This window comes from Pseudomonas sp. GW821-FHT07G06 (assembly GCF_058986625.1).
Window position 1 is genome coordinate 249,285 of record NZ_JBYSVW010000008.1, and the last position, 57,671, is coordinate 306,955.

Consider the following 57,671-nt stretch of genomic DNA (forward strand, 5'->3'; position numbering starts at 1 on the left):
TGTTGGCGGAAAAATCCAACCGTGTAATCATCGGTGCCGATAACTCGGAGTCCATGCTGAAGGTCGCCACCCAGGCGCAACCGGCCGATGTGGTGAAGCGGGTACAACCCTTGCACACGTCCGCATTCGACATCGCCTTGCCGGACAACGCCGTCGACAGCATTTTTTGCATGCGCTTGCTCCACCACATCGGTGACGCCGGGCATCGCATGGCCATCTTGCGTGAGTTCGAGCGGGTTTGCCGCGACAGCGTGATCATTTCGCTGTGGGTCGATGGCAACTTCAAGGCCTGGAAACGCAAGCGTTCGGAGAAATCCCGTGGGCAGGAAGGTTACCAGAACCGGTTTGTATTACCGGCCGCTACCGTAGAGAAGGAATTTGAGCAGGCGGGTTTCCGAATCCAGGAACAACTGGACTTTTTGCCGCTCTATGCCATGTGGCGAGTTTACGTATTACGCAAGAGGTAACAGGATGGCAGTGCAGTGTGCAGCAGAAACGGAAGTCGTTCCCCAGGACCGCTTCGATTACTTCTGGAATCAGCGCGGTGAATGGGTAGAAGAACCCAACGTCCGTCGCGGCGGGGAAAGCGGCGTTCAACGCCTGATGGGCAGTGATGGTCAACTGCTCTACGTCAAGCGCCAGACCGGGCATATCCATCGTAGCTTGCAGCATCCTTTCGGGCGGCCTACGGTCATGCGCGAGCATGTCGCGCTCACCGGTGTGACCGCGCTTGGCGTACGGGTTCCGGAAATCGTTTTCTGTGGGGCACAGCGCGATCCTGTGCACAAGTGGCGTGCCCTGCTGGTCACCAAGTCGCTGGACGGCTTCGAGGAAATCGATCGCTGGTACGCCGGTGGCGGTCGCGAGCGTCATGGTGAAGCCATTAACGAACGAGTGCTCAAGGACCTGGCTGAAAACCTGGCTCGCATGCACAAGGGCCGCTGGCAGCACGGTTGCCTTTACGACAAGCACGTATTCGTTCGCGTGACCGGTGAGGGCGAGGCGGCCAAGGTCGAAGTGGCGCTGATCGATCTGGAAAAATGCCGCCAGCGTTTGACCGCCAATCGCGCAGCTGTCCATGACTTGAAGCAATTGCGTCGCCACTCGTCGTTCAGCGAGGCAGACTGGAAAAAGCTCGTCTACTTTTATGAGGCGGCGTTTGGCAGCGCTATCAAGGGTTTATAGCGATGAAACTCGAAATTGCACGAGGTTTGTTTCTGGTAGGAGCCTTGGCAGTTGCATCGATCGCGATGGCAGCCTGGGAGCAACCACGCCCCCAGGTTCTCAGCTCGATAAACGCAGAAGAACATTGTCCGTTGCCGCGGGTTGCGAAGGCATCCGTGGCCACTCGGCCCGATCATGATTTGTTGCTTTTCATGTTCGGACTTTCTCAGGGATTGAGGCCGCAAAGTTGAACCGATTGAAGCCAAAATGAAAGGCCTCGCACTTGCGAGGCCTTTTTTTTGGTTCTTCACCCATTCCCGGGAACACCAATATAGGGTTTCCGGGTTGCCCACTGCGCAGAGCCTCCCCCCGTTGGTGGTGCATGCATACCCCTGTAGGAGCTGCCGAAGGCTGCGATCTTTTGATCTTGATCTTCAGCAATCTCCGGATCGCAAAAGCAAGATCAAAAGATCGCAGCCTTCGGCAGCTCCTACAGGTTTCTCTGCGTCAGGGCTTATCCGGTTTGGCCAGCATCGTGTAGATGCAAGGCAGCACAAACAGGGTGAACAATGTGCCGATCGACATGCCGGTCGCGATGACCGTGCCGATGTCGAACCGGCTGACCGCGCCAGCACCGGTGGCGATGATCAATGGCACCATGCCGAACACCATCGCCGCGGTGGTCATCAACACCGGACGCAGGCGGATGGCCGCCGCTTCCTCCACGGCTTCCCGTGCCGTCAGGCCCTTGTCCTTGCGTAGCTGGTTGGCGAACTCGACGATCAGAATGCCGTGCTTGCTGATCAGCCCGATCAGCGTCACCAGCCCGACCTGGGTATAGATGTTCATGCTCGACCACCCCAGGAACAGCGGAATCAACGCACCGCAGATGGACAGGGGCACGGTGACCAGGATCACCAGCGGGTCGCGGAAGCTTTCGAACTGGGCCGCCAGTACCAGGAAAATGATCGCCAGTGCCAGGGCAAAGGTGACCCACAGGGCGCTGCCTTCCTGCACGTACTGCCTCGACGCGCCGGCGTAGTCGAAGGCAAAACCGACCGGTGCCTCTTCCCGGGCGATCTGGCGCACGAGGTCGATGGCTTCCCCCATGCTCACCAGCGGCACACCGGACAGGATGGCCGAGTTGAGTTGCTGGAACTGGTTCAGCTGTCTCGGTCGAGCGCGGTCGGTGACCGTGATCAGGGTCGACAATGCCAACAGCTCGCCCTGGGTGTTTTTCACGTAGTAATTGTTCAGCCAGTCCGGATTGTCGCGGAACGCTCGCTCGACCTGGGCAATGACCTTGTAGCTGCGACCTTCGATGGTGAATCGGTTGATCTCGCCTTCACCCAGCAGGGTTGCCAGGGTTCCCCCCAGATCCTGCATGGAAACCCCCATCTGCGCGGCCTTGGCGCGGTCGATATCCACCACCACTTCCGGCTTGTCGAAGGCCAGGTCAACGTCGACAAATGCAAACTTGCCGGATTCCATCGCCCGTTTCTTTACCCGGTCGACCACTTGCAGCAGCAGTTCGTAATCGTTGGAGGAGTTGATGACGAACTGGAACGGTAAGCCTTCGCCGGTGCCTGGCAGGGACGGCAGGTTGAAGCCGAAAATCTGCAACCCCGGGATCTTTTCCAGTTTGGCCTGCACCTCGGGCAGGATCTCCATTTGCGTGCGACTGCGATCGTCCCATGGCTTGAGCAGGAAACCGCCGATGCCCGATTGCACGCCGTTGAATCCGTTGATCTGGAACGATGAGTAGTATTCGGGAAACGCCTTGAAGATCGAGATGAATTCGTCGGTGTAGGTGTTCAGGTAGTCGAGGTTGGTCGGTTGCGGGGCGTTGGCCATCATGAAAATGATGCCCTGGTCCTCATCCGGCGCCAGCTCCGATTGGGTGAATTTGAGAAAGACCGGAATCAGGCACAACACGATCACGGCGAATACCAGCACCACCGGCCGGGTGTTGAGGGTGCCGTGGAGCATGCTCTGGTAGCGGCGCTTGAGGCGTTCGAAAATCATGTCCAGGCGATGGGCCAGGCCACTGGGGTTCTCGTCGTGACGCAGCAGAAACGCACACATCATCGGTGACAGGGTCAGGGCGACGATGCCGGAAATCACCACCGCGCCGGCCAGGGTCAAGGCGAACTCCTTGAAGAGCGCCCCGGTCAGGCCGGTCAGGAAGCCGATCGGCGCATACACCGCCGCCAGGGTGATGGTCATCGAGATCACCGGCATGGCGATTTCCCGGGCGCCTTCAATGGCGGCGTCGAACGGTGTCTTGCCTTCCTCGATGTGGCGATGAATGTTTTCCACCACCACGATGGCGTCGTCCACCACCAGGCCGATGGCCAACACCATCGCCAGCAGGGTGAGCAGGTTGATCGAGTACCCCATCATCTGCATGAAGAACATGACACCGATCATCGACAGCGGGATGGTCACCACGGGGATCACCACCGAGCGCAGGGCGCCAAGGAACAGGAACACCACCACGATCACGATCAGCACCGCTTCGAACAGCGTTTTCACCACTTCGTCGATCGAGGCCTGGATGAACAGCGTGGCGTCGTAGGCGATTTCACCCTTGAGGTTCGGCGGTAGCTGGGCCTCAAGGTCCGGCATGATCTTGCGCACTTCCTTGATCACTTCCAGCGGGTTGGCGCCGGGCGTCGCCTTGATACCGATGTACACCGAAGGTGTGCCACCGAACGAGCTGATGGAGTCGTAGTTTTCCGCACCCATTTCCACACGCGCCACATCGTGCAGCAGTACACGGCTGTCGCCATCGACCTTGAGCGGAATCGCCCCGAAGGCCTCGGCGGACTTGAGTTCGGTATTGGCGTTGATGCTGGTGACCACGTATTCGCCTTTCACCTCGCCGGCGGCCGAGAGGAAGTTGTACTGGCGCACCGCGTTGGTCACATCGCTGGCACTGAGGCCGAAACCCGCGAGCTTCACCGGATCCAGCCACAGGCGCATGGCAAATACCTGGTTGCCGAGGATTTCGGCCTCGGCCATGCCGGGCAAGGTCGCCAGTTTGGGCTGGATCACCCGCGACAGGTAATCGGTAATCTGCGGGTTGCTCAATTCCTTGCTGAAGAAGCTCATGTACATCAGCACTGACGCATCGGCAGATTCTTTGCTCAGCACCGGGTCTTCTGCGTCCTGGGGCAGCTGGTTCTTGACCTCGTTGGCCTTGGCCAGCAGTTCGGTAAACAGACGGTCGCTGTTGGAGCCGACGCGCGCGTAGATCGAGATCACCGAAAAGTTCTGGCGACTCACCGAGGTCATGTAGTCGATACCCTCGGCGCTGGCGAGGCTTTGCTGCATCGGTTGGGTAATGTAGCCCTGGATGGTCTCGGCGTTGGCTCCGGGGTAGGCGGTGGTCACCGTGATCAGGGCGTTTTCCATTTGTGGATACTGGCGCAGCGGCAGCTTGCTCCAGGCCTGGAAGCCCAGCAGCACAATCAGCAGGCTGACAACGGTTGCGAGAACCGGGCGGCGAATGAACGGATCGGTAAAAGCCATAGGGATTCCTTGATCAGTCCGCGCGAGGCGGGCTGTTCTGCTCGGCCAGGGTCTTGTCGTCGCTGATGGCAATGTGCGCGCCGTTATCCAGTTTGAGCTGGCCGGCGGTCACCACTTTCTCGCCGTTCTGCACGCCTTTGGTGATCATCACCTGCCCATCGCGGCGTTCGCCGGTTTCGACAAATCGCCGTTCGGCGATCAGCACCGGCTGGCCCTTGTCATCCTTTACCGGGCTGCCGTCTTCGGCCTTCTTTTGCACGGCCACATACACCGAGTTGCCGTAGAGCGTGTAGGTAATCGCGCTTTCCGGCACCACGATGCGCGGTTGCGGGTCGGGCAGGAGCACCTGGAGGTTGGCGAACATGCCTGGCATCAACTTGCCATCGGGGTTGGCCAGGGTGGCGCGGACCTGCACGTTACGGGTGCTGTTCTCGACTTTGGGGTTGATTGCACTGATGGTGCCGGGGTACTCCAGGGTCGGATACGCCGCGACAATGACCTGCACTGGCTGGCCGAGCGCAATCTTCGGCACCGACTGCTCGGGCACAAAAAAGTCCACATACAGGCTACTGAGGTCTTGCAGGGTGGCGATCATGGTGCCGCTGGCAAGATAGTCGCCAACGTCAACCTGACGAATGCCGATGGTCCCGCTGAAGGGCGCGACGATGCTTTTTTTGCCGAGCGCAGCCTTGAGTTGATTGACCGTGGCCCTGCTCTTCTTCAGCACCGCCGAAAGTCGGTCGAACTCGCCTTTGGAAATGGCCTGGCTGCCGACCAGTTGGCTACCGCGACCGTAATCGAGCTGTGCCAGCCCGAGGTCGGCCAGTGCCGTTTCCAACAGGGCACTTTCAACAGCGCTGTCGAGGCGCAGGAGTGGTTGACCGGCCTTGACCTTTTGCCCTGACTCGAACTGCAAATCGATGACGGTGCCATCGGTCTCCAGGCTCAGGTCCACGCCCTGCAATGCCTTGAGCGTGCCAACGGTAGGCAGGCGGGCTTGCCACGGGCGCTCGGTGGCGGTGGCCACGGCAACGCTGATGGCCGGTTTAGGCGCAGAGAAGCCTTGAACCATCGTGTAGATCGAGAAGGCTTTGTACGCGGCCAGGACCAGCACAATCAGTAGAACCACACCCAACATGATCAGCATGCGGCGACGCAGCATATTCCAGTTCCTTGGAGAAAATCAGGTGAGACAGCAGGGCACATTACCGGGAGTCTAGAGGTAATCCAACTGCCGTTTTTACAGGTTGTGAGGTATTAGAGGGGGGAAAGCCTGAAAAGATTCGCCGTCTCGGGTCGCGCCTGCGGGGTGTACGTCATCCCGATGCCGGCGCGGCCCAAGGCGGCGATCTTTTCAATGATTCAGGCCATCAGATGCAGATGGTTGTCCCAGAGCCCTGCGGGTAGCTCCAGCGGTTTGGCGACCAGGTTTGTCTGACGGCAGTCGTAGTAGCGGCAGCGCCCCTGGCCCGAGGTCACGACAAAACCATCGGCCACGGCGCCGACCCCGGCGCAATCGGGCAGGGGGGCATCCAGGCGTACTTCACCGCTGTCCAGGTCCCAGATGAAGAAACGATTGCCCCGCGGCGCAGTCAACGCCACCAGGCGCAAGTCGTTGTGCACCGCGACGCTGGCGGTGTAGTGCCCCATAGCCTGCAACTGGTGCTCGGGCACCGGGAACGCCACGAAAGGCTGGCCGGGACGCTTGATCGCCAACAGCTCCGACGACTCGTGGGCCGCGCCCATGAACTGTTGGCTGGCCACGATGGTGCCGTCGCTGGCGATGGCCAGATGGCGCACGCTGTTCATCTGCTGGGCGAGGGTTTCCTTGCTCAGCAGGGTGCCGTCACGTTGCATCAGGACCAGGCTCGGTTCCATAGCGTTGAGGTTCATCTCCACCCGGCTTTCGGCCTCGGTGCGAATCCCGCCGTTGGCCACTACCAGGGTTTCGCCATCGGGCATCCACGACACCTGGTGCGGACCCAGGCCGTGGGTGGAAATCTCACCGCTGTGCACCAGCCTTTCGCCTTCGAACTTATACACACCGAGCAGGCCGCGGCCCGGATCGGTGGTGTCATTTTCGGTGGTGTACAGCCAGTCGCCGCTGTGGTGAATGACCGCGTGTCCGTAGAAGTGCCGGTTGGGCTGCGACACCACGGTTTGCAGGAGCGTGCCGTCGCGCAGGTCGATCAGGTAACTCTCGGTGCCCGGACGGCGGGCGACGAACAGCGCAATCGGTTGTGTCGGGTGGTTGATGATGTCGTGGCAACGCTGGCCGACCCGGGTGGCGAACACCTGGGTGCCATCGAGCCGATAACCGACGGCGTAATGCTGGCCATCGGTATCGTCCCGTGCCGAAAGCAACAACGGACTCTTGTCCTTTTGCTTGAACAGCGTCCAGCCGCCCAGCGTCACCGCACCCAGCAGCAAACTCCCTAATGTCAGAACCTGGCGTCGCAGCATGGAACTGGCCCTCATCAGTCACCGTCGTTGGCGTTGAAGCCCAGCTGGATGCCCAATGCCTTGGCCAGATCGGCCTCGTGCAGGCGATGGACGACGTTGAGGCTGTCATACAGCTCGTTGAGTTGCAGGCGGCCGGCCTCGTCATTGAGCATGTCGGTCAGCGAACGCTGGTTGCCGGCAAACAGTTTCAGCGAGGCGGCATAGGCGGCATCGATCTTGTCGGCCAAGGGTTTCTGCTCGCTCGGCAACAGTCCGCGCAGGCCTTTGTTATCCACCCCTTCCCAGACCGTCTTGGCGGCCGCGAGGCTGGCTTCGAGGCTGGTCAGGGACGACTGGCTGCGCCAGGCATCGGCCTGGAACGGTTGCGGCACGCCCTTGCTCTGGCGACCCATCGGCGTGCCGAGTTTTTTCTTCAGGGTGTCGATGGCCGTGACTTGCACCCGCAGCAGATCGGCGATCGCTTCGTGGGAGTCGGCGTAGCGCTGGTTCGGGAATTTGCTCATTTGCGCGAGCATGCCGTCGGTGTTGTTCCAGGTTTGCAGAATCTCTTCGGCCAATTGCTTCTGGCGTTCGCCAATCGCGATCAACAGTGGGCAGTACCTGGCCTTCTGTTCAGCGTTGGCCACGTCAGGCTTGCTGTCGAACAGAATGTATTCGTAGGCCGAGAGGCCCTGCACCACGACGCTGGACTTGGCCAGCGCTGCAACATCGATCTGCGGCTGGGCGGTGACCAGTTGCTCGACCTGACGGCCGACCAGGTTCTTCTTGTCCGGCCAGAACTGCACTTGCCACGAACGGTTGCCTTCGGCCAATGGCCCGATCAACAGCGGTTGCAGCTCGGCCCAGGCTTTTTGCGCATGCAGGAAGTCGGCACGGGCAGTTTCCAGGGTTTCCTTGCCTTCGCAGTAGGCGAGGGCGCTGACCGCCAGTTGACGGTCGGCTTCAACCCAGCGGGTGTAGGTTGGCAGGATCACCGACTTGGCGATGGCCGCCGACGTGACCGCTTGCGGATCCTGGGGCGAGCAGGCGCCCAGGGCGAGGGCGGCAAGGCTGGTGAACAACAGTTTGGGACGGAACATGTCGGGCTCCCGCGAGTGGAATGCGTGTTAAAGGGAATTCAGGAACGCCAGCAACGCGGCGCGCTGCTCGGCATTGAAAGACAAAACCTGTTGCTGCGCCGCTGTCGCCTCGCCGCCATGCCAGAGCACGGCTTCGAGCAGGTTGCGGGCGCGGCCGTCGTGCAGGAACTGGGTGTGGCCGCTGACCGCCTGTGTCAGGCCGATGCCCCACAACGGCGGGGTGCGCCATTCGCGGCCACTGGCCTGGAATTCGCTACGGTTGTCAGCCAGGCCGTCGCCCATGTCATGCAGCAGCAGATCGCTGTAGGGGCGAATCACTTGATTGGCCAGTTCAGGTTCGGCAGCGTTGGCGGCGGTGGTGTATTTCGGTGTGTGACAGGACTGGCAACCGGCCTGATAAAACAGGGTCTTGCCGGCCAGCACTTCAGGGGCGTTGACGTCACGACGGGCCGGTACGGCGAGGTTGCGGCTGTAGAACAGCACCAGGCGCAGGATGTTATCGCTGACTTCCGGCTCGCCATTGGGGCCGTTGCCACTGGGTGCCTGTTTGCAGGCCGTTTGCGCGTCCGTGCAATCGTCAAAGGGCCGCAGGCTGGTCGTGAGGCCCATATCGCCCGAAAACGCGTGAACATTTTGCTGATTGAGGTTCGGTTGTCCGGCTTTCCAGCCAAATCGTCCAAGCACCGTCTTTTGCCCGGCGTCATCCCAGACCCGGTTCGGTCGTCCGCTGATGCCGTTGTTCGCCTTGGCCTGTGCCTCGGCGTTGGCCAGGATCGCCTCGTCAGGGATCGCCTCGAGCAGGCCCAGGCCAATCATCGGCGGGGCAACCCGTGCCGAGAAACGGGTGTCGGGGTGCATCGGACCGTAGCCCAGCTGGGTGATGTTCAGGCTTGGTTTGCGCAACTCGACTTCGGTGCCGTCCTTGAAGCGAACCGGCACGGCGGTGTAATCGACCCGCACTTTGCCTTCGGGGGCCACGCCGGGTACGGCCATGTCCTGGAACTGACCGCCGTAGACGGGCTCCGGCACCACGCCGATCTGCTCGATGACCTTGGCATACGCCGGGGCGTCGGGAATCGACAGGCGTACCAGCATCGACACGGCGTTCACATCGTCCGCAGTCGGCGGATGGCCGCGGCCGTCCTTGATGTGACAGCCCTGGCAGGCATTGGTGTTGAACAGCGGGCCGAGACCATCGCGCGCGGTCGTCGTCGAAGGGGCGATCACCCAAGGGCTGCGGAAAAAGCTGTTGCCGACGCTGAAATCCACACGCCGGGACGGCGGCAGGTTCGCCGAAGGCATGGAAAACGCGTTCTGATCGGTCTTGCGCACTGTCGCACTGCCGCCGGAGCGGGCTTCACCGGGTTCTGCCTGGGTGAATTTCGGGGCGTCATCGCAGGCACTCAGGCCCAGGGCCAGAAACAGTGCGGACAAGCGAAGAGGCAGCGAGGGCATCAGAGATCCTGCAAGACGAGCAAAACAAGGGCGCAAAGTCTAACAGGGGATAGGAATTTGAATAAGAGGAATTATCGTTTGCTTGATGTGGGGCAGGTTTTTGGGTAACAGGGAACCCTGTGGGAGCGAGCCTGCTCGCGAAGAGGGCGTCACGGTCAAAATTGATGTCGGATAGGCAGCCGCCTTCGCGAGCAGGCTCGCTCCCACAAGGACCCGGATGTAGCAGATATGAAAAAGGCGACCCGAAGGTCGCCTTTTTCATTCAGCCAGCGTTGATCAGAATTCGTGATCAGCGTTGTCCGGGTTCAGGTCGTTGATGCCCAGTTTGCCAGCGGCGGCTTCGATCGAACCGGTCTGCTTGACCAGCGCAGCGATGGCGTCACGAACGATCTGATTGCCTGCGGTGTTGCCGGCAGCGATCAACTGGTCGTAGTGCTCGCCCTTGTTGGCGTGGTCGACCATGACTTGAAGCTTGGCTTCGGTAGCGGCCAGGTCGTCTTTCAGCGCGGTGTCGGCAGCCGGGTCGGCCTTGGCCACCAGGGACGACAGGCTGGCGCCGGTCATTTTGGTGCCGTCGACACGGGTGTATTCGCCAAGGTACACGTTACGAATGCCCTTGGCATCGTAGAAGTGCGAGTTGTGGGTGTTGTCGCTGAAGCAATCCTGTTCGTCTTCCGGGGAGTTGGCTTCCAGGGAAACCTTCATGCGCTCGCCCGCCAGTTCGCCCAGGGACAGGCTGCCCATGCCGAACAGCATTTTGCGTAGGCCGGTTTCAGCCGGTTCTGCTTCCAGGGTGGCGCGGTAATTGTCGGCCACGTTCGGCTTCCAGTTACCGACCATTTCTTCCAGGTCGCTGACCAGCAGCTGAGTCACGGACTTCAGGTAGGCACGACGACGATCGTTGTGACCGCCGGTAGCCCCTTTGCCTTCCAGGTAGTCCGAAGCCGGACGGTTGCCGGCGCCAGGGCCGGTGCCGTTCAGGTCCTGGCCCCAGAGCAGGAATTCGATGGCGTGGTAACCGGTGGCGACGTTGGCCTCGGAACCGCCCAGCTCGTTCAGGCTGGCGAGTTTTTCCGGGGTGATGTCTTTGACGTCGACCTTGTCTTCGCCGATCTGCACTTCAGTGTTGGCGATGATGTTGGCGGTGGCGCCCGGGTTGCCCAGGGCGTGCTCGTAGGACTTGTCGACGTAGTCGATCAGGCCTTCGTCCAGCGGCCAGGAGTTCAGTTGACCTTCCCAGTCGTCAACGATGGTGTTGCCGAAGCGGAACACTTCGCTCTGCAGGTAAGGCACGCGAGCGGCAACCCAGGCTGCCTTGGCGGCTTTCAGGGTGTCGGCGTTCGGCTTGGCGAGGAAGGCGTCTACGGCGGTTTGCAGGGTCTTCGCGGTGGATTCGGCATCGCTGTAAACGGCGAAAACGATGTCGGCGTAGTGAGCGACAACGGCTTTGGCGGCGGCTTCGTCGACTTTACTGGCAGCGGCAGGTGCAGCAGCCGGGGCGGCCGCGGTGCTGGCGGCTGGCGCAGGTGCAGGCGCGGCAGCTTTTTCTTTGTCACCTTCGCCGCAACCGGCGAGGGAAATAGCGATGGCCAACAGACTGGCGGTAGCCAGAGGCATACGAATCATGGCGAACATCCTGCTTGGATAGGGGTGGAGTGGCGCTATGCGCACGCAAAACTGCGACATAATGCAAATCTTTCGCATTATGTGTAAAGGGTTGTAGGTGGAAATATTTCTTATTCACGAATCCCTGTAGGAGCGAGCCTGCTCGCGATGGACGTCAACGATAACGCCGGGAACCTGATACCCCGCGGTGTTCTCAAGTTCATCGCGAGCAGGCTCGCTCCTACAGGGGGGTTACAAAATAGCCGCGTTGCTACGTTGGGCCTGCTTGAGGTAAACGCCCAGTTCCCGCGCCGGCAATGGCTTGCTGTAGTGATAACCCTGACCTTCGTGGCAGCCTTCGGAAATGATGTAGGCCTCCTGTTCGGCGGTTTCCACACCCTCGGCAATCACCTGCATGCCCAGGCTCTTGCCCAGCTGGATGATGGCGCGAACGATGGTCGCATCGTCGTCGTCATCGAGCAGGTCCTGAACGAAGCTCTTGTCGATCTTGATCTTGTCCAGCGGCAGGCTCTTGAGATAGCTCAAGGATGAATAGCCGGTTCCAAAGTCATCGATGGCGATCAGTGCACCGGAGCGGCGCAGGCTGAGCAGATGCTGGGCTGCGGTGCTGATGTCCTCCATCAGGCCGGTTTCGGTGACCTCCAGTTCCAGGCTGCGTGGCGGCAGGCGGTACATTTGCAGCAGGTTGTTGACCACCCGTGGCAGTTCGGCATGGTGCAATTGAACCGTGGACAGGTTGACCGCCATGCGCAGGTCACTGAAGCCCTGGTCATGCCACTCGCGTAATTGTTTGCAGGCCTGGTCCAGCACCCATTCGCCGATGGCAATGATGGTGCCGTTCTGTTCGGCCAGCGGGATGAACAAGTCCGGTGGCACCATGCCGTGCTCAGGGTGTTGCCAGCGAATCAGCGCTTCGACGCCCACCACGCGGTTGTCGCGGTAACTGATCTGCGGCTGGTAGACGAGGTAGAACTGATTGCGGACCAGCGCATCGCGCAGGTCTTTTTCCAGCTCGCGGCGGCGGCGCATTTCGGTGTCGACGCTGGCGATATAGAACTGATAGCGGTTGCGCGAGCGGGTCTTGGCCAGCGTCATGGTCTGCTCGGCCTTTTGCAACAGCTTCTCGGTGCTGTCGCCGTCCTCGGGGAACAGGGTGATGCCGATGGTGGCGCGCAGGCGAATCTCCTGATGATCGAGGGCAAACGGCGCTTCCAGATCATCGAGAATGCTTTGTGCCAGCTCGGCGGCTTCGTAGGGTTGTTCGATATCAGCCTGGACCAGGGCGAACTGGTCGCCACCGAGGCGGGCGAGGGCGCCCAGGCGACCGCTATGGCCGCGCAGGCGATCGGCCAGGGCCAGCAGCAACTGGTCGCCGGTCTGGTAGCTGAACTGCTCGTTGATGCCCTTGAAATCGTCGAGGCCGACACACAGCACCGCGACCCGGCGCTGCAACCTGCCGGCGTCGATGAGGATCTTGTCCAGTTGCTGCTGCAATTGCTGCCGGTTCGGCAGTCCCGTCAGGAAATCGTATTGGGACATGCGCAACAGGCTGTTTTCCGCCTCGTGGCGCAGATGGGTGTTGCGTTCAATGGACTCGAGCAATTGATTGGCGGTGTTGATCCAGATGCCCAGTTCGTTTTTCTCGTGGCCCTTGAGCAGCGGAATCTTGTGTTCGCTGGGACGATCCGGATTGATTTCCGTGAGGTGCTCGATGATCCGCGACAGCGGCTTGGTCAGCAGCCAGTGATAGACCAGATACAGCACCAGCCCCATGGCGAGCGCGCGCAGTACGCCGGAGATGAAGATGATCACCGAGCTGACAATGAACCCTTGGCCGTAGGTGGCGGTATCGAGGGTGATGCTCAGGTCGCCGTAATACTCGCTGTAAGGCCCGCGACCGACCAGTTGGGTGGTGAAGGTGCGCTCCTTGCCGAGAATCAGGTCGGTCAGCCAGCGGCTGTGGGAGTGCTGCAATTCGCGGGTTTTTTGCGCGAGCATGGCTTCGTTGGGATGGCCGATGGAGGCCTTGCGTACGGCTGCGTCCTGAAACAGGCCTTCGATCACCTGCATGCCCATTTCCCGATCCAGGCTGTAGACGGCCTGGGTCGAGGGGTCGCGAAACATGTCGAGGATGCGTTCGGCATCGTTGGCGACGGCCTGGCGTGTTTTATAGGCATCGAACACGATCTGTGCGCAGCTCAAGACCACGCCGACGATCAATGCCGACAGGAGCACGACCCGGAGCAACTTCACCGACAAGCTGTTCTTGAGTTCCAGCTTCAAAGGGTTATTCCTTGTTCCGTGCGGGTAGCATCAAGTTGCCATGAGTATTGGCAATCCCGTGATGGCAGTCAAAGGGACAATCATCCTTGGGGGATTTTGCCTGCAGCTTGGCTGATTTGCAGTTGTCTTGACGAGTTAGCCTATTAGCACTGTGTCGGTTGTCGAGTCCTTCAACTTTAGGGGTGAGGGTGGGGATATTTTCCTTTTGTTTGATGTTAGCCGTCTGTGGCGGGGGGGCAAGGGGCTTGAGGCTTGTTTCATTGTTGGGTTTTTAACCGGGTACATATCCATTTCTTTGGTAACGGCGGCTTACGGTTCCGCTCTTACAGCGGGTCACTTTTGGCAAACGCCCCAAAAGTAACCAAAAGGTCTCGCCCCTTACGTACGGCCCCTCGCTTAGGCTCGGGGTTCCTTCGCTCCGGTATTCATCCGGGGGCATTGCTCTCCGGTCGGCTTCGCTTCGACCTACATGCAATGAGTTCGACTGCGTCGAACGGCGCTGCGCGCCCATCCCCGGATGAACACCTCCACTCAGCCTGCCGAGGGGGCGGGTGGATCAAGATCAAGAGCGGCAGGCGAGCTAACGCTCGGCCTGATGAGTGGTGAGAAGCGTCTGTGTACGCCGACCTGCCTTTGCTTTTCTGTGGGAGCGAGCTTGCTCGCGATGGCGGCCTGACAGCCGACCTGGTTTTTGCAGATGTCCCCGATCCCTGTGGGAGCTGGTTCCTCGTTACGTTTTTGCGGGTTAACGCGGTGTAGGAAAGCGCCAGAAGTTTCCCACGCAGTTTTCAGGTTGCCCGTCGGAAGTGGACTCAATAGCCTCTGACTGTCGCTGAAAACTCAGCGATCGGGTGTGAGAACCCGGCAAGTCATAGTCATCCAGTGCCAGTATCCGCATAATTGCCGCCAGCTTTTCCGCTGTCTGTAAATGCGTTATGGCGGCTGTGTGCGGGCAGACTTTTGTCTGGCCGGGTGCCTATGACCGGTTTTCTCACCTCGCACATAGCTGCCACCTCTTTGCCGTGTGAGAACGGCAATGGGTGGCACCCACCGCATAGGTATATTTCAGTGGATAAGTTAATCCCCGATCCCCCCAGCAGCACCACCAAACCCTACAGCCCCCACACCATGTTCATGATCGTTCCCGACATGGACACTGAAACCCTTCTTGCCCACGCCTGTGAGTCACTGGCTTCAGCCAATGTCCTGGCGAGTGATTTCGCCACCTACCTGAATGGCCCCCAGCGCAACACAGCGTTGGCCATTTCGCAGATTGTCATGTTGGCGGAGCTGGCGGTGAGTCGAGCGTTGGATAACCTCGATCCGCAGTAGTTGGCAGGCTAACCGCGTCATCGTTCTTCGCGAGCAGGCTCGCTCCCACAGTGGTCGGGTGTAGCCCGATCCAATGTGGGAGCGAGCCTGCTCGCGAAGGGTCCCTGCCGAACGCTGAAAAATCCCGGGCAATAAAAAACCCGGCTAAAAAGCCGGGTTTTTTGACTGGCGTCGAGCTTAAGCGGTGAAGGTTTTGCCTTCGAACTGCTCAGCCACGAATTTCCAGTTGACCAGGTTCCAGAACGCTTCGACGTACTTCGGACGCAGGTTGCGGTAGTCGATGTAGTAAGCGTGTTCCCAGACGTCGCAGGTCAGCAGCGGGGTGTCGCCGTTGGTCAGCGGGTTGCCGGCGCCGATGGTGCTGGCCAGGGCCAGGGAACCGTCAGCCTTCTTCACCAGCCAGCCCCAACCGGAACCGAAGGTGCCGATGGAAGTCTTGCTGAACTCTTCCTTGAACTTGTCGAACGAACCGAAAGCTGCGTTGATGGCTTCAGCCAGTGCGCCGGTTGGTTGACCGCCAGCGTTTGGCGCCAGGCAGTTCCAGTAGAAAGTGTGGTTCCAGACCTGTGCGGCGTTGTTGAAGATACCGCCCGAGGAAGTCTTGACGATTTCTTCCAGGGTCTTGCCTTCGAACTCGGTGCCTGGCACCAGGTTGTTCAGGTTCACGACGTAGGTGTTGTGGTGCTTGTCGTGGTGGAATTCCAGAGTTTCCTTGGAAATGTGCGGCTGCAGGGCATCGTGTGCGTACGGCAGTGGCGGCAATTCGAAAGCCATGATGATTCTCCTAATCAGGTCAGTTGCGGTGAGCGCAAGGCCGATCACGGGCGGCCAGACAAGCGCCGGGGAGTTTGTACTCTTTGCGGCGCAGGGAGACGGATCATAGCACCGGGGGGGCGGCATAACCACGCAACAACTGTGTGGAATAGAGGTTCCGCGAATCAGATGGCCGCGATCAACTGCAGCGCTACGGCAAACATCATCACCGCCACCAACAGATCGAGAATTCGCCAGGTACCGGGGCGGGCGAGCCAGGGTGCCAGCCATGCCGCACCCAGCGCCAGGGTGAAGAACCACAGCAGCGAGGCACTGGCCGCACCTACCACATACGCGCCGGGCTCGGTTTGTTGTGCGCCCAGGGAACCGATCAGCAGGACGGTGTCCAGGTAGACGTGCGGGTTGAGCAAGGTCACCGCCAGCGCGCTGAGCATGACCGCCCGCAGCGAGCGTACGGTCTGACCCTCGCCCTGCTCAAGGCTCTGTTTCGAAAAGGCCCGGCGCAGTGCCTGGGTGCCATACCACAACAGAAACGCTGCACCGCCCCAGCGGGCGATGGCCAGCAAGGTCGGGTTCTGTGCCAATACCGTCGCCAGGCCAAACACCCCCGCTGCCACCAACAGGGCGTCGCAGGCAACGCAGAGTGCTGCGACCGGCAGGTGATGTTCACGCCGCAGGCTTTGCGCGAGGACAAACGCATTCTGGGTGCCGATCGCCATGATCAGGCCAAAGGCCACCAACAGGCCGTTCATATAACTTTGCCACATGATTTTTTACTCCGCGTTGGCTGCCAGATCCCGCAGCACCTGCAGGGCACGGTCGGCGTCGGCCTGGCCGACAAACAAATGGTCGTGGTAGTAGCCGGCAATCACGTTGCAACTGATGCCGGCCTTGCCCAATGCCGTGGCGAAGGCGGCGGTCAGGCCAACCGCTTCGAGTGCCGAATGCACGTTCAGGGTGATCCAGGCGGCGACGTAGTCGAAGCTGAACCCGGCTTTTTCGGCGTGGGAGCGTTCGAGGATCACGGTCAGGCCTTCCTGCTCGCGGAAACTGCCGACAATCTCCAGGCCCGCAGGCAACTGGCCGTCGCGCAGGGTGCAGAACACGTATTCGCCGGCATTGAGTTGCGGGCTCATGCTGCGCAGCAGCGTTGCCAATGAAGTTTCGCCAGCCATGTGGTGTTCCTTGTTCAAGAGTTCTTGCTGGTCATTGTCCCTGTGAAGGCTGTATAAGAAAAACCAATCTTGCTGATCGCTCATTAGGAAAACTGATGTTCGACTATAAATTGCTTTCTGCCCTGGCCGCCGTGGTCGAACAGGCCGGCTTTGAACGGGCGGCTCAGGTGCTGGGCTTGTCGCAGTCGGCGATATCCCAGCGCATCAAGCTGCTGGAAGCGCGGGTTGGCCAGCCGGTGCTGGTGCGGGCCACACCGCCGACGCCGACGGAAATCGGTCGGCGGTTGCTCAACCACGTGCAGCAGGTGCGCCTGCTTGAGCGGGATTTGCAAAGCCTGGTGCCGGCACTGGATGAAGAGGGCCTGCCGGAACGCCTGCGGATCGCCCTGAACGCCGACAGCCTGGCCACCTGGTGGGCGCAGGCGGTGGGGGAGTTTTGCGCGCAACAGCATTTGTTGATGGATCTGGTGGTCGAAGACCAGACCGTCGGCCTCAAGCGCATGCGTGCCGGCGAGGTGGCAGCCTGTGTCTGCGCCAGCGAGCGTCCGGTGGCGGGCGCGCGCAGCGTGCTGCTGGGGGCCATGCGTTACCGTGCGCTGGCCAGCCCGGCCTTTATTGCCCGGCATTTTCCGCAAGGCGTACGCGCCGATCAGTTGGCCCGCACCCCGGCGCTGGTGTTTGGCCCGGACGATTTCCTGCAGCATCGGTATCTTGCGTCCCTCGGCGTCGAGGGTGGTTTCGAGCACCATTTATGCCCGTCGTCGGAAGGTTTCATTCGATTGACCGAAGCCGGTCTGGGCTGGGGCCTGGTTCCGGAACTGCAGGTACGCGAGCAGCTTGAAAGGGGCGTGTTGCGGGAGTTATTGCCAGATAAGCCGATCGATGTGCCGCTGTACTGGCATCATTGGCGTAATGGCGGTCAGTTGCTGGGGCTGCTCACCGATCAATTGGTCAGCGCATCGAAGCAATGGCTGGTGCCTTGGAAGCAGCCTTAAGCGTCAAGCTGCAAGCTGCAAGTGAAGCGCTTGCGGACCGTTTTTAACTTGCAGCTTGCCGCTTGAAGCTCGTGGCTGCATTTGTTGGAGCAATTCATGAAAATTCTGGTTACCGGCGCAAGCGGCTTCATCGGCGGACGCTTTGCGCGTTTTGCCCTGGAGCAGGGCCTGGATGTGCGGGTCAACGGTCGCCGGGCCGAAAGTGTGGAGCATCTGGTACGCCGCGGAGCGGAATTCATCCAGGGCGACTTGAGCGACCCGGAACTGGCGCGCGAACTGTGTTCGGACGTCGAGGCCGTGGTGCATTGCGCCGGTGCCGTCGGTTTGTGGGGACGTTATCAGGATTTCCATCAGGGCAACGTCCAGGTCACCGAGAACGTGGTCGAAGCCTGCCTGAAGCAACGGGTTCGACGACTGGTGCATTTGTCGTCGCCGTCGATCTATTTCGATGGTCGAGATCACCTGGGCCTGACCGAAGAGCAGGTGCCCAAGCGCTTCAAACACCCTTACGCCACCACCAAGTACCTGGCCGAGCAAAAAGTCTTCGGCGCCCAGGAGTTCGGGCTCGAAACCCTGGCCCTGCGCCCGCGTTTCGTGACCGGGGCCGGTGACATGAGCATCTTCCCGCGCCTGTTGAACATGCAGCGCAAGGGGCGCCTGGCAATCATCGGCAACGGTCTGAACAAAGTTGACTTCACCAGCGTGCAAAACCTCAACGAGGCGTTGCTCAGCAGTTTGCTGGCCAGCGGTTCCGCGCTGGGCAAGGCTTACAACATCAGCAACGGCACGCCGATTCCTTTGTGGGACGTGGTCAATTACGTCATGCGCAAAATGGACGTCCCACAGGTCACCCGCTACCGCTCCTACGGCCTGGGCTACAGCGTGGCAGCGCTCAACGAGGGCGTGTGCAAGATGTGGCCGGGGCGCCCCGAACCGACGCTGTCACGTCTGGGCATGCAAGTCATGAACAAAAATTTCACCCTCGACATCAGCCGCGCCCGGCATTATCTGGATTACGATCCCAAGGTCAGCCTCTGGACGGCGCTCGATGAATTCTGTGGCTGGTGGAAGGCGCAGGATATTCGCTGAGGCTCGAACAACGCGCCATTTCTGAACCGGATACGGGCTTCAGGGTCAATGGTTGCGGCTGTGGGGTTTATACTGCGCGGCATAAAGCCATTATGTGATTCACTAAGGTTGATTCAATGTCCATGCGAAACGATGCCAACGACGACTTCGACGATGTACCGAGCTTGCGTGCAGACGTTCTCGATGACGATTATCCGCCCACTGCTCGCACGGTTGTGCATTCGCGCACGGCGCCGGTGGTGAAGGTCAAGGCGGCGAGTACCGGTCCCCTGTGGGCGTTGGTCGGGGCGTTATTCTTTGCGTTCGCGGGCCTGGCCTGGTGGAGCTTTCAGCAGATCTCCCTGATGGAACAGCAACTGGTGGCGACCCAGGAAAGTTTCGCGCGAATCAGCGAGGAAGCGGCAGGGCGCCTGCAGGACATTTCCGGAAAGGTCGTGGCCAGCCAGACCAGTGTCACCACCGACAGCGAGGCCTTGAAGCTGCAAATCCGCCAGTTGGAAGGCAAGCTCCAGGACCAGAGCACCCAGCAGCAAGGTGTGGCCGGCCAGGCCTCGGACCTGGACAAGCGGCTGGCGCAAATGACCGCGCAAACCACCGAAGTGGACAAGCGCCTTGCACTGATGACTGCCCAGGGCACTGAACATCAGGCGGTCAATACGCAGTTGCAGGCCGAGGTCAAAGCCTTGAGTGCTGAAGTGGCTGCCCTGAAAAGTGCTCCGTCCGACTCGGAAAAATTCGATGCACAGTTGAAAAGCCTGGGTGCCGACATCGTCGCCCTGAAGAAGCAAGGCAACCCGAGCGCTGCCATCGAGCGTCTCGAGCAAGACATCGTCGTGCTCAAGAGCGTGCAGGACAACCGTCCGGCCGCCGCACCGGGCGCGACCAATACCGCCGAGTTCGATGCCTTCCGCAGCCAGGTCACCCGCAACATCAATACCCTTCAGGCGCAGATCCAGAACCTGCAACAGCAATTGCGCGCCCGGCAGTAAAACGAGCACTTGTGGCGAGGGAGCTTGCTGTGGCGAGGGGGCTTGCCCCCGCTGGGTGGCGAAGCCGCCCCAAATCCATTCACCGCGGTTTGCCAGATAAATCCCGGCATCTGATTTACGACTGCTGCGCAGCCGAACGGGGGCAAGCCCCCTCGCCACAAAAAGCCCGGCGCACCACAGCACTCAGTGTTTTCCTGAATACCCATGCCTCCCCCATTGCCGTCTACGCTCTTGAAACACCATCAGGAACGAGGGATGCGCAATGGGGTTTCTGCATAAGTCCGCCTTTCTATGCGGCATGTTTTTACTGTGCCTGGGCCAGGCACACGCCGCCGGGACGGAAAAGGACGACAGCAAGGCGGCCATCGCCCTGCTGGAAAAAGCCTTGGCCTACTACCACCAGAACGGTGACAAGGCCCTTGCGGCGTTCAGTCGCCAGGGCGAGTTTGTCGACAAGGACCGTTACGTCTTTGTGCTCGACACCAAGGGCGTGATGCTTGCCAGCGGCGGACCGTCGTCGGCGTTGATTGGCCGGGACGTGTCGCAGGTGCTTGGGCCGGACTTGCAGAAAACCTTCAAGGACGCCCTGAAAGTACCGGAGGGCAATGGCATTCAGCAGGCGGAGTATCGCTGGCAGAACTGGAACGACGGCAAGGTCGAGCGCAAGCATGTCTACTACCAGCGCATCGGCCAACGGATTCTGGCGGTCGGTTATTACCTGCCCCGGGCCTCCGCTGAACAGGCCATGGCCTTGCTGAACAAAGCGGCAACCGATCTGGCCAAGGACGAAAAGGGCACCCTGACGGCGATCAATTCCCTCAAGGGCGGCTACCTGCAGGATGACCTGTATGTGTTTGTCGTCGACCTGGACACCCGGCGTTATGTGGCCCACGGCACCAACCTGCGGCTGATCAATACCGACTTCAGCAAGATCGAAGACCCGGAAGGCAAGCCGGTGGGCGAGCCGATTCTGGCGTTGATGGCCAAACAGGATTACGGTGAATACGAATACCGCTGGAAAAACCCGGTGACCGGCAAGGTCGAGAACAAGCATGCCTACCTGAAGAAGGTCGGGCATTTTCTGGTGGCTGTGGGGTATTACAGCCCTTGAATCCTGGTGACGGTCAGACCGCTATCGCGAGCAGGCTCGCTCCCACATTGGATCTCCAGTGATTGCAGAATTCGTGTACGCCAGAGATCACTGTGGGAGCGAGCCTGCTCGCGAATACAGGCAACGCGGTCCACCTATCGAACCTTGTCCTCACGCCCGCGCAACAACATGTTCGGCATGGCAATCGCCGCCGCCAGCCCCAGCAACGACACCACCGCACTGACCGTCAGCAAGTGCCGGAACGTCAGCAGCAATTCAGCACGCAAGGCGTTCTGCGCCTCACCCGGTGCGGCGTTCAATCCGTCGAGCAACACATTCCCCGAACGGCCTTCGGCAATCAGCGACGAGCCGGCCAGGTGCGCAAAACTTGAATCCTGCAACAAGGCCAGCAGCAGCGCCGACATCAACGCCACACCCACGGCACCGCCCAGCGAACGGAACAGATTGGTGGTGCTGGTGGCGACGCCTATGTCCCGCTGGTCCACTGAGTTCTGCGTGCCGACCAATGACGTAGGGAACTGCATGCCGGAGGAAATCCCGCAGAGCAGCATGAACAAGCTGCTCACGACGAATGCCTGCGGCGGGCTGAACGCCATGCCGATAATCGCGATGGGCATCAGCGCGGCACCGGTGAGGATCATTGGTTTGTAGCGCCCGGTCACCGAGGTGCGGCGGCCCGCGAAGTACGCGCCAATCGGCAAGCCCATGGCCAGCGGCAGCAGATGCAGGGCGGCGCTGTCGGCCCCGGCGCCGGTGACGCTCTGGAAGCGCAACGGCATCAACACGATCAGCGAGATGGCCTGGAAACTGGTGAAGAAAATCGTGCACCAGCACAGGATCGCATTGCGGTTGGCGAACAGATGCATGGGCAGCAACGGCTCCCGTGCCCGCCGCTCGTGCACGACAAACAGCCCCAGCACCAGTACCGCACAAGCGAGCAGCACCAGCACTTCGGCACTGCGCCAGGAATGACCCTGACCGACCTGCGTGATGCCCAGCAACAATGCCGTCAGCCCGATGATCATCAACACGGTGCCCAGGTAATCGATGACCGGTTTGCGTTGCGGAACCGGCAGGCCCACCAGCGTGCGATGGGCCACCAGCCAGGCACCCAGGCCCAGCGGCAGGTTGATCAGGAACACCCAGCGCCAGGACAGGTATTCGGTCATGTAACCGCCGAGCACCGGGCCGGCCACACTGGCCACGGCATACATGCTGCTGAAATAACCCTGATAACGACCGCGTTCCCGTGGCGGCACGATGTCACCGATGATCGCCTGGCTCACCGAAATCATCCCGCCGGCCCCGATGCCCTGGAAGATCCGCGCCAGAACCAGTTGCTCCATGCTCTGGGCCATGCCGCAGAACACCGACGCCAGGGTGAACAGGCCCATGCCGAACAGCATCAACTTGCGCCGCCCGTACAGGTCGCCCAGTTTGCCGTAGATCGGCACCGCCACGGTCATGGCCACCATGTAGCCGGAAATCACCCAGGCCAGCAGGCTGACGTCCTTGAACTGTGCGGAGATGGCCGGCATCGACACGGCGACGATGGTCTGGTCCAGCGCCCCGAGAAAGATCGCCAGCATCAGCGCGATCAGCACGCTGCGGATGGCGGGTTTGGGCGTTTCAGGCTGATGGAGATTGGTCACGGGAAAACCTGCGGGCAGTGATTGACCCGCACGAGGCAAGGCGAGCGGGGATGCTCGCCAGTGTAAGTCGATAGCAGGCTATTCGATAGCCTCATAAGGAAGCCCGACGTAGTTTTCCGCGATGGTTTTTCGACCCGCCTCGGAGCCGATGAAATACTCCAGTTCCGACTCGGCAATGCGCTGGCTAAAGGCATCGTGGTCCTCGAAACGGTGCAGCATCGAGGTCATCCACCAGGAAAACCGCTCGGCCTTCCATACCCGGCGCAGGCAGATTTGCGAGTATTTCTCCAGCAGATCAAGGCGGTTTTCACGGTAAACCTTGAGCAGGATATTGAACAGCGTACTCACATCGCTGGCTGCCAGGTTCAGGCCCTTGGCGCCGGTGGGCGGAACGATGTGCGCGGCATCGCCGACCAGGAACATCCGGCCGTATTGCATCGGTTCGACCACGAAGCTGCGCAGCGGCGCGATGCTTTTTTCGATGGACGGGCCAGTCACCAGTTTGTCTGCCAACGCTTGTGGCAACCGCGTCTTGAGTTCATCCCAGAAGCGTTGATCCGACCAGTTATCGACATGGTCGATGGTGGGCACTTGAAGGTAGTAACGGGTGCGTGTCGGCGAGCGCATGCTGCACAGGGCAAAACCGCGCTCATGGCGGGCGTAGACCAGTTCGTCGTGGACCGGCGGGGTATCGGCCAGGATCCCGAGCCAGCCGAAGGGGTAGATCCGTTCGAAGACTTTCAGGCTGTCGGCGGGAATCGATTGCCGCGCCACGCCATGGAAGCCGTCACAACCGGCGATGTAGTCGCAATCGAGTCGCCAGGTCTCGCCATCCTTCTCAAAAGTGACAAAGGCTTCGTCGGTTTTCATTCCGTGGGGAACGACGTTGGTTGCCTGGTAAATCGTTTGCGCGCCGGCCTCCCGACGGGCGGCCATCAGGTCGCGGGTGACCTCGGTCTGGCCATAGATCATCACGGTTTTGCCACCCGTGAGGGCATGCAGATCGATGTGCACCTGGCGCCCGTCGAGGGCCAGTTCGAAGCCGCCATGCACCAGTCCCTCGGCGTCCATGCGCTGACTCACGCCGGCCTGGCGCAACAGCTCTACCATGCCTTGTTCAAGCACGCCGGCGCGGATTCTGCCGAGTACATAATCCGGCGACTGACGTTCGAGAATGAGGGTGTCGATACCGGCGTTGTGCAGCAATTGGCCGAGCAACAAGCCAGAAGGGCCGGCACCAATGATGGCGACCTGGGTTTTCAGCGTTTTCATTGTTTTTATGACTCGCAAGCTTCACGCGACCAGGGGTGGTGAATGATTTTTATGGATCGAGTGCTTGCATTTTTCCCTTGCGAGTCTGTCAATTGAAGGTGAAAACTGAGCCGAAAGCTGTACATTCTGCCAATCGGTGCGATTATCGCCCGCCATCAAACTCCGAGGCCTGGATTGAAGTGATGAACAAGCCTGACCTGCCTTCGATTCCGGTGTTCAAGCTCTACGGTGAAAGCCTGGATTGGCCGACCCCGGACTTGCTGCACTGTGAGACCATTTCCAAACGCAGCCGCGAACATCATTGGGAAATCAAACCCCACCGCCACGCTGATTTATGCCAACTGCTCTTCGTATTCAAAGGTCAGGCAGAGCTTGAAATCGAAGGCAAACGTACGCAACTGGTGGAACCGGGAATCCAGATCCTGCCACCGCTGTCGGTGCATGGCTTTCGCTTTTCCGAAGACGTGGAAGGCTTTGTCGTGACCCTGGCCGCACCGCTGATCGCCCACCTGCAGATGCAGTTGGGACAATCGGTCAATGCCCTGGCCCAGGCCGAAAGTTATCCGGCAGGCAAGGACGCCGAGTACCTCTACAGCCTGTTCAGTGCCTTGCAGAGCGAATACACCAGCCATCAACCGGCGCGGGAAATGCTCATGCATTCGCTGGTCAGCGTGATCGTGGTGTGGGTCAGCCGCCAGGTAATCCAGCGGCGCACCGCCATGGCACGACCGCAGCGGGCCCGGGAATACCTCAACGGCTTTATTCAACTGGTGGAAGAGACTTATCGCCAGCACGTCAAGGTCGAGGATCTGGCGCACCGGCTGGGGATTTCCGTGTCGCACCTCAATGGCACCTGTCGTGAGCTGGCGGGGCAACCGGCGTTGCAGATCATGCACGAACGGCAATTGCTGGAGGCCAAGCGCTTGCTGACCTACACCAGCATGACCATTTATGAAATGTCCGACGTGTTGGGGTTTTCCGATCCGACCAACTTCACGCGCCTGTTCCGGCGTCGTGTGGGGATTTCGCCCAAGGCCTTCCGTGACCGCTTGAAGGCCGATCAGGACAACGAAGCCTGACCCCCTTCGTTACCGGAGGGCGTTGAGGGTGGCGTTGTGGGGGATGCAGCGCTCGAAGTTGCAGCTCGCGGCTTCACGGGGCTGGTTGCGCAGTTGCTCGACGCGCCAGGCGGCAGCGCCATACAGCCCGAGCGTGACCGCGCAGGTGATGAAGATCGCGAGGTACCTTCTTGTTCTGATGTTCATGGCGTTGACCTCTGAACGAATACCTTTCGGTATTACATTGAGCATAGGTCAGCGCCGCTGAGTTGTGTAGGAGCTGCCGAAGGCTGCGATCTTTTGATCTTGCTTCTTAAAATCAAAGTCAAAAGATCGCAGCCTTCGGCAGCTCCTACAGGGGCGGGGTTACAGGCCGATGTCCCATTCCGGCTCCTGTGGAAATCTGAGCACCAGAAAATCCAGCAGGCTGCGCAGCGCCGCCGGCATGTGCTTGCGCGAGGCATACACCGCATACACGTTCATTTGCCGGGGTTCGGCCGCCGGCAGCAGGCGAATCAATTCGCCGCTGTGAATGTGCACGCCGGCCTGGTAGGTGGGCAGCATCGCCACCCCGGCGCCGGCGATCGTTGCGCGCAACAGTGTGCTGGCCTCGTTGGCGCTGATGTTGCCTTGCACCGGTACTGAAACCTGCTCGCCGTCCTGTTCGAAATGCCAGAGGCTTTTGCCGAAGTAGGAATGGGTCAGGCAGTTGTGCAGGCTCAGGTCCTCGACCCGTTGCGGCGCCGGATGTTCGCGCAAGTAGGCAGGGGACGCGCAGATCACCGAGCGGCAAACCGTCAGGCGGCGGGCGATCAGGTTCGGGTCCAGGTCGTTGCTGGTGCGGATCGCCAGGTCGATGCGCTCGTCCACCAGGTTCACGGTGCGGTCGAGCATCTGCATGTCGACGCTGACGCCGGGGTAGCGCTTGACGTACGCGGCCATGGCATCGGCCAGTTGCGCCTGGCCGAACGAGGTGCTGACGCTGATCCGCAGCAGACCGCGCGGTGCGTCATCCGGTTCGCTGACGGCGGCTTGCATGTCGCTGGACAAGTCGAGCATTTGCCTGCATCGCGGCAGGATCTCGTTGCCGGCGGCGGTCAGGCTCAACTTGCGTGTGGTGCGGTGCATCAGGCGCGCACCGACCCAATCCTCCAGCTCCGCCAGATACCGCGACACCACCGGCCGTGACAGCTCCAGGTGATCGGCGGCGGCCGACTGGCTGCCGAGGTCGACCACCGTGACGAACACACGCATTGCTTGAAGACGATCCATGATTTGCCCGCTTTCAGAAACAAACTATGTTCAAGCATCGCATTTTTTGTACCGAGTCAGGCAACTAAGCTCTGTTCCCCTGTAGGAGCGAGCTTGCTCGCGATGGACGTTAACGATAACGCGGGTTGCCGGTTAAACGCGGCGTCTTCAAGTCCATCGCGAGCAAGCTCGCTCCTACAAAAAAAGGGCATCCGCCAAGCACGGCATTCGGACAACGGAGCAACAAATGATCGGTTTCACCACCCTCAAGCGCGTTTTACTGGCAAGCGCCGCCTTCGGTTTTGCCGCCCATGCAGCCGCCTCGACCCTGACGCTGGATGTCTACAACCCCGGCGAAAAAGCCATTTTCCCGGTGACCTCGGTGCTGGTCAGCGGCGAAAAGGAAGCGATTCTGGTGGATGCCCAATTCGGCAAATCCCAGGCCGAACAGGTGGTGGAAAAAATCCGCGCCAGCGGCAAGCAACTGACCACCATCTACATCAGTCACGGCGACCCGGACTACTACTTCGGCCTCGACACCCTGACAGCCGCGTTCCCCAAGGCCAGGGTCCTCGCCTCGCAGCCGACCGTTGATCACATCAAGCAAACCGTCGACGGCAAACTGGCCTTCTGGGGGCCGAAAATGGGCGCCGATGTGCCGGCCAAAACCATCGTGCCGGACGTGCTCAAGGGCGATAGCCTGATCCTCGAAGGGCAGAAGTTGCAGGTGCTTGGACTTGAGGGGCCGCAGCCGGATCGCAGCTTTGTGTGGATTCCGTCGATCAAGGCGGTCGTCGGTGGTGTCGTGGTGGCGCAAAACATCCACGTGTGGATGGCCGACACGCAAACGCCGCAGTCCCATGCCGATTGGTTGTCTACGCTGCATTCCATTGAAACCCTGAAACCGCAGGTCGTGGTGCCGGGCCATTACCTCGGCGAGAGCGGTCGCTCCCTGGCAGCCGTGCAGTTCACCGCCGCTTACATCAAGGCCTTCGACGAAGAAACCGCCAAGGCCAGGGATTCTGCTGAACTGATTGCGGCAATGAAGAAACGCTTCCCGGCACTGGGCGATGAAAGCTCCCTGGAGCTGAGCGCCAAAGTCGCCAAGGGCGAGATGAAGTGGGGTGAATAAATTTAAGGGTTAATAGGAATTCCTGTGGCGAGGGAGCTTGCTCCCGCTGGAGTGCGAAGCGCTCCTCCGCATTCCTTCAGGCACCCCATGAACACAGGTTTTACGACTGCTGCGCAGCCGAGCGGGAGCAAGCTCCCTCGCCACAAAAGCGCCAATGCAACATACCGATACTTTCAAGCCAACTGGAGTACGTCATGAGCAACATCGCAATCATCGGTGCCACCGGTCGTGCCGGTAGCCAACTGCTGGAAGAAGCCCTGCGTCGCGGTCACAGCGTTACCGCGATCGCTCGCAACACGGCGAAAATCGGCCAGCGTGCCGGTGTGGTCACGCGCAACGTCGACGCTCTGGATGCCAGTGCATTGCAAGCGGCCATTCAAGGGCATGACGCAGTCATCAGCGCGGCACATTTCGCAACGCTTCCTGCCAGTGCCGTCATCGGGCCGGTGAAAAAGGCCGGGGTCAAACGCTTGCTGGTAGTCGGTGGCGCGGGGTCGCTCTTGTTGCCCGATGGCACTCGAGTGATCGACAGCGAAGGTTTCCCTGAGGCCTACAAGGCAGAGGCCAGCGCCGGTGCCGAGTTCCTCGCAAACTTGCGTGAAGAGCGGGATCTGGAGTGGACCTTCCTGTCGCCTTCGGCCGAATTTGTCGAGGGTGAGCGCACCGGGACATTCCGCCTCGGCCAGGATGATTTGCTGGTTAGCAGCGAAGGGCGTAGCTGGATAACCTTTGCCGATTATGCGATTGCGATGCTCGACGAACTCGAGGCGCCAAAGCATTCGCGGAAGCGCTTTACAGTCGGCTACTGACACCGAAATCCATGTAGGAGCTGCCGCAGGCTGCGATCTTTTGATCTTGCTTCTTAAAATCAAAGTCAAAAGATCGCAGCCTTCGGCAGCTCCTACAGGTGGCCGTTCAGCGAGACTGCGCCTGCTCCACCAGCCACCCCATCAATTCACGTAACTTCGGCGAAGGTCCGGGTTTTTCGGGGAATACCAGGTAATACGCCAGTCCGGTTGTGACCTTCAATTCGAATGGCATGACCAGCCGCCCGGCATTCAGGTCATCGCCGATCAGCGACCAGTCGCCAATCGCCACCCCCGTTCCCTGGGACGCCATCGACATCGCCAGGTCCAGTGTTTCGAAATGCTGGCCCTTGCCGACATTGGTCAAATTCACATCCGCGGCTTTCAACCAGGCTTTCCAGTCCCGTTCATCGCGGGTCGGGTGCAGCAGCAGGTGTTGTTGCAGATCGGCAGGTGTCTGCAGGGGCATGGGGCCTTCGAGCATCGGTCTGGAACACACCGGCGTGAGTTGTTCGTCGAAGAGTTTTTGCGACATCAATGAGTTGTCCGGCGGTGCGCCGTACATCACCGCCGCATCGAACTGCTCGAGATGAAAATCCACGCCGTGCTTGACCGTGGTGGTCAGCTCCACCGGCACGTCCGGGCGTTCCCTTTGCCATTGCAACAGACGCGGCAGCAACCAGCGCATGACGCAGGTCGGTGCCTTGAGTTGCAGGGTTTCGCGCTTCTCGCCGATCTGCTCCACGGCCTCGTCGATCAGGCCGAAAATCTGCTGCACCCGTGGCAGCCACTCCCGTCCTTCGGCGGTCAGGTCCAGGCCTCGAGCCTGGCGAATGAACAGCTCATAACCCAGGTGATCCTCCAGTCCGGCGATCTGCCGGCTGACCGCGCCCTGGGTGATGTGCAGTTGTTCGGCGGCCCGGGTGAAATTGCAGCACTGCGCGGTAATCAGAAAAGTGTGCAGCGCCGGCAGGGGAGGCAGTCGTTTCATTGGGATCCAAGGTATGACGTGAGGACATGGCTAGTATGACTTTTTATCCATTGTTGCGGCTACGTGTCGCCCGTTCCAATGAGGCCATTCCCGGGCCTGCCAATCCATCATAAACACAGCGCATGCCCGGCGTCTCAAACGAACAAGAAGGGCAAAGACATGGCGACGTGCGGCGAAGTATTGGTCAAGTTACTCGAAAACTACGGAGTCGAGCAGGTGTTCGGCATTCCGGGCGTTCACACCGTGGAGCTGTATCGCGGGCTGGCCCGTTCGAGCATCAACCACGTGACGCCGCGTCATGAACAGGGCGCCGGTTTCATGGCCGACGGCTACGCCCGCACCAGCGGCAAACCGGGTGTGTGCTTCATCATCACCGGCCCAGGCATGACCAACATCACCACCGCCATGGGCCAGGCCTACGCCGATTCGATCCCGATGCTGGTGATCTCCAGCGTGCAATCGCGCAGCCAGTTGGGCGGCGGTCGCGGCAAGCTGCATGAACTGCCGAACCAGGGCGCACTGTGCGCCGGTGTCGCGGCGTTCTCCCACACCCTGATGTCGGCGTCGGAATTGCCGGGTGTGCTGGCTCGCGCCTTTGCGCTGTTCCAGGCAGGCCGTCCGCGTCCGGTGCACATTGAAATTCCATTGGACGTGTTGGTCGAAGACGCTGACGAGCTGCTCAGCAGCCTGCCGGTCAACATCGACCGCGCCGGTGCTTCGCCGAGCGCCGTGTCGCGCATGACCGAATTGCTGGCCAACGCCAAGCGTCCGCTGATTCTCGCCGGTGGCGGTGCCATCGACGCGGCGCCCGAGCTGACTGAGCTGGCCGAGTTGCTGGACGCGCCGGTCGCACTGACCATCAATGCCAAGGGCATGCTCGCCTCCGGTCACCCGCTGCTGATCGGCTCGACCCAGAGCCTGGTCGCCACCCGTGCGCTGGTCGCCGAGGCCGACGTGGTCCTGGCCATCGGCACCGAACTGGCCGAGACCGACTACGACGTGACCTTCGCCGGTGGCTTCGAAATTCCTGGCAAGTTGCTGCGCGTCGATATCGACCCGGACCAGACCGTGCGCAACTACCCGCCGCACGTGGCACTGGTGGCCGACTCGCGCAACGCTGCCCAGGCCTTGCTCAGCGCCTTGTCGCACAAATCCCTGGCCGAGCGCCGCAACGATTGGGGCCAGGTACGGGCCGCCCGTCTGCGTGAAGACCTGGCCGCGACCTGGGATGCACCGACCCTGGCCCAGACCCGATTCCTCGAAACCGTCCTGCACGAGCTGCCGGACGCGGTATTCGTCGGTGATTCGACCCAACCGGTATACACCGGCAACCTGACGTTCAACCCGGAGCGGCCGCGTCGCTGGTTCAACTCGTCCACCGGTTACGGCACCCTCGGTTACGCCTTGCCGGCGGCGATTGGCGCCTGGCTCGGCGGCAGCGCTGAAAACGGTGCTCGCCCGCCAGTGGTGTGCCTGATCGGTGACGGCGGCCTGCAGTTCACCCTGCCGGAACTGGCCAGTGCCGTTGAAGCGCGCACTCCGGTCATCGTGCTGCTGTGGAATAACCAGGGCTACGAAGAGATCAAGAAATACATGGTCAACCGTGCCATCGAGCCGGTCGGCGTGGACATCTACACCCCGGACTTCATCGGTGTGGCCAAGGCCTTGGGTTGCGCGGCCGAAGCCGTCAGCAGTGTCGAGCAATTGCGCGGCGCATTGCGTGTGGCCCACGATCGCCAGGGCCCGACCCTGATTGAAATCGACCAGGCCGAGTGGATGAAGGCGGTGTCGAAATGACGTTCCCGACTACCCTGGATGGCCTGTACATCAACGGCCAATGGTCGGCCGGCAATGAACACCTGCGCGTCATCAACCCGGCGACCGAAGCCCTGTTGACCACGGTCAATGGCGGCGATGAGCGTGCGGTTGATCAAGCGGTGAGCGCGGCGACCCAGGCGTTCGCCGGCTGGTCGAAAACCTCCGGCGCCGAACGCGCTGCCATCCTGCGCAAAATCGCCGCGGGCGTGCAGGCCAACCGTGAAAAACTGATGCACTTGCAGTCGAGCAACAACGGCAAGCCGCAATTCGAAGCCGCGATCGACGTCGATGACGTGATTGCCACGTTCGAGTATTACGCCGGTCTGGCCGAAGGGATGGACGCGAAACAGGACAGCGCCATCGAACTGCCGAGCGACGACTTCAGTGCGCGCCTGCGCCGTGAGCCGTGCGGTGTGGTCGGCCTGATCGTGCCGTGGAACTTCCCGATGGTCACCACCGCCTGGAAACTCGCCCCGGCCCTGGCCGCCGGTTGCTGCGTGGTGCTCAAGCCTTCGGAAGTGACGCCGCTGCCAGAGCTGGAACTGGCAACGATCATCGCTGAAGCCGGATTGCCGGCGGGTGTGTTCAACCTGGTGTGTGGCACTGGCCTGGCTGTTGGCGCGCCATTGTCGGCAGATCCGCGTATCGCGAAAATTTCCTTCACCGGCAGCAACGCCGTTGGCGTGCAGGTCATGCAGCGGGCGGCGGAATCCGTCAAAGGCGTGAGCCTGGAGCTGGGCGGCAAATCATCGCTGCTGGTGCTGGCCGATGCCGATCTCGACCTGGCGGTGGAAGTGGCTTGCGGCGGTGGTTTCTTCAACGCCGGGCAGATGTGCTCTGCCACCAGCCGCGTGCTGGTCGCCGATGAACTGGCCGATGAATTCCTCAGCCGCGTGAAGGCCCGTGCCGAAGCGATTCGCGTGGCAGACCCGTTCGACCCCAACGTGGAAATGGGCGCGCTGGTCAATCAGGCGCAATACCAGCGTGTACTGGGTCACATCGATCGTGGTTTGAGCGCCGGCGCCAAACTGGTTTGCGGTGGCAATCGCCCGGCGGACCTGCCACGCGGATATTTTTTGCAGCCGACGGTTTTCACCGAAGTGCCCCTCGACAGTGCGCTGTGGTGTGAAGAGATTTTCGGCCCGGTGATCTGCGTGCGCAGTTTCGCCTCTGAAGCCGAGGCGATTGCCTTGGCCAACGACAGCCAGTTCGGCCTGGTCGCCAGTGTGGTCACGCGCAATGCCGAGGCTGCCGACCGCGTCGCCAATGCTTTGCAGGCAGGGCTTGTGTGGATCAACGCACCGCAGGTGATCTTCCCGCAGACCGCCTGGGGCGGCTACAAGCAGAGCAGCATAGGCCGTGAATTGGGGCCCTGGGGCTTGCAGGCTTTCCAGGAAATCAAACACGTGATCCGGGCCGTCTGACGCCGATCACTGTAGGAGCGAGCCTGCTCGCGATGGACGTCAACGATAACGCGGGGTACCTGAATGAGCGCGGTGCCCTTGCGTCCATCGCGAGCAGGCTCGCTCCTACAGAAAACCCATCCGCATGCCCCGAAAGAAGGCATGCGCTGTTGTCATGGCTTCAATGAGTTTTTATCGATAGTCAGCTGTTTTACACAACCTCAGGATGAACTTGCTGGCTCAGCCAACCCCCCGAAAATAGAGGGGCCAACGCTGGTCCGGTCGCGCGGATGCAACAGTTTCGACCTGCCTTATACCTACAAAAACAAAGGGAGTCCGTAATGGGCGAGCATGATCTGAACAGACGTCAATTTATCAAGACCGTGGGCGTAGCCTCGGTTGCAGCGGCAGCCATGAGCATGCCGTTCATCAAGGCCAATGCCAGCGACACACGCTTTGCCGGCAAGACCCTGCGTTTGCTGACCTGGTCCGATGACACCGGTCTGGCTGCACTGCGCAACATCGCCGCGACGTTCGAAGACAAGTACGGCTGCAAGGTCATCGCTGACCGCACCGGCAGTACTTCGGAAATGGTCGCTAAACTCAAGGCCGGCGGTGATCGTCCACAGTACGACATCATCACCCTGGCAGGCGTTGGCGCCGAAGGTCTGGCCGCCGCCAACCTGCTGGAAAAACCCGACCTCAACCGCATTCCCAACCTGGTCGATGTACCGGAGAAATACCGCACCGGCGCCAATGGCCACGGTATCGGTTACCTGCTGTGGTGCAACAGCCTGGTCTACAGCACCCGCACCCAGAAAGAAGCCCCGACCAGCTACGCCTCCCTGTGGGATGCCGACGCGGCGCCGAACATCTTCCTGCCGCCGCCGAACTGGACCGAGGCCATGGACCTGATCATCATCGCCGCCAAACTGGCCGGTGGTGACGAGCACAACATCGAACCTGGCTTCAAGAAACTCGCCGAGCTGAAAGATCGAGTGGTGACCCTGGGTGAAAACCCGAACCAGATCGCCGAGCTGTTCCGCACCGGTTCCCTGGACATGGGCGGCCTGTACGCACCGGCGTTCTTCCCGAAACAGATCCGCGATCCGAACTACGGTCTGGGTGCCACGTTCGGCATGAAGGAAGGTTTCTACACCGACCTGATGCTGTCGGTGATGCCGAAGAACCGTCCGGGCGATACCGACATGGCCTATGCCTTCATCAACCACTCCCTGGACCCATTGGTGCAGGGCAAGATGGCTGAAGACATCTACAACGGCCCGGTCAACGCCAAGGCGATCATCTCCGCCGAAGCGCGCAAGAGCCCGTACATCCTCACGCCGGAGCAGATTGCCGAGAAGGCGATCATGCACGACAACGCCTTCCTGGCGACTGTGCATGACCAATGGATTCGTCGTTACACGGAAATCTTTTCTTCCTGATCGAGTGACCTACACAGGATCCTCAAACACTGAAGATCCCTGTGGGAGCGAGCTTGCTCGCGATAGCGGAGTGTCAGTCGACATCATTGGCGACTGACAAGCAGTCATCGCGAGCAAGCTCGCTCCCACAAGGGGCCGATGTGTCTGGAAGTCTTGTGTTTGTCAGCTGCTTTCCATTGACGAGACCCTTTGCTATGGAACACCAACCTCTGACCCATCCGGTGAGTGCCGCCCCCGTGCGCGCCGCTCGGGGTGTTTCGCCAACGACGCGCGCCTGGTTTTTCCTCACACCGTCGATGCTGTTTCTTGGCGTACTGATTGCCGCGAGCCTCTTGGTACTGCGCATGAGCGTGGGCACCAAAGGCGCGGAATGGTCCGGGTTCAGCCTGGCCAGCTACGCCCAGTTGCTGGAACCCTATTACCTCAAATCCCTGATGCTGACCCTGCGCCTGGCGCTGATCAGCGCGGTGATCGCAGTGATTCTGGCGATCCCGGTGGCCTACACCATGTCGCGCCTGACCTCGCCGTTCGTGCGGCGGATCTTCCTGGCGGCGGTGTTGCTGCCGTTGCTGGTCAACCTGCTGCTGCAAAGCTACGGCTGGCTGGTGATCCTCGGCCCAGGCGGCATGCTCAACCAGACCCTGATGGGCCTGGGCCTGATCAAGCGCCCGATCATGCTGTTGTACAACCAGAACGGCGTGTTGATGGGCCTGGTGCAAACCGCCTTCCCGCTGGCCGTGTTGCCGATCGCCAGCGCCATGCGCGGCGTCGCACGCAGCTACGAAGAAGCCGCGGCCACCCTCGGCGCCAGTCGTTTCCAGGTGTTCCGCCAGGTGGTGTTGCCGATGAGTCTGCCAGGGATCATTACCGGTGCGACCCTGGTGTTCGCCTACAACGCCAGCAGTTTCGTGGTGCCCTTGCTGCTCGGTGGCCGGCGCGTGCCGATGCTGGCGGTGATGGTGCATGACCAGATCGCCCCGCTGATGAACTGGCCCGCCGCATCCGCTGCCGGCGTGGTGCTGATCGTCACCACACTCGCGATCATGACTTTGTCCGAATACATCACTGGCCGTCGTCGGCGCATGCTGGAGGCTTCCCAATGAGCACCCTGACCAAGAAACGTTATGGGCTGTTGCCCGGCGAGACCGGCAAGTTTGCCGGCATCCTTTCGGGCTTCATCCTGCTGCTGGCGGTGCTGCCGATCCTGACCATGATCGTCATGTCGTTCAGCGGCGCGTCGAACCTCGACTTCCCGCCGAGCAGCTACAGCCTGCAATGGTACAAGGCCGCCTGGCACACCTTCGTGTCGCCGGACGCCAGCGACGTCCTGAGCCTCGGCCAGGCCATGAGCACCAGCCTGCTGGTGTCGTGCCTGACCATGGTCTTCGCGACCATCATCGCCGTACCGGCGGCGTATGCACTGACCCGTTGCGAGTTCCGCGGCAAGGCCGTGGCGCTGCAACTGATGTCGTTGCCGTTGGTGTTCCCGATGGTGGTGTTGGGTCTGGCGTTGCTGCTGGTGTTCGACAGCCTGCCGTTCCACATGACTACCTCGCGCCTGGTGATTGCCCACGTGATCCTGGCGCTGCCATTCGTGGTGAAGAACTGCACGGCCGCGATGCTCTCCATCGGCAGCGAAGTCGAAGAGGCCGCGCAGATGCTCGGCGCCTCACCGTTGCGGGCGATTGTCGATGTGGTGGTGCCGTTGATGAAGTCGGGGATCCTGGCGGGCATGCTGCTGGCGTTCATCGTCTCGTTCAACGAATTCACCGTGACCTATTTCCTCTACACCATCGATGTGATGACCGTGCCGATCTGGATGTACAGCCGCACTGTGTCTTCGCTCGACCCCACCGTATTTTCGTTTGCCGTGCTGATCGTGCTGATCGACTTCGTCCTGATCTGGGCGCTGGAGAAGCTGGTTGGTGAAGGTGGCGTTTCGTTCTGATTTCTTGAGGTACTTCAAATGTCTGGTCTGATTCTGGAAAACGTCGAGAAACATTACGGCTCGGCCTGCGCGGTAACCGATGTGAACCTGCACTTGCCCGAGGGCAAACTGGTGTGTTTCCTCGGCCCATCGGGCTGTGGCAAAACCACGCTGTTGCGCATGATTGCCGGCCTTGAAACCCTGACCGGCGGCGAGATCCGCCTGGACGGTGAAGACATCGGCCACACCCCGGCACACCTGCGCAACTTCGGCATGGTGTTCCAGTCCCTGGCGCTGTTCCCGCACATGACCGTTGGTGAGAACATCGCCTATCCGCTGAAACTGCGCGGGGTCAGCAAGGCTGACCAGCAGAAGCGGGTGGTGGAGTTGCTGGAACTGATCCAGTTGCAAGCGATGATCGATCGTCCGGTGGCCAAACTCTCCGGCGGACAACGCCAGCGCGTGGCGATTGCCCGGGCGATTGCCAATCACCCGAAAATCCTTCTGCTCGACGAACCGTTGTCGGCGCTGGACGCCAAGCTGCGCGAATCGATGCAGGTGGAAATCCGTCAACTGCAACAGCGCTTGAACATCACCACCATCATGGTGACCCACGATCAGCGTGAAGCCATGACCATGGCCGATATCGTGGTCGTGCTGGGTGAGCATCGGGTGCAGCAGGTCGGCACGCCGATTGAAATCTACCGGCACCCGGCCAACGAGTTCGTCGCGGATTTCATCGGCTCGGGCAACATCTTCCCGGCCACGGCGCTGGGCAACGGCAAGGTCAGCCTGCCGGGTGGCGATGCGTTGCAAGTGCCGATCTGCACGAGCGTTGCGGCAGGGGAAAAGGTGAAGATGCTGATTCGTCCGGAAGACCTGCAACTGTCGGCGCCGCAGGCGACGGCGGGCAACCGCTTGCTGGGCAAGGTGACCTTCGTGCGCGATATCGGCGCGACCATCGAGACCACGGTCGAGTGTTCCGGGGTGTCGTTTACCGCGCTGAGCACGCCGTGCCAGGGCTTTGGCCTGAGCGTCGGCCACCCGGTGTCGGTGACCTTGCCGGCGGAGGCTTGCCGGGTACTTGGGGCCTGATCCAGGTTTGATGCTGTTTGTACTGGCCTCATCGCGAGCAAGCTCGCTCCCACATTGGACGGTGTACGCTGGACCCTGTGGGAGCGAGCCTGCTCGCGAAGAGGTCGGCACTACCAACACAAGTTCTGGATCAGACTGACAACCGCAACCGCGCCAGATCCCGCAACGGCGGCGCCCCGAACAACCGGCTGTACTCCCGGCTGAACTGCGACGGACTTTCATACCCTACGCGATACCCCGCCGCCGAAGCTTCCAGCCCTTCGGCCAGCATCAACCGCCGTGCTTCCTGCAGGCGCAACTGCTTCTGATACTGCAACGGACTCATCGCCGTCATCGCCTTGAAGCGGTGATGCAGGGTCGACACGCTCAGGTTCACCTCCTTCGCCAGATCATCGATGCGCAGCGGCTGTTCGAAATGGCCATTGAGCCATTTGATCGCCTGGCTGACGCGATGGCTCTGACTGTTGGCGATGGCGATTTCGTACAGCCGATGCCCCTGTTTGCTGCGCAACAGGCGATAGAGAATCTCCCGGCGAATCAGCGGCGCGAGCATGGCGATGTCTTTCGGCGTGTCCAGTAGCCGTGCCAGGCGCAGCACGGCATCCAGCATGGCCGTATCGAGCCGCTCGACATACAGCCCGCGCCCGGTCGGCCGGGTGGGCACGCCGAGGGGGCCGGCGTCGGCGATCAGCGCGGTGATTTCCGCCGGATCGATGTCCAGGCGCAGGGCCAGGATCGGTTCCTCGGCCGAGACATCCACCACCCGTCCACTGAGCGGCATCGAGACCGAGACCACCAGGTAATTCAACGGGTCGTAATTGAAGTACTCGTTGGCCAACTGAACTTCCTTGCGCCCCTGGGCCATGATGCACAGTGCCGGTTGCGCGAGCACCGGGGCAAACTCGTGGGACTGGCTATGGCGGGACATGAACAGTGAGGCGATGGCCGTGGCATAACTGCCATCTTCGGCGGTGTTGCGGCGGATGATCGCCGCCAGTTCCGCGCGCTGCTTTTCCATGTCGGTGTCCAGCGGGGCTTGAAAGTGATCGAGCGACGTCATGCGCGGCATCCTCGGCAGGCATGGAGGGAATGGAGCAGAGCATATGTTTGTGCAAGTGGCAGCGGTAGACACATTCTGCCGGATGCTTGCCTGATTCTGCCTGAGGTGACTTCAAGCCAGCGCATCACAGGCAGTCCCTGCCTCCCACCACCCCTGTAGGAGCTGCCGAAGGCTGCGATCTTTTGATTTCGTTTTCAAGATCAAAAGATCGCAGCCTTCGGCAGCTCCTACAGGAAGTTTCGCAGGATCGTGCAATGCACCGGCAGGAATCGACTAACGGCACCCGGGCAGTGGCCCTTAACCTTTGATCCTGTCGCAGCCCGTCCCACGGCTGCCACGCGACTCCCCGGGAGGGTTGAACATGTCCAAGCAGATCCCCGTCAGTCATATGGCCTTCGTCCGGGCGCGAGCCGGGCGCTCGGCGGAACTCGGTGTGCGCCTCAGCGCCCTGATCGAACCGTCCCGCACAGCGCCTGGCTGCCTGAGCTTCGCCTTGCAGCATTCGCAGTGCGATCCGGAACTGTGGCTGGTGTCCGGTTTCTGGAGCGATCAACAGGCCATGACCGCGTACTTCAGCACGCCGGCGATGGAGATTTTTGCCGAGTTGGTGCAGGAGCTGGTGGTCAACAGTCTGGATTTCCACACGTTCAAGGAGGTGTCGGCGGCGCAGGCCCTCGGTCAGTCCGGACTGACGGTACACAAACTGGCCGGTTGAGGGTTTAATGACGGCATTCTCAACCAGCCAGGATTCGCGACATGGCACGTAAAGCCTTTGATCACTTCGAAGCTGTTTCCGCTGTAGTACCGGGCGAGGGCGGCTACCACGCCGCTATCGCCGTCAAAGCGCTGGGTGGTGCCGGCGCCCCGCGGTTTCACAAAGTGCTGGAAGGCCAGACCTTCAAGACGGCCCACGAGGCCGATGATGCGGCCGCCAGGGAGCTGACCCGCCTCAAGGACGTCAAGGAAAACACCGACCTGCTCTGGTGATCACTTCACCGCCCCCGGGCGGTACATCTTGAACAACGCCTCAGGTCCCAGCTGGAAATAATCCGCCGGCCCGCCGCCGCGCAGAATCGGTTCTGCCGCGGCGGTGTCGTATACCCCGTCCTTCAACAGCCATTTGGCGATATGCACGGCGACCACTTCGCCGAGGATCAGCCAGCTCGGCACCACATTGCCGTCCGCCCGCTGCAACTGAATGATCTGCGTGACCTTGCACTCGAAGGACACCGGGCTTTCGGCCACCCGTGGTACCTGAATGACCTTCGAGGCAACAGTTGTCAGGCCGGCCAGTTCGAATTCGTTGACCTCAGGCCTGACCATGGCGCTGCTCTGGTTCATCTGCTCGGCCAGCGGACGGGTGGCCAGGTTCCAGGCGAATTCGCCGGTTTGTTCGATGTTGTTCAGGCTGTCTTTGCGTCCGACGCTGGAAAAACCAATGATCGGCGGGATGTAGTTGAAGGCGTTGAAGAAGCTGTAGGGCGCGAGGTTCAAGCGGCCCTCGGCATCCTGTGAAGAGATCCAGCCGATGGGGCGCGGGCCGACGATGGCGTTGAACGGATCGTGGGGCAGGCCGTGGCCGTTGGCGGGTTCGTAGAAGTGGATATCGTCGGGCATCAGGTGGGATTTCCAGAGCTTGCGGGGAGACGTGCATGGTGCAAGCACGCGCCGCGGATTTCCAGTCGGATTCAGTACTTGAAATGATTAGATCGCTCCCACAGGTTTTATGTGATTACCAGACTTTGTGTTCCTCCAAAAACGACTAAGCCCGGCCGAAGCCGGGCCGAAGCCGGTCTGTGAATTTCCCTCCACATTCAGCCGATAGCTTCTGCGCTGCCGGTTTTATCGAAGCCATCGGCGGCATAGGTGCCCGAATGGGCGTGTTCGATGGCCGCGCTGGTGCCGGAGCCGTAGGAGGCCGAACCGGTCTTGTCGTAGCCGTCGGCTGCAAAGGCATTGGCAGCCAGCACGGAAAGGGTCAGGGCAAGGATCAATCGGGTTTTCATGGCAGGTACTCCAGGTACGTTCGCTATGGGTACGTTCAGGCACTCCTTCGAGGCCTGTAACGGATATACGTGCGTCCTGTCGATCTGGATGCACTCAGCTGCAGGCTGCTGCCGGTGCATTAACCGATGATTATCCTGGTGGAGGGGGAGACGAATGGTGCCCTTCGCGAAACCGTCCGCGAAGGGCCTTGGCGCTCACCGTTGCAGTGAGCGCCGGTTGGCGATCAGTCGGTGACGATCCGCGAATGTTTACGGGTGTCTTTCATGGTGATGTACACCAGCAACGACACGGCAATACACGCGGTCACGTACCAGTAGTAACCCGTCTCCATGCCGATGCTCTTGAACCACAGTGCGATGTATTCAGCGGTGCCGCCGAAGATCGAAACGGTCAGTGCGTACGGCAGGCCCACGCCCAGGGCGCGGATTTCGGTCGGGAACAGTTCGGCTTTCACCACGGCGTTGATCGAGGTGTAGCCGCTGACGATGATCAGCGCCGCCATGATCAGGAAGAACGCGCCCCACCAGGTGGTGATGGTGTGCAGGGCAGTCAGGATCGGCACGGTGAACAGCGTACCCAGGATGCCGAAGGCAATCAGGATCGGCCGGCGACCGATTTTATCCGACAGCCCGCCGACGATCGGTTGCAGGCACATGAACAGAAACAGCGTAGCGGCGGAAATGGTGGTGGAGTCGGAAATGCTCATGCCGACGGTGTTCACCAGGTATTTCTGCATGTAGGTGGTGTAGGTGTAGAACGCCAGGGTACCGCCCATGGTCAGGCCGACCACGGTCAACAGTTCCTTGGGGTGACGCATCAAGGTGCGCATCGCGCTTTCCTTGGCCTTTTCCTTCTTGGTGAACGACTCGGTCTCTTCCATGCCGCGACGCAGGTACAACGCCACCACGGCACACAGCGCGCCGATGGCGAACGGGATGCGCCAGCCCCAGGCGTAGAGCTCTTCGGTAGTCAGCAATTGTTGCAGCACGATCAACACCGCCAGGGCGATGAGTTGGCCGGAGATCAGGGTCACGTACTGGAAGCTGGAGTAGAAGCCGCGACGTTCCTTGGTCGCCATTTCGCTGAGGTAAGTGGCGGAGGTGCCGTATTCGCCACCCACCGACAGGCCTTGCAGCAAGCGCGCGAACACCAGCAGGATCGGCGCACCGATGCCGATGACTTCATAACTCGGGCTCAGGGCGATCAGCAGCGAGCCGAAGCACATCAGGTACACCGAGGCCATCAGGGCCTTTTTGCGCCCGACCTTGTCGGCATACAGCCCCATCAGCCAGCCACCGATCGGACGCATCAGGAAGCCCACGGCGAAGATCGCGGCGGTGTTGAGCAGTTGGGCGGTGGTGTCGCCCTTGGGGAAGAACGTCTTGGCGAAGTACAGGGAGAAGGCGGCGTAGACGTACCAGTCGTACCACTCGACCATGTTGCCGACGGAACCGCTGAAGATCGATTTGATGCGGCTGGACGTGGTTCTTTCTTTGGCCGGCACGGCAGCCGACCCAAGCGGCAGGGAGTTGGAGTTATCCATTGAAGGATCCTTCGTTTAATTGTTTTTGTGGAGCGCGTTTAAACGCAGCCTGCGAGGGATATAGCAGGAGCTGTGCCAAGGAGGAGAGGGCCGGTTTAGAGGGGTGGTGGTGTTTTGGTGAGCGGAAATCCGCTTATCTGCGGGTGGTGGTGAGCGGAAAGTTGCTCATCTGGCGGTGTGTTTGTACTGACTTTGCTGGCCTCATCGCGAGCAAGCTCGCTCCCACAATGTTCGGCGTACACAGATCCACTGTGGGAGCGAGCTTGCTCGCGATGGGGCCAGGACAGACACTGCAAACTCAGGTCTCTTGCAGGAACATCTCCCGGCTCAACCCATGCCGCTGCATCTTTTCATTGAAGGTCCGGCGCGGCAGTTGCAGTTCTTCGAGCACTGCTTTCACATCGCCCTTGTGCCGGGTCAATGCGGCACGCAGGCATTGCGCTTCGAACGCTTCCTGCTGCGCCGCCAGTGACTGGCCGGGCTCGATACCCAAGGGCTCCGGCTCACCGAGCCCCAATACCTGACGCTCGGCAACGTTCGCCAGTTCGCGCACATTGCCCGGCCAGTCGTGGCTCAATAGATGGCTCAACTGCGGACCGCTCAGCGGCGCCAAGGTCCGGCCCAGGCGTTCGGCAGCGTTGCGGGCAAACGACTCGTAGAGCAACGGGATGTCCTCGCGCCGGTCGCGCAACGGCGGCAAACGCAACTCGGCAACGTTCAGACGATAGGCCAGGTCTTCACGAAAGCGCCCGGCCCGAGCCTCGTCGAGCAGGTCCGGCTTGGTCGCGGCAATGATGCGCAAATCCACGCGAATGCTCTGGTTCGAGCCCAGTCGCTCAAGCTTCTGCTCTTGCAGCACCCGCAGCAATTTCACCTGCTGGGCCAGCGGCATGCTTTCGATTTCATCGAGAAACAGCGTGCCACCGTCGGCGTATTCGAGTTTGCCGATGCGCTTGCCGGACGCCCCGGTGAACGCACCGCTCTCGTGACCGAACAGTTCGGCCTCGAACAGCTGCTCGGGGATGGCCGCGCAATTAAGAGCGACAAAGGGCTTGTCGGCTCGCGACCCGAAGTCATGCAGGCAGCGTGCGACCAGTTCCTTGCCACTACCGGTTTCCCCGCGAATCAGCACGTTCACCGGCAGGGCTGCCAGGTCCAGCACCTGCCGGCGCAGGGTCTGCAAGCCCCGGGATACGCCGAGCAGCGTGGCATCCAGTTTGGCGCGGTTGTCCGCCTGCTCATGCAGTGCGCGGTTTTCCAGCACCAGCCGGCGTTTGTCGAGGGCGCGGCGCAGGCTGCCGAGCAGGGTTTCCGGGCTGAAGGGTTTCTCGAGGAAATCGTAGGCGCCGTCGCGCATGGCCTCGACGGCCATCGGTACGTCGCCGTGGCCGGTCAACAGGATCACCGGCAAATCGGCATCCCGGCGTTGCACCTCGGCCAGCAGTTCCAGGCCGGTCATGCCGGGCATGCGCACATCGCTGAGAATCACCCCGGCAAAGTGTCTGGGCAATTGCGCCAGGCACTCGTCGGCGCGGCTGAACAATTGCACCTCGAAACCCGACAGGCTCAACCATTGCTCGACGGCACTGCGGATGCTGCTTTCGTCGTCGACCACCATCACTGAGTTCAGCATGGTTCATGCACCTCCAGGTCGATGGGCAGGGTCACGGTAAACACGGCACCCTTGTCATGATTGTCGGCGCTCAAGCGCCCGCCGGATTCGTGAACGATGGCGAACGATACGGCCAAACCGATGCCCAGGCCATCGCCCACCGGTTTGGTGGTGAAGAACGGATCGAACACCTTGGGCAGGTTCTCTTCGGCGATACCGCCACCGTTGTCGATCACGCTCAGGCGCCACAATTGTTCGTCGGCTTCGAGGCGGATTTCCAGGCGTTTGCAAGGTTTGTCCTGCATCGCATCGAGGGCGTTGCGCAGCAGGTTGATCAGCACCTGTTCCAGGCGAATCGCATCGCCGCGCACCCAGGCCGGGCGGGTCAGGTGCAACACGGTGCTGACCTGTTCGTCGCGCAGCCGGGTGTCGAGCAGTTGCAGCGACTGGTCCACCACCGCCGCCAGGTCCAGGCGTTCGCGCAAACCGCTGGGGCTTTTGCGGGCGAAGGTTTTCAGGTGGCCGGTGAGGGCGGCCATGCGCGTAAGCATTTCATCCACCGGTTTGAGCGCCTTGTAGGCGTCGTCGACCCGGCCGTGGTCGAGCAGCAGGCGCAAGGTCGCCAGCTGCATGCGCTGGGCGGTGAGCGGCTGGTTGATCTCATGGGCCAGGGCGGCGGACATCTGCCCCAGCGCCGCGAGTTTGGCCGACTGCACCAGGCCCTCCTGGGCGGTGCGCAGGTCGCGGGTACGCTCTTCCACCAGTCGTTCGAGTTCTTCACGGCTGCGCTGGCGCAGCTTGGCCAGGCGCCAGCGCTGATTGAGAAACAGCAGCAGGAACACCAGGGTCAGCCACAAGCCGGCCGCAGCGAGGGCGGCATTGCGGCTGTCTTCGAAGGCCACTTGCGGGCGCCGCAGCAGATGCAGGGTCCAGCCCTCGGCACTCAGCGGCAGGGATTCCCACAGGTAATCCGCCTTGCCGTCCGGGCCATCGACCCGAGCCAGGTCACTGTTGTCGTCGAAACGCCGCAACGATTGAAACTCCAGCGGCGTCAGCGGCTGCTTGTCGTACTGGCGGGTGGCCTTGAGTTCGGCGTGATCGCTGTCGCTCAGCGGCTTGAGCAGGCGATAGCGCCAGCCCGGCTGGTTGGCGATGAAGATGATCCCGCGTGCGTCGCTGACCAACAGCGTGTCGCTGCCCTGGCGCCACTCGCGTTCCAGTTCGGGAAACTCCAGTTTCACCACCATGGCGCCGAGGAACTGCCCGTCGTCATCGCTGACCGCGCTGGAGAGGAAGTAGCCGGGAATCCCGCTGGTCACGCCTACCGCGTAAAAACGCCCGGTGCCCTGGGTGCGGGTCTGGTTGAAATAGGGACGGAAACCGTAGTTGTGGCCGACATAACTGCTGGGCAAACGCCAGTTGCTCGCCGCCACGGCGAGGCCGGTGCGATCGAGCAATTCCAGGGTCGAGGACTCGGCGGCGCCGTTGATCTTTTCCAGTTTGCGGTTCAACGCATCCTGCTGCCCTTGGCTCACCGCCCCCTTGAGCGCCGAGCGCAACTCCGGGTCCAGCGCCAGCACGGCGGGCAGGGCGCGGTAACGTTCGATCAGGGTATGCAGTGACGTGGCGTACAGCGCCAATTGCTGATTGGCGCGGGCGGCGTCTTCGACCATTGACTGGCGCACGGCGTGGCGCATGGCCAAGGTCGCGGCGATGGCGGCGCCGGCGATGATGAGCAAGGTGTAGAGCGCCAGGCGCAGGGATCTGGAGGTCGGGAGCATCGAACGTAAATCGGACAAAAGATAGGAGGCGCAAGATAGCATGCGGACTATCTTGCGCCAGATTTCATCTCACTGCGCTCGGGTGGATACCTTGAGCTTTCAACGGTTTATGTTTCGTCTCATCTGTTCGAGTTCATCTGTCAGTTTCCCCAACGAAACTACCGAGCTCCCGGAGTTGCTCAGATCATCATAGTTCAGGTGTGCTTCATGCATTCTGTTGGCTAGCCCGGTCTGGTCAGACGGGCTGTTATCTGGATTTGCATTGAGATGTTCAACCATTATCGAGTTATTCAACACCATGTTTTCAAGTAGGGAAACGCCGCTTACGTTAGTGGCATCGATTTCATAAAAGTAATATGGGCGCTGCTCTTGGGCTGCATAAAACAGTGCTCCATCGAGTGTCTCTGCAACAATCAAGGCATCATCGCGGATCATTTTGCTAACCGCAGTGAATTCATCCGAAGCTTTGAATCCATGCCGTAGTACCTCTTCAGGGCCACGGCGGTCTGCACGGTAGACCTTGCCGCCAAAATCGGTTCTTTCCAGAAGGTTGCTGTTGTTCCAGTAGTGAGCAGGTTGATAGGGGTCTGCATTCAGAATCTCTAGCACCGCATTTTGGTCATCGGTTGGCGCAGGTTGGCTGGCAAGGCTATTTGCAGAGTCCGGGCTGGGCTCACTTGCTGGATGATCACTTTCGGGCGAGCCTTGATAATCCATTGATTCATCAACGTCTTGATCCGAGCGCCGCAAGTCAATCGGTGGCAGACCATAGGCAGCCCTCAAGTCAGGTTCGATCATTACAAATTCGTCCAGGAATTTATCATCGTATGGCTGCCACATACGCCCATCAGGATCGATCCGGCAGATAGGGTTATTTCCACAGAACCGATACAAGTTCAGACCGTTATTCGAGCCAATCGGATCCGGATTTATCCACCGCCCCAACCACCCCGCGTAATACCGGGCGCCATAGTAATAAAGCCCGCTGGCATCCCGCTCCTTACCCGAATACCGAATGGTCTTGTAATCGGCATCGATCTTCGAGCGTGCAGCCCACCAGGCCGTACCACCATAGGGGTAGTAGCCCTCGTGACTGATGACGTCGGCCTGTTGATCCAGCTCCAGGCAGCTGGAGCCCAGGTGATCATCGATGCTGTAGCGCAGTTGATCGTTATCGATACCGTCCGGTGGCCCCTTGACCCAATGCAGGCACCGCACGCTGCCACGGGCCAGTTGAACCTGAACAACCTGCAGCGCTTCGCGTTCATCGGCGGTGCGCACTTCCAGGCCCGGGAGATAGTGGACAACCTCTTGATGGGTCACAGTGCGGGCCTGTCGGGTGCTGAACTTGACGACCCGCTCTCCAGAAGCGCTGTAGCGATACCATTCACCGTCATTGATACCGGTTGAACGCTGGACGTTGATGACGCTGTGCAACTGGTTGCGCGCATCCCAGGTCATCGGTTGGGCGTCTGACGCCAGGTATTGCAGGTTGCCGTTTGCATCGAAGTGACGGCTGAAGTCGGGAACGTCCTCACCCTCGTTCCATGGCAAGGCCCGGTTGCTCTGGGGATCGACGTACATGTGGCGCCTGAACGGATTTTTATCACTTTGATGACGGAGCAAGGTCCGGTTGCCGCCAGGGTCGTAGTCGTAATGTTCGGTGTAGTTGAGTAAGCGGGCGGGGTCGATGGGGCTGGGGATGTTCAGTTCTGGTAATCCCGGTGTCTGTCCAGCACCCGCCGTTTCACGACCCTTGGCGCTGGTCAGTTGGTAGAGGCTGTCGTAGGTGTAGGTGTTCTCGCCAGTCACGCGCTGATTGTCGAAATAGCTGTCTGCCTGTGTGTGATCCATGAGCTGGAGGATGTTGCCGACCGGGTCGTATTCGTAACGCATCTCCTGCAGGCGCCGGTGTGTCGAGGTGGTCGTGGTCAGGCATTCCAGTCGGCCGTTTTCAGGCTGGTAGCTGGCAACGCTGGTGACCTTGTTGCCGGCAACCTGAGTGAGCAGTTGTCCTGCGGCGTTGTAGTCGGCGGCGCTGAGCAAAGGCTGTGATGCCTGGCCCTTGAGCGTCAGGTCGATGCGTTGCAGTTGCCCGGCGCGGTCGAAGTTGAATTGTTGTAAATGTCCGCCGGCATCCATCTGCTTCAACACTTCGCCTGACGGACCGTACCTGGATTCGCTGGTATAGCCTTCGCCCGGTTGCAACAACAGGTCGCGCTCCGCCTCGTTCGCAGGCCAATTGGCGGACACTTCGGCCAGATCCGGCAGGAAACGCCGGGTCTGGCAGACCAGTCCGCCATTCAGGGCGATCTGTCGAAGCCAAACGGTACCGGTCGAATCGTCGTGGCGGATCAAACTCCCGCACTGGTTGCGCTCGGCGAACTCAGCCGAATTGTCGGCATAGGTCAGGCGTTCGACGGTGCGTAGAGGTGTCCCGCAGGTTTGTTCATGGATCGCGGTGGGCCGTCGTTGATCGTCATACTCGTTTATCCAGTAACTGCCTCGACCATCCCAATATTCCTGTTGCTGACCGGCGGCGCCCGGCAACCCCAGGCGCCAACCGGCGTCGCGACTGTCGGTAAACAGCACGGCTCCCGAGAGGTTGTAGATGTTGCTCACGTTCGGCCGGGACGTGGGCGCCAGAAAGCGCGGGTCACGCTGTGCCGCCAACCGTCCGGCGTGGTCGTGATGACGGACATTCACCCGTGGCTCAGGTGGGCTGTCACCGCGCCGCCAGTAGACCACTTGACGTACGGGCAGGCCCCGGTTGTCGATAACCGCTAACCGGGGCGTATGCCGATGAATGTGCGGGTTCAATGCAGTGTCCTGTTGATCTCTGGTATTTCCTCTACGGGTTTGGGCGGATCAAACAGATCGTTTTCATCGAACGCGATGGTGTACCAGGTGCGATACCGCTGTTCACGGCGCAATGGTTTGAATACTGGTGGGGATCCTTGCTTCATTTCTTTCGCCAGCACGGTGTGTGTCGGCCGGCCGGCGGCGTCGTAGAACTGCTGGTCGTGATACCCGGCTTCACGTATCGCCTTGTCATTGATGTAGCGGTACGTGTTGGCGAAGTAAGGACGATAGATGCGCACCGTTTCGCCCTTGTTGTTGTACTCGACCCTCTCGCTGACCCGCCAGCGCCGGGCGGCCTCTGCTTCCTTGGGCCGGCCGTATTTGTCGAGTGTCAGTTGGCCATTCTCGTCCACCCACCACGCCATGCCGGGTTCGACCTCTTGCTTGGTTTGCAGGGAACGGCCGAAGCCGTCCCAGCAGGCGATGGCCGCGCGGATTTGCAGCTCTGGGTCGCCGGGATAGCGGTCGGCCTGCAAGGTGACCACATGCACGGGTTCACGATGAGCATCATTGACGTATTGCCGGAGCCGTTGCTCGTCCGCAGTAGGGTTTTGCAACCCCTCGAGATGCACGCGCGCCCGGCCGCAGAGATGGCCGTCGGGCAATACAAACCCTTCGGCGCGGGCCCATTTCAACCAAGGCGCGTAAGCGGTCGGGGGCACTTCGCCCATCCAGCTGAAGGGGGCGGAGAAGGTGGCCGTGGCGTAGTTGTCGATGGCTGTTTTCTTGTCGGCGATGGCGCCTGCCGGTGTGCGGTCCTCCGGTGGCTGGTAATCGCTCAGTGGATAAAAACCGACCTCGACGCCCAGCTCCGTACCGTAGAAGCTGGTCACCAGCACTTCGCCGAACGCGTTGTAGCGGGCCTCCTGGGTGTTTTGATTGGGGTCCTGGATGCGTGCAGGCAGGAAGGATCGGTAGTCGACACCGAGGATGCGTGTGGTGCAGCCATCCGGCAGCGTGACGGCGGTGCTCAGGCACCAGTGCTTGTCATACTCGACTGAGGTGATGCCGTGGCTCTTGGTCTGCTGGAATTTTTCGACGTTATAGAACCCCGCCAGGTCGTGATACACAGGGAAGCTTTTACGCACTGACCACAGGTAGTTTTTCGCGTCGGTCGGGTCCGTGAGTTCACTGGCGTGAACCGTCGGCAAGAACAGGTCCATGATGTGGTAACCGACTTCCTTCGACTCGAGTTTCTCCTTAAGGTTGAACGGCATGTTGCCATTTTCGTCCTTGAGCTTGTCGTAGGCGCTCAGGGCGGTGGCATCCAGCTCGGCGGTTTCCTGATAGCCGGGCAGGGCAGTGAAGATCAGTTTGTCCGGGGGCAGCAGTTCGCCTTTCTCCGGATCCAGATACCGCTGCAGCGACAAACCGGTCAACACCGCTTTGGCTGCCCAGGCGCCGTCCTCATGGGCCCACTCAAGGAAGTTAGAGTGGTGGATGTCGACAGGCTTGAGTTCGTCCTTTTTCAGCACCAGCGCATTGCTGCGCTGACGATAAGGAATGCCCAGACGCCAGCCATCAGGGGCTTCCAGATGGCAATACTCGGCCTTGGCCTCGGTCAGATACCAGCATTGTTGCGCGTCGTCATGGGCGTCCAGCCACCATCTGTTTTCGTAGTCTTCATCGCTTTCGTCGCTAGGCGCGTTGACGGCGAAGGGCGGGCTGTCCTTGTCGGTTTTGCGCCGGGCGTAGTGCACGACGAAACCGTGAGTGAGGCCGCCGAACTTGTCCCACTGCAGATTGAGTGTGTGCTGGACCAGCGGGTCGTCCGCCACCTGGGGTTCGTACTGGTAAGCGATGTTTTCCAGCGCCAGTAACTGCAACACGGCATAGGGCTGATGTTTGCCTTTGGGGCGCAACTGGCGAATGAGGAAGCGGTTCTCCTGCACGCTGTAGGGCACGGCCGTTTCGGGATCATCGTCGGCGGCAAAAACCTCTCCACGCAACACCGAGCCGCTCAGGGTTCGGGCCATCTCGCGGGCAAGGTCTTCATCGGGATCGATCACGCGTCCCGCCGCATCGCTGAGGTGATACTCGTGCAGCAGCGTCGGCTGCAACGGCACCGCCTCTGCATCACCGGTGTAAAAACCGTCGTCGTGCATGTCGATGGCGCGGCCGGTGTGAAACCAGGTTTTGCTCAGGATCGGCGCGGTGAAACCCAGGCTCGAGCGTTCAGCCGCCGAGGCTTCGGTATCGGTTTGCAGCAGCAAGCCAAAACCGCGGAACTCACGCTCGAAACTGTCGTAGAAACCCTGGCGATAGGTGAAGCCCTGGGTCAGTCGGTTGCCGGTGATTTCATCCAGTTGGGTCTGCTGGCTGACCAGGTGCATGGCGAACGGCAGGTGCGAAACCGGGGCTTTGCCGGCGGCGATTAGCTCGGCTTTTTCGTCCAGCCATTCCTGCGCCGAACTGCGGTAACTCACCCCCGTCACGGCGCCCATGTTGTTGTTGCTGGCATTGACCAGATAGGGTTTGGCGCTGACGAAATCGTAGCGCCAGTGCTGGGGTTTCATGTGGGGCACGGTGAGGATCAGGCTGGAACAACCCAGCCCGTTGAGGTCGGCGATGCTCACCTGGCAGAAGCGGTCGTAACGCACGCCTTGGGGCCATGGCATTTTTACATAGTCTGCGTCGAAGCCTTCGCCGGCGTGATTCATGTAGACCCGGAAACCGTCGGACTCCAGGTAGATCAGGTCAACCGCGCCCGAGCCGTCCAGGTCCGCCAGGCGCACCCGCGACGAATCGAACTCGGCATAGGTGAATTTCAGCTCGCAAAGGACGAAACCTTTGCCGAATTTTCCATGCCCCAGATTCGGCCAGCATTTGACTTCGTTATGGCGGATGCGAATCAAGTGTTGTGTCGCGCTGCCCAGTGGATCGCTGAAAGCCACCAGTTCGGTCTGGGCACTGCTCAACAGGGGCAGCGAGTCGTCGTCGTGAGGGACGTTGGCCCCTTGGCTGAACCCGACAGCACGACGGCTTGAATACAGGCGCACGCTGCGTGGCCCGATCAACGCCAGATCCGTCAGACCGTCACCCACCAGGTCAGCCAATTGCGCATCGGGATGAAAAAACTCCGAGGGAAACGCAGCATAAGCCACGAAGTTCGACCAGCTTCGGTCCGGGTTGAGGGTGAAGAACCCGGACATGCCCGGACGGGCAATCACCCAGTCGAGCTTGCCGTCGCCGGTCAGGTCGCTCAATGACTGGCGAATCGGTTTGCTGCTATCGGCCACGGGAATGCCGGGCAATAACGCCCAGTCGCCATAGTTCACGTCATTGCCGCCACTGCCGGCACGCAGCGGCTCGCGGTAGTACCAGGCCTTGTCACTGCGCAGCAGCACGCCCGGAATGCCTTCGCCATACAAGTCCACCAGTTGATAACGCTGGCCGTCATTGAGCCCCGGCATCTGGGGGAACTCGCTGTAACCCTCGCGCTGCGGATCGAGCTCAAACGGGTTGTAGAAAAACTCCATGGGCGGGCGACTTTCCATCTGCCCCTGATTGTCATAGGCCTGGATGTGCGCGGCGGTCAGGTGGTTGTAGCCCAGCGCGCTCGGGCGATGTTCGAGCAGCAGGCGCTGGACCAGCACTGGATCGTTACCCAGCTCTTCGGTGAACTGATGAAACATCAGGACCTGACGGCACAGGCGCCGGTTACCCAACTCGAAGCCGTAGGCATAGTTCCAGAACGGATCGCTGCGCACCTGCCATTCGCCGGTGGGCTCGTAGGTCGGAACTTGCGTCAGGTCGGCGTTGCGTTCGCCGTAGTCGAACACCAAATGGAAATGCCATTGCACATTTTTCCAGCCATCATCACGCCAGGAGTACAGGTCGGCGGATGCCTGGGCATTGCCGTACAGAACCTTGTGCAGGTAGCGTTGGGAACGGTAATCGCGAAATTGCGGAGCGACGGGGGCGTCGGTTTCAGCCTTGTATTCGTATACAACGTGCTCGCCGCGCAAGTTCAGGCTTTCGTCGATCAACCAGACCCCGACATGGCTTTTGTCATCGGGATCGGCCCGGCGCGAGGCCTCGGTTTTGCCGTAGCAGTGCAGGCTGCCGTCGGCGCCATGGATCAGCCAAAAACCGGCGGGGTTGTAATCAGGATGGTCCGGAGCGTCCTCCTCTTCGTCCGGATCGAAAAATCTGGTCCAGTGCTCAATCAGATCAAACCCGCCTTCGACCCGTGGCCAATGCCGCACGACGCGGTGCTTGTTCACTACTTTGGAAATGATCTGGCCGTCATCACTCCTCTCGGGCATCCACACGTCACCGCCGGGGCCGACCACCTGATCGTTGCCTTCATACTTTGGCACGCCCTTGGTGGTGCGCAGGGTGATGGCGTTGGTGGTCAGGTGCCAGCCGATGCCGAACGGACTGTTGCCGACATCGCTGCTGTAACCCAGGCCCAGGGCCGGGACCAGGTCGCGGTTGGGGGCCTTGCTGATCGGCAGGGGTAACTGCAGTGATGCGGCACCGGTGGTGCCCACACCGCCCCAGCCCTTGCCGATGCTCTGGATGGCACCGCCGCCTTTGGGCAAGGAGGGCGCATTGATTTCCAGGGGGGATTGCGTTTGTTCGTTCATTGCAAGCCTCCGGTGGATCTGGCGGTGTAAGAGACATGAATGATGATGTCGGTCAGAGACTCGAGCATTGCCTTCTGCGCATCCGAATTGGGGAATGTCAGGGTCCAGCGTGAAACCGCCCCGGTGTATTCGAATGGCAGATAGCGTTCGTCCTGGAAGTTGAGCTGGAACTGACCGTTGTCGTCGACGCCATGGGAGAGGGCAATCTGCTGACTGGCTCTCAGGTTCTCTTTCGCGGTGCCGACAGCGGGGAGCATTTCAACCTTGCTGTAGCTCTGGCTCAGGACTGCGCGGATGTCTTCATAGGGCCCGATGGTGACCGGCAGGGATACGCTGATGGTTTTGATGCGCCGCAGGTAGTGCTTCTGTCCGGCGTAATCGTCGTCGAACATTTTCTGTGTCAATTCGAATTCGCAGGTACCACTGTTCGTCAGAGCATCCGTGATCTCCCCCCAGGTCTTGTTGATCGTCGATGCGGGGTCCTTGGCCTTGAGGCCTGCCAGCGAAATGGTTTTACGGATCTCCAGATCGCGCCTGTTGTTTTGCACGTATTCACGGTACATCTGCTGCAGGCTCATTTTCAGCTCTTCCCCGGCACCCAGGCCGCGGTAACTGCTGTTCCAGGCTCCGGCGCGGATAAAGCTCTGGCTGAAGTTGCCCATTTCGTATTGCCAGCAGGCTTCGGCGGCCTGGCACAGGGACTGCGCGGTGTTGAAGGCGGTGTAGTAGAAACTGGCGAACTTGCTGTTGAGCCAGTCGTAGGTCTGGGACTTGCTGAAGCGGTTGTTGCTCAGCAGGAAGTCGTGAGTGACCTTGGCCTGGTTCAGTGCGGTTTGCGCTTGGCGCAGTTGCAGTTGAGTGGCGGTGTGTTGTGCCTCGAAGACTTCCAGTTGAGCCTTGATTTGCTCGGCTTCGAGTTTTGCTTGGTCACGGGCCTGGGTCCATTCCTGGGCGCGGCGGTGGTATTGACCTGACCGGGCGAAAGTTTCGGCGATACCAGAGCGATTTTTACTGTCAATGTAAGCAATGCTGGCTGCTGCGTTAGGTAAACCTTCATAGCGCGCACCACCACTAGCAGCCCCATACATATTCGGTATTAATTTTGCGAGTTCACCGAGAGTGGAACAAACGCCTGCCGCGATTTCCGAGACGCGTGCTTTCAGCAAGTTTTCGCCCATACTCACTTCTTCGCTAGTCAACCCATCTGTTAACAACTTTTCGTAATAGGCGAGCCGTCCGGCAGCTATTGCCTGACTCGCCAGCAGCGCTTCCTTGTTTTTTTCATCGATCTTTCCGGCCTGGACCTGAATGTCGACAGCCACCTTCGCCAGGTTCCAGGCTTGTTGCTGTTGCAGTTCCAGGTATTGCGCCTGCTCTTTACGCTCGATTAACGACAACAAGGTCGAGCCGAATTGCATCACGCTGTCCACCGCGTTCTGCGCAAGAGCAAACATGAAACTGAAGCGATAGTGCGGAATTTGCGGGCTCAGCAGGCGGTTGAGTGCCGCCCCTGACAACCCTTGACCCCAGGCGGCCAGCAGCGCCCGTGGGTCCAGTGGTGGCGCAAACAGCGGCAGGTTCAAGGCGTTGCCAGCCATGTCCAGATTGTGCCGCAGGTTGTACAGACGGCTTTCGGCCCGTTCCCAGCGCTGGATCAGCTCAGGGTTGAAGGGGCGGCGCAGGAATGGATTGTCGACTCCGGGCACCGAGGGATCTGCCGAGTAAGGCCGCAGGCACAGCAGCGGTGCAACCTCTGAGGCCGGGGCTTTGCCAATCCGCAGCGGCGGGTGGTCTGCAAGCTGCTGTTGAAGGTCGATCAGCTGTTGCTCAAACTCACGCAGATCCAGGTTTTGCGCAGTGCTCAATGTCGCCAGGTCAACGGGCTCCCAGTCGTCGACTTGCTGCACGTCCGGACGCGAGCCCAGCAAATCCAGGATGTGCACATAACGCAGCTTGGCTTCTGCCAGCCCGTCCGGGGTCAGTTCCCGGTAGGCCGCGTCTGCCTGGTTGCTCTCGATATCGATATAGAGGCCGTATAGCGCTTTGCGAAAATGCACCGGGAAACTGAGCGCAATCTGATGCGGATCGTCCGGGTACAGAATGGCCTGGCTGGGGTCCGCCGGGCCTGGCCACACAGGCTCTTCAAGTGGCACCGAGTGCCAGTAACCCGGATGTCCCGAATGACCGCTTTGGCGCGAGGGATCGAACACAAACGCCAGCCAGCGCTTGGCTTCTTCGTACTGTTGTTCTTCATTGAGCCGGTAAGCCACCAGCCAGGGCAGGTACAGGAACAGTTCGAGGAAGTACAGGTAGTAAGCGCCCGAGAAGTCCATCGGCTCCGCGCCGAGCCCATTGGGAATGGGTGGCTCTTTCATGTGCTGGGTATTCCAGCTCAGCAGGGACTCCATGCCATCTTCGGCACTCTCGATCAGATGCCTGGCAAAGGTGGTGTTCATGCGAATGGGCGCCCGATACATCGTTTTAGGCTTCGTACCATCACTGTACTGGATGCTTGAACCGGTGAAATCGATGAACTGCGCCTTGCCCAGAGAGGGGCTGTCCCCCACTGACGGGTCTGTCAGGCTGTTGATGCTCGGGGTTACCAAGACATCTGATTCGAGTTGCTCACCCCAACCCACTTTTAATGCTTTAAGTGCGCCGCCCTTCAGTGTACCGAGAGGCAAGAATGGATTGTCCTTCTCATAGACCAGTACGCCGTAAATCAGCGGAATTTGTACCTCCTTAGGCTCTTCGGGCCAGTCCACTGGCCAACCCTCGGCCTGGTGAGTGTTCTGGTCGATCGAGAATGCATAACTCAGCGTGGCATCCTTGGCCAGGCTGCTGAAGATCGCGGACGTGTGCAGCGTACGCATATCTTTGAATTCTTTTGGGTATGTGGTGGATTTGACATCCAAAGGGTGTGCGACGAATAGCTGATAAAAATACTGGCCGAAGGTTTCGTGCTCCACCTCCTTATGCAGGAACAACTTTTCGGTCTTGTTGGTATAGCGTCGGCACTCTGTCAGGAAGTTTTTTGGAGAGCTGAAAATATCTTCCAGCATGTGTTTGTACAGGCGTTTTCCCGCGAGCGAAGCAGGGTCACCTTTTTTTGTGGCGGGCAATGAGAATTTATCGCCACCACCACCGCTTTCTATGATCAGGTTTTCCCATCCCTTATTGGTTGTGAAAGAGTACTGAGCATTTGACTGGTCAAGCCAATCGGTACCGGTAGGTGTGATCGTTGAGCCTGGATTCAGCGTATATCGTTCATTTTGTAAACTGGACTCACTGAATACCAACTTCAACTTGAACAGTTCGAGTGTGGGCGTTCCTCTGTCGAAGATGGACACTGTGATAATTTTTTCGTCAGTGAAACCTTCATCCAGTCTTACCGTCAGTTCGATATTGGACTGGGTACGGTTGTAAACAAGATCAACGTTTTTTTCGCTAGGCCTGATTCGTTTCTGCCAGTCTCTGAAGTCCCAGGTGTTTTTGTTATCCGTGGGAACGGCAGGCGTTACGTCGCCGAAAAGCAGAGTGCTGGATGGAAGCCAGTATTGGAAACGCTGCGCGTTCCTGTTGGCATTGGCGAAAATGTAGCCGATCAGCAGTACATGAGCCTTGGTTTTTTCGTCGTCCTGCGGCACGGAAGTGGCCGCCCCCTGCGGGATATTGGGTACGACGCCATACGACGGAAACAGCGAGGTCACATTCAAGTTTTTGTCGATACGAGCCGTTCTTAAAAAGTCGTACTTGTCACTACCACCCGTAGTGTCTGTCGGGTTTGGCTGATAGCGGGAATACAGCGCGATAAACATCGACTCAGGCGAGGTCGAGTGGTCGTACACCGCAATAGTCTGGGTTTCCCTTTCAATTTCCTCTGGCGTTTTGGCGATCAGGGCAGGGGTCAGGCAATAGTTTTCGATGTAGATCCGGGGCGTACTCCAGCTGTCATCGTACTTTTTGTAGCTCCCGTACAAACGGAACAATGGATGAGTCTTGACACTGTTTTCCGCTTTTCCCCCAAAAGAGTCCGGCGAGAGGGCATCGGGATCCTGATACTCCACTTCCGCCCAGACTACGAACAGCCGATTGTTGAACCAGCAGGGGCGGATCGTGTGTTCCAGGGCTTTTTCCGAAATCGGAACATTGGCTCTGCTCCAGTCCGTCCAGGCACTGGGCAGGGGTTTGTCGTACTTGGGCACGAATCCGCCTGGCTCTGTCGCGGGTGCTATTTGCGGGCGTTGACGCATATCCAGTGCACGCCAGTAGTAGGCGTTTTCGGCAGGTGACTTGGCGATGAAGTAATAGGTGCTGTTGGCGAAGTCTGTTCTTTCGATGTAGCCATTGCAGATTTTCAGATTGGCCACTTCCTCGAAACGTGCCAGGTAGGCCAGCACGGCGGTCTGCACGGTATCCGGCTGGATCTGCGCCTGATTGATGTCGTTTTCCAGTTGCTTGAAGCTGTCGGTCTTGGTCAGACGCAGGGTCGGGTCCAGGTAGATGTCGGGAAAATGGTGTAGCTGCTGGATTGCGGCCCATATCGGGTAGCGACTGAGCCCATTGCGCCAGGTGTTCAGTTGCTCAGGTCTCAGGCTGTTATCACCGTAACCGGGCTCCATGTTCAGCACCATGCTGTTGATCAGCTGTTGCAGGCTGGCAATGGCGCAGGCCACCGGGCTGGTGGGCACGTTCTGGCTGACAAGTACATCCAGCAGCCAATACTCATAGAGGTCGTTGGGGGTCTCGATGAGGCCCACAAGGCCTTGATCGATCAGGTACTCATCTTTGGTCATACCTTCGTGCAGATACATCGCGAGCATGGCGTCACGCACGGATTCGTTGAGTTGCGCGTCGATTTCAGTCGTCATGATTGTTCCTTAAACACTCGCAAGTGATGAGTGAGCAGTGATGTTGTGGGCGGCCATGACGGCATCACCGACGGACTTCCACGCATCCAGGTTGCTCTGGTCGTTGAGTCCGGTGGCTTGCAGCAAGGCCTTGGCGGACAGTCCGCTGGCTTGGCAAGTTGCGTGGCAGCGACGTACCCAGTCGACCTGTGCCATTGACTTGGCACGTTTTTCGGGCAGGGTGGCGGTGAGTACTTCGATTTCTTTTTCAGGCCATTCCAGCAGTCGGGCCAATGCACTATTGGCCGTTTCGGCAGCAACCTGGCGCAGGGCTTTGTTCTTCAGTTTTGCCGCGGCCGGATTGGCGAGGCTGAAGTAGCTCAGCAAGGTGTCTTCGGGTTCACGCTGGGCATGCAGCCAATGGCTGAAGCGTTCGAACAGGTAG

The 57,671-nt window shown here is 60.2% G+C and carries 44 protein-coding genes (2 of these 44 cut by a window edge); 19 read left to right on the top strand and 25 right to left on the bottom strand.

Annotated features, from left to right (window positions below):
* The 3 genes in view from AC3WJW_RS15870 to AC3WJW_RS15880 are tightly spaced (at most 4 nt apart) and all read left to right on the top strand, a layout consistent with a single transcriptional unit that may run on beyond the window.
* On the top strand, positions 1-467 hold the 3' portion of the coding sequence (locus AC3WJW_RS15870) for a class I SAM-dependent methyltransferase (protein WP_493726671.1). The gene continues 202 nt to the left of window position 1, outside the view; 467 of the gene's 669 nt are visible here — the last part of the coding sequence; the start codon falls outside the window, past its left edge; the stop codon is at positions 465-467.
* 4 nt (positions 468-471) lie between these two features.
* Positions 472-1,185 (top strand): lipopolysaccharide kinase InaA family protein, encoded by a 714-nt coding sequence (locus AC3WJW_RS15875; protein WP_493726640.1) that lies wholly within the window; start codon positions 472-474, stop codon positions 1,183-1,185.
* Positions 1,186-1,187: 2 nt separating this feature from the next.
* Positions 1,188-1,415 carry a hypothetical protein gene (locus AC3WJW_RS15880; protein ID WP_493726641.1) on the top strand — a complete coding sequence of 76 codons (228 nt, stop codon included), beginning with the start codon at positions 1,188-1,190 and terminating at the stop codon, positions 1,413-1,415.
* A 256-nt stretch (positions 1,416-1,671) separates the two neighbouring features.
* Here the strand turns inward: AC3WJW_RS15880 and AC3WJW_RS15885 are convergent, their stop codons facing one another.
* From AC3WJW_RS15885 to AC3WJW_RS15915, 7 genes are all read right to left on the bottom strand, one after another.
* Positions 1,672-4,698, bottom strand: coding sequence for a multidrug efflux RND transporter permease subunit (locus tag AC3WJW_RS15885; protein ID WP_493726642.1), 3,027 nt, complete (start codon positions 4,696-4,698; stop codon positions 1,672-1,674).
* A gap of 13 nt (positions 4,699-4,711) precedes the next feature.
* The gene (locus AC3WJW_RS15890) at positions 4,712-5,860 is read right to left on the bottom strand and encodes an efflux RND transporter periplasmic adaptor subunit (protein WP_493726643.1); all 1,149 of its coding nucleotides are present in this window, start codon (positions 5,858-5,860) and stop codon (positions 4,712-4,714) included.
* A 200-nt stretch (positions 5,861-6,060) separates the two neighbouring features.
* Entirely contained in the window at positions 6,061-7,161 is a 1,101-nt protein-coding gene (locus tag AC3WJW_RS15895; RefSeq protein WP_493726644.1) for a DUF1513 domain-containing protein, read from the bottom strand.
* 14 nt (positions 7,162-7,175) lie between these two features.
* Positions 7,176-8,240 carry an imelysin family protein gene (locus tag AC3WJW_RS15900; RefSeq protein WP_493726645.1) on the bottom strand — a complete coding sequence of 355 codons (1,065 nt, stop codon included), beginning with the start codon at positions 8,238-8,240 and terminating at the stop codon, positions 7,176-7,178.
* A 27-nt stretch (positions 8,241-8,267) separates the two neighbouring features.
* Positions 8,268-9,695, bottom strand: coding sequence for a di-heme oxidoreductase family protein (locus AC3WJW_RS15905; protein ID WP_493726646.1), 1,428 nt, complete (start codon positions 9,693-9,695; stop codon positions 8,268-8,270).
* Positions 9,696-9,971: 276 nt separating this feature from the next.
* A complete protein-coding gene (locus tag AC3WJW_RS15910) occupies positions 9,972-11,321 on the bottom strand; it encodes an imelysin family protein (protein WP_493726647.1) in 1,350 nt (449 codons plus the stop codon).
* Between the two features lie 231 nt (positions 11,322-11,552).
* Positions 11,553-13,604 carry a putative bifunctional diguanylate cyclase/phosphodiesterase gene (locus tag AC3WJW_RS15915; protein ID WP_493726648.1) on the bottom strand — a complete coding sequence of 684 codons (2,052 nt, stop codon included), beginning with the start codon at positions 13,602-13,604 and terminating at the stop codon, positions 11,553-11,555.
* 1,068 nt (positions 13,605-14,672) lie between these two features.
* Between AC3WJW_RS15915 and AC3WJW_RS15920 the strand changes: the two genes are divergently transcribed.
* Positions 14,673-14,936 carry a DUF6124 family protein gene (locus tag AC3WJW_RS15920; RefSeq protein WP_407799206.1) on the top strand — a complete coding sequence of 88 codons (264 nt, stop codon included), beginning with the start codon at positions 14,673-14,675 and terminating at the stop codon, positions 14,934-14,936.
* A gap of 177 nt (positions 14,937-15,113) precedes the next feature.
* On the opposite strand, the gene AC3WJW_RS15925 is transcribed toward AC3WJW_RS15920, so the two are convergent.
* From AC3WJW_RS15925 to AC3WJW_RS15935, 3 genes are all read right to left on the bottom strand, one after another.
* Complete coding sequence (locus tag AC3WJW_RS15925) at positions 15,114-15,710, bottom strand: superoxide dismutase (RefSeq protein WP_008022038.1); 597 nt, start codon at positions 15,708-15,710, stop codon at positions 15,114-15,116.
* Between the two features lie 164 nt (positions 15,711-15,874).
* Complete coding sequence (locus AC3WJW_RS15930) at positions 15,875-16,477, bottom strand: LysE/ArgO family amino acid transporter (protein ID WP_015096661.1); 603 nt, start codon at positions 16,475-16,477, stop codon at positions 15,875-15,877.
* Between the two features lie 6 nt (positions 16,478-16,483).
* Positions 16,484-16,885: an ACT domain-containing protein gene (locus AC3WJW_RS15935; RefSeq protein ID WP_116581100.1), complete on the bottom strand. Its 402-nt coding sequence runs from the start codon at positions 16,883-16,885 to the stop codon at positions 16,484-16,486.
* A 95-nt stretch (positions 16,886-16,980) separates the two neighbouring features.
* Between AC3WJW_RS15935 and AC3WJW_RS15940 the strand changes: the two genes are divergently transcribed.
* From AC3WJW_RS15940 to AC3WJW_RS15955, 4 genes are all read left to right on the top strand, one after another.
* On the top strand, positions 16,981-17,880 hold the full coding sequence (locus AC3WJW_RS15940; protein ID WP_116581099.1) for a LysR family transcriptional regulator ArgP: 900 nt from the start codon (positions 16,981-16,983) through the stop codon (positions 17,878-17,880).
* Positions 17,881-17,976: 96 nt separating this feature from the next.
* Positions 17,977-18,969 carry an NAD-dependent epimerase/dehydratase family protein gene (locus AC3WJW_RS15945; RefSeq protein ID WP_493726649.1) on the top strand — a complete coding sequence of 331 codons (993 nt, stop codon included), beginning with the start codon at positions 17,977-17,979 and terminating at the stop codon, positions 18,967-18,969.
* 116 nt (positions 18,970-19,085) lie between these two features.
* Positions 19,086-19,958 (top strand): ATPase, encoded by an 873-nt coding sequence (locus AC3WJW_RS15950; RefSeq protein WP_095965441.1) that lies wholly within the window; start codon positions 19,086-19,088, stop codon positions 19,956-19,958.
* A gap of 262 nt (positions 19,959-20,220) precedes the next feature.
* Positions 20,221-21,069, top strand: a complete 849-nt coding sequence (locus AC3WJW_RS15955; RefSeq protein WP_493726650.1) for a cache domain-containing protein — start codon at positions 20,221-20,223, stop codon at positions 21,067-21,069.
* Between the two features lie 134 nt (positions 21,070-21,203).
* Here the strand turns inward: AC3WJW_RS15955 and AC3WJW_RS15960 are convergent, their stop codons facing one another.
* Both AC3WJW_RS15960 and pobA read right to left on the bottom strand, forming a co-directional pair.
* Positions 21,204-22,721: an MDR family MFS transporter gene (locus AC3WJW_RS15960; RefSeq protein ID WP_493726651.1), complete on the bottom strand. Its 1,518-nt coding sequence runs from the start codon at positions 22,719-22,721 to the stop codon at positions 21,204-21,206.
* A 78-nt stretch (positions 22,722-22,799) separates the two neighbouring features.
* Complete coding sequence (gene pobA, locus AC3WJW_RS15965) at positions 22,800-23,993, bottom strand: 4-hydroxybenzoate 3-monooxygenase (protein WP_493726652.1); 1,194 nt, start codon at positions 23,991-23,993, stop codon at positions 22,800-22,802.
* 182 nt (positions 23,994-24,175) lie between these two features.
* Here pobA and AC3WJW_RS15970 point away from each other — a divergent pair, with 182 nt between their 5' ends.
* Positions 24,176-25,072 (top strand): helix-turn-helix domain-containing protein, encoded by an 897-nt coding sequence (locus tag AC3WJW_RS15970; protein WP_007978516.1) that lies wholly within the window; start codon positions 24,176-24,178, stop codon positions 25,070-25,072.
* A 9-nt stretch (positions 25,073-25,081) separates the two neighbouring features.
* Here the strand turns inward: AC3WJW_RS15970 and AC3WJW_RS15975 are convergent, their stop codons facing one another.
* The gene (locus tag AC3WJW_RS15975; protein ID WP_172435705.1) at positions 25,082-25,258 is read right to left on the bottom strand and encodes a hypothetical protein; all 177 of its coding nucleotides are present in this window, start codon (positions 25,256-25,258) and stop codon (positions 25,082-25,084) included.
* Positions 25,259-25,417: 159 nt separating this feature from the next.
* Positions 25,418-26,323: a LysR family transcriptional regulator gene (locus tag AC3WJW_RS15980; protein WP_218279149.1), complete on the bottom strand. Its 906-nt coding sequence runs from the start codon at positions 26,321-26,323 to the stop codon at positions 25,418-25,420.
* 226 nt (positions 26,324-26,549) lie between these two features.
* Between AC3WJW_RS15980 and AC3WJW_RS15985 the strand changes: the two genes are divergently transcribed.
* Both AC3WJW_RS15985 and AC3WJW_RS15990 read left to right on the top strand, forming a co-directional pair.
* On the top strand, positions 26,550-27,434 hold the full coding sequence (locus AC3WJW_RS15985; protein ID WP_493726653.1) for an MBL fold metallo-hydrolase: 885 nt from the start codon (positions 26,550-26,552) through the stop codon (positions 27,432-27,434).
* 194 nt (positions 27,435-27,628) lie between these two features.
* Positions 27,629-28,243, top strand: a complete 615-nt coding sequence (locus AC3WJW_RS15990) for an NAD(P)-dependent oxidoreductase (RefSeq protein WP_493726654.1) — start codon at positions 27,629-27,631, stop codon at positions 28,241-28,243.
* A gap of 106 nt (positions 28,244-28,349) precedes the next feature.
* On the opposite strand, the gene AC3WJW_RS15995 is transcribed toward AC3WJW_RS15990, so the two are convergent.
* The gene (locus AC3WJW_RS15995) at positions 28,350-29,231 is read right to left on the bottom strand and encodes a LysR substrate-binding domain-containing protein (protein ID WP_007978506.1); all 882 of its coding nucleotides are present in this window, start codon (positions 29,229-29,231) and stop codon (positions 28,350-28,352) included.
* Positions 29,232-29,390: 159 nt separating this feature from the next.
* Between AC3WJW_RS15995 and AC3WJW_RS16000 the strand changes: the two genes are divergently transcribed.
* The 6 genes from AC3WJW_RS16000 to AC3WJW_RS16025 all read left to right on the top strand — a co-directional run bounded on the left by AC3WJW_RS16000 (position 29,391) and on the right by AC3WJW_RS16025 (position 36,919).
* Complete coding sequence (locus AC3WJW_RS16000) at positions 29,391-31,028, top strand: 5-guanidino-2-oxopentanoate decarboxylase (protein WP_493726655.1); 1,638 nt, start codon at positions 29,391-29,393, stop codon at positions 31,026-31,028.
* Entirely contained in the window at positions 31,025-32,473 is a 1,449-nt protein-coding gene (locus tag AC3WJW_RS16005) for an aldehyde dehydrogenase family protein (RefSeq protein WP_493726656.1), read from the top strand. The genes AC3WJW_RS16000 and AC3WJW_RS16005 overlap by 4 nt, the downstream gene beginning before the upstream one ends.
* A gap of 320 nt (positions 32,474-32,793) precedes the next feature.
* A complete protein-coding gene (locus AC3WJW_RS16010) occupies positions 32,794-33,897 on the top strand; it encodes an extracellular solute-binding protein (protein ID WP_007978499.1) in 1,104 nt (367 codons plus the stop codon).
* A 194-nt stretch (positions 33,898-34,091) separates the two neighbouring features.
* Entirely contained in the window at positions 34,092-35,000 is a 909-nt protein-coding gene (locus AC3WJW_RS16015) for an ABC transporter permease (RefSeq protein WP_007978497.1), read from the top strand.
* On the top strand, positions 34,997-35,845 hold the full coding sequence (locus tag AC3WJW_RS16020; protein WP_493726657.1) for an ABC transporter permease: 849 nt from the start codon (positions 34,997-34,999) through the stop codon (positions 35,843-35,845). The genes AC3WJW_RS16015 and AC3WJW_RS16020 overlap by 4 nt, the downstream gene beginning before the upstream one ends.
* Before the next feature lie 18 nt (positions 35,846-35,863).
* Positions 35,864-36,919 carry an ABC transporter ATP-binding protein gene (locus AC3WJW_RS16025; protein ID WP_493726658.1) on the top strand — a complete coding sequence of 352 codons (1,056 nt, stop codon included), beginning with the start codon at positions 35,864-35,866 and terminating at the stop codon, positions 36,917-36,919.
* A gap of 130 nt (positions 36,920-37,049) precedes the next feature.
* On the opposite strand, the gene AC3WJW_RS16030 is transcribed toward AC3WJW_RS16025, so the two are convergent.
* The gene (locus tag AC3WJW_RS16030; RefSeq protein WP_493726659.1) at positions 37,050-37,979 is read right to left on the bottom strand and encodes an AraC family transcriptional regulator; all 930 of its coding nucleotides are present in this window, start codon (positions 37,977-37,979) and stop codon (positions 37,050-37,052) included.
* Positions 37,980-38,340: 361 nt separating this feature from the next.
* Here AC3WJW_RS16030 and AC3WJW_RS16035 point away from each other — a divergent pair, with 361 nt between their 5' ends.
* Positions 38,341-38,694 carry a putative quinol monooxygenase gene (locus AC3WJW_RS16035; RefSeq protein ID WP_116581086.1) on the top strand — a complete coding sequence of 118 codons (354 nt, stop codon included), beginning with the start codon at positions 38,341-38,343 and terminating at the stop codon, positions 38,692-38,694.
* A 41-nt stretch (positions 38,695-38,735) separates the two neighbouring features.
* A complete protein-coding gene (locus AC3WJW_RS16040) occupies positions 38,736-38,966 on the top strand; it encodes a hypothetical protein (protein WP_102698409.1) in 231 nt (76 codons plus the stop codon).
* On the opposite strand, the gene AC3WJW_RS16045 is transcribed toward AC3WJW_RS16040, so the two are convergent.
* From AC3WJW_RS16045 to AC3WJW_RS16085, 9 genes are all read right to left on the bottom strand, one after another.
* Positions 38,967-39,596, bottom strand: coding sequence for a flavin reductase family protein (locus tag AC3WJW_RS16045; RefSeq protein ID WP_095965424.1), 630 nt, complete (start codon positions 39,594-39,596; stop codon positions 38,967-38,969).
* Positions 39,597-39,793: 197 nt separating this feature from the next.
* Positions 39,794-39,985: a hypothetical protein gene (locus AC3WJW_RS16050; protein WP_218482116.1), complete on the bottom strand. Its 192-nt coding sequence runs from the start codon at positions 39,983-39,985 to the stop codon at positions 39,794-39,796.
* A gap of 224 nt (positions 39,986-40,209) precedes the next feature.
* On the bottom strand, positions 40,210-41,529 hold the full coding sequence (locus AC3WJW_RS16055) for an MFS transporter (RefSeq protein ID WP_493726660.1): 1,320 nt from the start codon (positions 41,527-41,529) through the stop codon (positions 40,210-40,212).
* Between the two features lie 298 nt (positions 41,530-41,827).
* Positions 41,828-43,162 carry a sigma-54-dependent transcriptional regulator gene (locus AC3WJW_RS16060; RefSeq protein ID WP_493726661.1) on the bottom strand — a complete coding sequence of 445 codons (1,335 nt, stop codon included), beginning with the start codon at positions 43,160-43,162 and terminating at the stop codon, positions 41,828-41,830.
* Positions 43,156-44,922, bottom strand: a complete 1,767-nt coding sequence (locus AC3WJW_RS16065) for a sensor histidine kinase (RefSeq protein ID WP_493726662.1) — start codon at positions 44,920-44,922, stop codon at positions 43,156-43,158. Before AC3WJW_RS16065 ends, AC3WJW_RS16060 begins: the two co-directional genes overlap by 7 nt.
* A 99-nt stretch (positions 44,923-45,021) precedes the next feature.
* Positions 45,022-47,742, bottom strand: coding sequence for an RHS repeat domain-containing protein (locus tag AC3WJW_RS16070; RefSeq protein ID WP_493726663.1), 2,721 nt, complete (start codon positions 47,740-47,742; stop codon positions 45,022-45,024).
* Positions 47,739-52,376: a SpvB/TcaC N-terminal domain-containing protein gene (locus AC3WJW_RS16075; RefSeq protein ID WP_493726664.1), complete on the bottom strand. Its 4,638-nt coding sequence runs from the start codon at positions 52,374-52,376 to the stop codon at positions 47,739-47,741. The genes AC3WJW_RS16070 and AC3WJW_RS16075 overlap by 4 nt, the downstream gene beginning before the upstream one ends.
* Positions 52,373-57,247: a Tc toxin subunit A-related protein gene (locus AC3WJW_RS16080; protein ID WP_493726665.1), complete on the bottom strand. Its 4,875-nt coding sequence runs from the start codon at positions 57,245-57,247 to the stop codon at positions 52,373-52,375. The genes AC3WJW_RS16075 and AC3WJW_RS16080 overlap by 4 nt, the downstream gene beginning before the upstream one ends.
* Before the next feature lie 9 nt (positions 57,248-57,256).
* On the bottom strand, positions 57,257-57,671 hold the end of the coding sequence (locus AC3WJW_RS16085) for a Tc toxin subunit A (RefSeq protein ID WP_493726666.1). Its footprint extends 3,188 nt past the window's final position; only the last 415 of its 3,603 coding nucleotides appear in the window; its start codon lies off the right edge, out of view — the gene reads right to left on this strand; the stop codon is at positions 57,257-57,259.

Bases quoted from the DNA above. Each gene is read 5' to 3' on its own strand.
- AC3WJW_RS16050 (WP_218482116.1), bottom strand. From the start codon at position 39,985: ATGAAAACCCGATTGATCCTTGCCCTGACCCTTTCCGTGCTGGCTGCC.
- AC3WJW_RS15890 (WP_493726643.1), bottom strand. From the start codon at position 5,860: ATGCTGCGTCGCCGCATGCTGATCATGTTGGGTGTGGTTCTACTGATT.
- AC3WJW_RS16060 (WP_493726661.1), bottom strand. From the start codon at position 43,162: ATGCTGAACTCAGTGATGGTGGTCGACGACGAAAGCAGCATCCGCAGT.
- AC3WJW_RS15955 (WP_493726650.1), top strand. From the start codon at position 20,221: ATGGGGTTTCTGCATAAGTCCGCCTTTCTATGCGGCATGTTTTTACTG.
- AC3WJW_RS15985 (WP_493726653.1), top strand. From the start codon at position 26,550: ATGATCGGTTTCACCACCCTCAAGCGCGTTTTACTGGCAAGCGCCGCC.
- AC3WJW_RS16035 (WP_116581086.1), top strand. From the start codon at position 38,341: ATGTCCAAGCAGATCCCCGTCAGTCATATGGCCTTCGTCCGGGCGCGA.
- AC3WJW_RS15940 (WP_116581099.1), top strand. From the start codon at position 16,981: ATGTTCGACTATAAATTGCTTTCTGCCCTGGCCGCCGTGGTCGAACAG.
- AC3WJW_RS15880 (WP_493726641.1), top strand. From the start codon at position 1,188: ATGAAACTCGAAATTGCACGAGGTTTGTTTCTGGTAGGAGCCTTGGCA.
- AC3WJW_RS16000 (WP_493726655.1), top strand. From the start codon at position 29,391: ATGGCGACGTGCGGCGAAGTATTGGTCAAGTTACTCGAAAACTACGGA.
- AC3WJW_RS16025 (WP_493726658.1), top strand. From the start codon at position 35,864: ATGTCTGGTCTGATTCTGGAAAACGTCGAGAAACATTACGGCTCGGCC.
- AC3WJW_RS15925 (WP_008022038.1), bottom strand. From the start codon at position 15,710: ATGGCTTTCGAATTGCCGCCACTGCCGTACGCACACGATGCCCTGCAG.
- AC3WJW_RS15975 (WP_172435705.1), bottom strand. From the start codon at position 25,258: ATGAACATCAGAACAAGAAGGTACCTCGCGATCTTCATCACCTGCGCG.
- AC3WJW_RS15945 (WP_493726649.1), top strand. From the start codon at position 17,977: ATGAAAATTCTGGTTACCGGCGCAAGCGGCTTCATCGGCGGACGCTTT.
- AC3WJW_RS16010 (WP_007978499.1), top strand. From the start codon at position 32,794: ATGGGCGAGCATGATCTGAACAGACGTCAATTTATCAAGACCGTGGGC.
- AC3WJW_RS15875 (WP_493726640.1), top strand. From the start codon at position 472: ATGGCAGTGCAGTGTGCAGCAGAAACGGAAGTCGTTCCCCAGGACCGC.
- AC3WJW_RS15990 (WP_493726654.1), top strand. From the start codon at position 27,629: ATGAGCAACATCGCAATCATCGGTGCCACCGGTCGTGCCGGTAGCCAA.
- pobA (WP_493726652.1), bottom strand. From the start codon at position 23,993: ATGAAAACGCTGAAAACCCAGGTCGCCATCATTGGTGCCGGCCCTTCT.
- AC3WJW_RS16020 (WP_493726657.1), top strand. From the start codon at position 34,997: ATGAGCACCCTGACCAAGAAACGTTATGGGCTGTTGCCCGGCGAGACC.
- AC3WJW_RS16040 (WP_102698409.1), top strand. From the start codon at position 38,736: ATGGCACGTAAAGCCTTTGATCACTTCGAAGCTGTTTCCGCTGTAGTA.
- AC3WJW_RS15995 (WP_007978506.1), bottom strand. From the start codon at position 29,231: ATGAAACGACTGCCTCCCCTGCCGGCGCTGCACACTTTTCTGATTACC.
- AC3WJW_RS16065 (WP_493726662.1), bottom strand. From the start codon at position 44,922: ATGCTCCCGACCTCCAGATCCCTGCGCCTGGCGCTCTACACCTTGCTC.
- AC3WJW_RS15885 (WP_493726642.1), bottom strand. From the start codon at position 4,698: ATGGCTTTTACCGATCCGTTCATTCGCCGCCCGGTTCTCGCAACCGTT.
- AC3WJW_RS15895 (WP_493726644.1), bottom strand. From the start codon at position 7,161: ATGCTGCGACGCCAGGTTCTGACATTAGGGAGTTTGCTGCTGGGTGCG.
- AC3WJW_RS15935 (WP_116581100.1), bottom strand. From the start codon at position 16,885: ATGGCTGGCGAAACTTCATTGGCAACGCTGCTGCGCAGCATGAGCCCG.
- AC3WJW_RS15930 (WP_015096661.1), bottom strand. From the start codon at position 16,477: ATGTGGCAAAGTTATATGAACGGCCTGTTGGTGGCCTTTGGCCTGATC.
- AC3WJW_RS15970 (WP_007978516.1), top strand. From the start codon at position 24,176: ATGAACAAGCCTGACCTGCCTTCGATTCCGGTGTTCAAGCTCTACGGT.
- AC3WJW_RS16080 (WP_493726665.1), bottom strand. From the start codon at position 57,247: ATGACGACTGAAATCGACGCGCAACTCAACGAATCCGTGCGTGACGCC.
- AC3WJW_RS16005 (WP_493726656.1), top strand. From the start codon at position 31,025: ATGACGTTCCCGACTACCCTGGATGGCCTGTACATCAACGGCCAATGG.
- AC3WJW_RS15905 (WP_493726646.1), bottom strand. From the start codon at position 9,695: ATGCCCTCGCTGCCTCTTCGCTTGTCCGCACTGTTTCTGGCCCTGGGC.
- AC3WJW_RS16055 (WP_493726660.1), bottom strand. From the start codon at position 41,529: ATGGATAACTCCAACTCCCTGCCGCTTGGGTCGGCTGCCGTGCCGGCC.
- AC3WJW_RS16045 (WP_095965424.1), bottom strand. From the start codon at position 39,596: ATGCCCGACGATATCCACTTCTACGAACCCGCCAACGGCCACGGCCTG.
- AC3WJW_RS15980 (WP_218279149.1), bottom strand. From the start codon at position 26,323: ATGGATCGTCTTCAAGCAATGCGTGTGTTCGTCACGGTGGTCGACCTC.
- AC3WJW_RS15910 (WP_493726647.1), bottom strand. From the start codon at position 11,321: ATGATTCGTATGCCTCTGGCTACCGCCAGTCTGTTGGCCATCGCTATT.
- AC3WJW_RS16015 (WP_007978497.1), top strand. From the start codon at position 34,092: ATGGAACACCAACCTCTGACCCATCCGGTGAGTGCCGCCCCCGTGCGC.
- AC3WJW_RS15900 (WP_493726645.1), bottom strand. From the start codon at position 8,240: ATGTTCCGTCCCAAACTGTTGTTCACCAGCCTTGCCGCCCTCGCCCTG.
- AC3WJW_RS16075 (WP_493726664.1), bottom strand. From the start codon at position 52,376: ATGAACGAACAAACGCAATCCCCCCTGGAAATCAATGCGCCCTCCTTG.
- AC3WJW_RS15950 (WP_095965441.1), top strand. From the start codon at position 19,086: ATGTCCATGCGAAACGATGCCAACGACGACTTCGACGATGTACCGAGC.
- AC3WJW_RS16030 (WP_493726659.1), bottom strand. From the start codon at position 37,979: ATGACGTCGCTCGATCACTTTCAAGCCCCGCTGGACACCGACATGGAA.